This window comes from Streptomyces sp. NPDC015139 (assembly GCF_043079785.1).
Classification (GTDB): domain Bacteria; phylum Actinomycetota; class Actinomycetes; order Streptomycetales; family Streptomycetaceae; genus Streptomyces; species Streptomyces albidocamelliae.
Genome location: NZ_JBIBUW010000021.1, coordinates 1 through 57,527, shown reverse-complemented (window position 1 = coordinate 57,527; position 57,527 = coordinate 1). Strand labels below are relative to the sequence as shown.

General features: G+C 73.8%; 47 protein-coding genes and 1 pseudogene (1 of these 48 running past the window's edge). 29 read left to right on the top strand and 19 right to left on the bottom strand.

Annotation, left to right across the window (positions count from 1 at the left end):
- Together ACF08B_RS35740 and ACF08B_RS35735 are read left to right on the top strand one after the other, a co-directional pair.
- On the top strand, positions 1-615 hold the 3' portion of the coding sequence (locus ACF08B_RS35740; RefSeq protein ID WP_392321210.1) for an FAD-dependent monooxygenase. The gene continues 576 nt to the left of window position 1, outside the view; the window shows 615 of its 1,191 coding nt (coding positions 577-1,191); its start codon lies off the left edge, out of view; its stop codon occupies positions 613-615.
- Positions 612-1,523: a Gfo/Idh/MocA family protein gene (locus ACF08B_RS35735; protein WP_392321209.1), complete on the top strand. Its 912-nt coding sequence runs from the start codon at positions 612-614 to the stop codon at positions 1,521-1,523. The genes ACF08B_RS35740 and ACF08B_RS35735 overlap by 4 nt, the downstream gene beginning before the upstream one ends.
- Here ACF08B_RS35735 and lnt read toward each other — a convergent pair.
- From lnt to ACF08B_RS35705, 6 genes are all read right to left on the bottom strand, one after another.
- Positions 1,441-3,015 carry an apolipoprotein N-acyltransferase gene (gene lnt / locus ACF08B_RS35730; RefSeq protein WP_392321208.1) on the bottom strand — a complete coding sequence of 525 codons (1,575 nt, stop codon included), beginning with the start codon at positions 3,013-3,015 and terminating at the stop codon, positions 1,441-1,443. The two genes, ACF08B_RS35735 and lnt, sit on opposite strands and share 83 nt — an antisense overlap.
- A gap of 146 nt (positions 3,016-3,161) precedes the next feature.
- Positions 3,162-3,644 (bottom strand): nuclear transport factor 2 family protein, encoded by a 483-nt coding sequence (locus tag ACF08B_RS35725; protein ID WP_392321207.1) that lies wholly within the window; start codon positions 3,642-3,644, stop codon positions 3,162-3,164.
- Positions 3,645-3,931: 287 nt separating this feature from the next.
- Entirely contained in the window at positions 3,932-4,111 is a 180-nt protein-coding gene (locus ACF08B_RS35720) for a hypothetical protein (RefSeq protein WP_073895166.1), read from the bottom strand.
- A 95-nt stretch (positions 4,112-4,206) separates the two neighbouring features.
- Complete coding sequence (locus ACF08B_RS35715; RefSeq protein ID WP_392321206.1) at positions 4,207-4,722, bottom strand: DUF1877 family protein; 516 nt, start codon at positions 4,720-4,722, stop codon at positions 4,207-4,209.
- Between the two features lie 31 nt (positions 4,723-4,753).
- Entirely contained in the window at positions 4,754-5,629 is an 876-nt protein-coding gene (locus ACF08B_RS35710) for an undecaprenyl-diphosphate phosphatase (RefSeq protein ID WP_392321205.1), read from the bottom strand.
- A gap of 153 nt (positions 5,630-5,782) precedes the next feature.
- Positions 5,783-6,253, bottom strand: coding sequence for a winged helix-turn-helix transcriptional regulator (locus ACF08B_RS35705; protein ID WP_392321204.1), 471 nt, complete (start codon positions 6,251-6,253; stop codon positions 5,783-5,785).
- A gap of 152 nt (positions 6,254-6,405) precedes the next feature.
- Between ACF08B_RS35705 and ACF08B_RS35700 the strand changes: the two genes are divergently transcribed.
- Positions 6,406-7,575, top strand: a complete 1,170-nt coding sequence (locus ACF08B_RS35700; protein WP_392321203.1) for a thiolase family protein — start codon at positions 6,406-6,408, stop codon at positions 7,573-7,575.
- Between the two features lie 714 nt (positions 7,576-8,289).
- Here ACF08B_RS35700 and ACF08B_RS35695 read toward each other — a convergent pair.
- Entirely contained in the window at positions 8,290-9,060 is a 771-nt protein-coding gene (locus ACF08B_RS35695) for a TVP38/TMEM64 family protein (RefSeq protein WP_392321202.1), read from the bottom strand.
- Between the two features lie 49 nt (positions 9,061-9,109).
- On the opposite strand from ACF08B_RS35695, the gene ACF08B_RS35690 reads away from it, so the two are divergent.
- The 5 genes and pseudogenes from ACF08B_RS35690 (at position 9,110) to ACF08B_RS35670 (ending at position 14,159) form a co-directional block, all read left to right on the top strand.
- Complete coding sequence (locus ACF08B_RS35690) at positions 9,110-9,832, top strand: DNA alkylation repair protein (RefSeq protein ID WP_392321201.1); 723 nt, start codon at positions 9,110-9,112, stop codon at positions 9,830-9,832.
- A gap of 305 nt (positions 9,833-10,137) precedes the next feature.
- Positions 10,138-11,310, top strand: a complete 1,173-nt coding sequence (gene tuf, locus ACF08B_RS35685; protein ID WP_392321200.1) for an elongation factor Tu — start codon at positions 10,138-10,140, stop codon at positions 11,308-11,310.
- Positions 11,311-11,401: 91 nt separating this feature from the next.
- Positions 11,402-12,247: a spermidine synthase gene (locus tag ACF08B_RS35680; protein ID WP_392321199.1), complete on the top strand. Its 846-nt coding sequence runs from the start codon at positions 11,402-11,404 to the stop codon at positions 12,245-12,247.
- Positions 12,248-12,732: 485 nt separating this feature from the next.
- Positions 12,733-13,380: pseudogene (gene snpA / locus ACF08B_RS35675) on the top strand (snapalysin); the annotation flags it as partial.
- 443 nt (positions 13,381-13,823) lie between these two features.
- Positions 13,824-14,159 carry a hypothetical protein gene (locus tag ACF08B_RS35670; protein WP_093479344.1) on the top strand — a complete coding sequence of 112 codons (336 nt, stop codon included), beginning with the start codon at positions 13,824-13,826 and terminating at the stop codon, positions 14,157-14,159.
- Positions 14,160-14,214: 55 nt separating this feature from the next.
- On the opposite strand, the gene ACF08B_RS35665 is transcribed toward ACF08B_RS35670, so the two are convergent.
- On the bottom strand, positions 14,215-15,246 hold the full coding sequence (locus ACF08B_RS35665; RefSeq protein WP_392321198.1) for a hypothetical protein: 1,032 nt from the start codon (positions 15,244-15,246) through the stop codon (positions 14,215-14,217).
- Positions 15,247-15,375: 129 nt separating this feature from the next.
- Here ACF08B_RS35665 and ACF08B_RS35660 point away from each other — a divergent pair, with 129 nt between their 5' ends.
- Positions 15,376-15,846 carry a DUF4442 domain-containing protein gene (locus ACF08B_RS35660; protein WP_093479346.1) on the top strand — a complete coding sequence of 157 codons (471 nt, stop codon included), beginning with the start codon at positions 15,376-15,378 and terminating at the stop codon, positions 15,844-15,846.
- Positions 15,847-15,964: 118 nt separating this feature from the next.
- On the opposite strand, the gene galU is transcribed toward ACF08B_RS35660, so the two are convergent.
- Positions 15,965-16,936, bottom strand: a complete 972-nt coding sequence (gene galU, locus ACF08B_RS35655) for a UTP--glucose-1-phosphate uridylyltransferase GalU (protein ID WP_392321197.1) — start codon at positions 16,934-16,936, stop codon at positions 15,965-15,967.
- Between the two features lie 393 nt (positions 16,937-17,329).
- On the opposite strand from galU, the gene ACF08B_RS35650 reads away from it, so the two are divergent.
- The 7 genes from ACF08B_RS35650 (at position 17,330) to ACF08B_RS35620 (ending at position 35,154) form a co-directional block, all read left to right on the top strand.
- Positions 17,330-19,234, top strand: coding sequence for a ricin-type beta-trefoil lectin domain protein (locus ACF08B_RS35650; RefSeq protein ID WP_392321196.1), 1,905 nt, complete (start codon positions 17,330-17,332; stop codon positions 19,232-19,234).
- A 517-nt stretch (positions 19,235-19,751) separates the two neighbouring features.
- Complete coding sequence (locus tag ACF08B_RS35645) at positions 19,752-27,038, top strand: SDR family NAD(P)-dependent oxidoreductase (protein WP_392321195.1); 7,287 nt, start codon at positions 19,752-19,754, stop codon at positions 27,036-27,038.
- 1 nt (position 27,039) lies between these two features.
- Entirely contained in the window at positions 27,040-31,791 is a 4,752-nt protein-coding gene (locus tag ACF08B_RS35640) for a beta-ketoacyl synthase N-terminal-like domain-containing protein (protein ID WP_392321194.1), read from the top strand.
- Entirely contained in the window at positions 31,788-32,108 is a 321-nt protein-coding gene (locus ACF08B_RS35635; protein ID WP_392321193.1) for an acyl carrier protein, read from the top strand. Before ACF08B_RS35640 ends, ACF08B_RS35635 begins: the two co-directional genes overlap by 4 nt.
- 3 nt (positions 32,109-32,111) lie before the next feature.
- Positions 32,112-32,912, top strand: a complete 801-nt coding sequence (locus ACF08B_RS35630) for an alpha/beta fold hydrolase (protein WP_392321192.1) — start codon at positions 32,112-32,114, stop codon at positions 32,910-32,912.
- Positions 32,909-34,090 carry a glycosyltransferase gene (locus tag ACF08B_RS35625; protein ID WP_392321191.1) on the top strand — a complete coding sequence of 394 codons (1,182 nt, stop codon included), beginning with the start codon at positions 32,909-32,911 and terminating at the stop codon, positions 34,088-34,090. Before ACF08B_RS35630 ends, ACF08B_RS35625 begins: the two co-directional genes overlap by 4 nt.
- A complete protein-coding gene (locus ACF08B_RS35620) occupies positions 34,087-35,154 on the top strand; it encodes a class I SAM-dependent methyltransferase (RefSeq protein WP_392321190.1) in 1,068 nt (355 codons plus the stop codon). The genes ACF08B_RS35625 and ACF08B_RS35620 overlap by 4 nt, the downstream gene beginning before the upstream one ends.
- 27 nt (positions 35,155-35,181) lie before the next feature.
- Here ACF08B_RS35620 and ACF08B_RS35615 read toward each other — a convergent pair whose 3' ends face one another.
- Positions 35,182-36,243 (bottom strand): YbhN family protein, encoded by a 1,062-nt coding sequence (locus tag ACF08B_RS35615; RefSeq protein ID WP_392321189.1) that lies wholly within the window; start codon positions 36,241-36,243, stop codon positions 35,182-35,184.
- A 247-nt stretch (positions 36,244-36,490) separates the two neighbouring features.
- Here ACF08B_RS35615 and ACF08B_RS35610 point away from each other — a divergent pair, with 247 nt between their 5' ends.
- A complete protein-coding gene (locus ACF08B_RS35610) occupies positions 36,491-37,144 on the top strand; it encodes a DedA family protein (protein ID WP_392321188.1) in 654 nt (217 codons plus the stop codon).
- A gap of 16 nt (positions 37,145-37,160) precedes the next feature.
- Here ACF08B_RS35610 and ACF08B_RS35605 read toward each other — a convergent pair whose 3' ends face one another.
- On the bottom strand, positions 37,161-37,688 hold the full coding sequence (locus ACF08B_RS35605) for a gamma carbonic anhydrase family protein (protein ID WP_392321187.1): 528 nt from the start codon (positions 37,686-37,688) through the stop codon (positions 37,161-37,163).
- A gap of 109 nt (positions 37,689-37,797) precedes the next feature.
- Between ACF08B_RS35605 and ACF08B_RS35600 the strand changes: the two genes are divergently transcribed.
- The gene (locus ACF08B_RS35600) at positions 37,798-38,562 is read left to right on the top strand and encodes an acyltransferase (protein ID WP_392321186.1); all 765 of its coding nucleotides are present in this window, start codon (positions 37,798-37,800) and stop codon (positions 38,560-38,562) included.
- A gap of 13 nt (positions 38,563-38,575) precedes the next feature.
- Here ACF08B_RS35600 and ACF08B_RS35595 read toward each other — a convergent pair whose 3' ends face one another.
- Positions 38,576-39,433: an EamA family transporter gene (locus ACF08B_RS35595; RefSeq protein WP_392321185.1), complete on the bottom strand. Its 858-nt coding sequence runs from the start codon at positions 39,431-39,433 to the stop codon at positions 38,576-38,578.
- Between the two features lie 108 nt (positions 39,434-39,541).
- Between ACF08B_RS35595 and ACF08B_RS35590 the strand changes: the two genes are divergently transcribed.
- Complete coding sequence (locus ACF08B_RS35590) at positions 39,542-40,114, top strand: helix-turn-helix domain-containing protein (protein ID WP_392321184.1); 573 nt, start codon at positions 39,542-39,544, stop codon at positions 40,112-40,114.
- A 43-nt stretch (positions 40,115-40,157) separates the two neighbouring features.
- A complete protein-coding gene (locus tag ACF08B_RS35585) occupies positions 40,158-40,715 on the top strand; it encodes a YbaK/EbsC family protein (RefSeq protein WP_392321183.1) in 558 nt (185 codons plus the stop codon).
- Between the two features lie 79 nt (positions 40,716-40,794).
- On the opposite strand, the gene ACF08B_RS35580 is transcribed toward ACF08B_RS35585, so the two are convergent.
- Entirely contained in the window at positions 40,795-41,844 is a 1,050-nt protein-coding gene (locus ACF08B_RS35580; RefSeq protein WP_392321182.1) for a cation diffusion facilitator family transporter, read from the bottom strand.
- 62 nt (positions 41,845-41,906) lie between these two features.
- Between ACF08B_RS35580 and ACF08B_RS35575 the strand changes: the two genes are divergently transcribed.
- Positions 41,907-42,308, top strand: coding sequence for an ArsR/SmtB family transcription factor (locus tag ACF08B_RS35575; RefSeq protein ID WP_392321181.1), 402 nt, complete (start codon positions 41,907-41,909; stop codon positions 42,306-42,308).
- Here ACF08B_RS35575 and ACF08B_RS35570 read toward each other — a convergent pair.
- A complete protein-coding gene (locus tag ACF08B_RS35570; RefSeq protein ID WP_392321180.1) occupies positions 42,289-42,699 on the bottom strand; it encodes a MarR family transcriptional regulator in 411 nt (136 codons plus the stop codon). The two genes, ACF08B_RS35575 and ACF08B_RS35570, sit on opposite strands and share 20 nt — an antisense overlap.
- A 103-nt stretch (positions 42,700-42,802) precedes the next feature.
- Here ACF08B_RS35570 and ACF08B_RS35565 point away from each other — a divergent pair, with 103 nt between their 5' ends.
- Positions 42,803-44,185: a DHA2 family efflux MFS transporter permease subunit gene (locus tag ACF08B_RS35565; protein WP_392321179.1), complete on the top strand. Its 1,383-nt coding sequence runs from the start codon at positions 42,803-42,805 to the stop codon at positions 44,183-44,185.
- Between the two features lie 17 nt (positions 44,186-44,202).
- Here ACF08B_RS35565 and ACF08B_RS35560 read toward each other — a convergent pair whose 3' ends face one another.
- The 3 genes from ACF08B_RS35560 to ACF08B_RS35550 form a co-directional block, all read right to left on the bottom strand.
- Positions 44,203-45,420, bottom strand: coding sequence for a 4-hydroxybenzoate 3-monooxygenase (locus ACF08B_RS35560; protein WP_392321178.1), 1,218 nt, complete (start codon positions 45,418-45,420; stop codon positions 44,203-44,205).
- Positions 45,421-45,488: 68 nt separating this feature from the next.
- A complete protein-coding gene (locus ACF08B_RS35555; protein WP_392321177.1) occupies positions 45,489-47,123 on the bottom strand; it encodes an APC family permease in 1,635 nt (544 codons plus the stop codon).
- A 212-nt stretch (positions 47,124-47,335) separates the two neighbouring features.
- Positions 47,336-47,743 carry a CoA-binding protein gene (locus ACF08B_RS35550; protein ID WP_392321176.1) on the bottom strand — a complete coding sequence of 136 codons (408 nt, stop codon included), beginning with the start codon at positions 47,741-47,743 and terminating at the stop codon, positions 47,336-47,338.
- 192 nt (positions 47,744-47,935) lie between these two features.
- Between ACF08B_RS35550 and ACF08B_RS35545 the strand changes: the two genes are divergently transcribed.
- From ACF08B_RS35545 to ACF08B_RS35525, 5 genes are all read left to right on the top strand, one after another.
- Complete coding sequence (locus tag ACF08B_RS35545) at positions 47,936-48,790, top strand: hypothetical protein (RefSeq protein WP_392321175.1); 855 nt, start codon at positions 47,936-47,938, stop codon at positions 48,788-48,790.
- Complete coding sequence (locus tag ACF08B_RS35540) at positions 48,787-49,326, top strand: SixA phosphatase family protein (RefSeq protein ID WP_392321174.1); 540 nt, start codon at positions 48,787-48,789, stop codon at positions 49,324-49,326. The genes ACF08B_RS35545 and ACF08B_RS35540 overlap by 4 nt, the downstream gene beginning before the upstream one ends.
- A gap of 110 nt (positions 49,327-49,436) precedes the next feature.
- Entirely contained in the window at positions 49,437-50,063 is a 627-nt protein-coding gene (locus ACF08B_RS35535) for a YigZ family protein (protein ID WP_392321173.1), read from the top strand.
- A gap of 312 nt (positions 50,064-50,375) precedes the next feature.
- A complete protein-coding gene (locus tag ACF08B_RS35530) occupies positions 50,376-51,539 on the top strand; it encodes an exonuclease SbcCD subunit D (RefSeq protein ID WP_392321172.1) in 1,164 nt (387 codons plus the stop codon).
- The gene (locus ACF08B_RS35525; protein WP_392321171.1) at positions 51,536-54,529 is read left to right on the top strand and encodes an AAA family ATPase; all 2,994 of its coding nucleotides are present in this window, start codon (positions 51,536-51,538) and stop codon (positions 54,527-54,529) included. Before ACF08B_RS35530 ends, ACF08B_RS35525 begins: the two co-directional genes overlap by 4 nt.
- A 47-nt stretch (positions 54,530-54,576) precedes the next feature.
- Here the strand turns inward: ACF08B_RS35525 and ACF08B_RS35520 are convergent, their stop codons facing one another.
- Positions 54,577-55,023 (bottom strand): Lrp/AsnC family transcriptional regulator, encoded by a 447-nt coding sequence (locus ACF08B_RS35520; RefSeq protein WP_073895110.1) that lies wholly within the window; start codon positions 55,021-55,023, stop codon positions 54,577-54,579.
- A 94-nt stretch (positions 55,024-55,117) separates the two neighbouring features.
- On the opposite strand from ACF08B_RS35520, the gene ACF08B_RS35515 reads away from it, so the two are divergent.
- Together ACF08B_RS35515 and ACF08B_RS35510 are read left to right on the top strand one after the other, a co-directional pair.
- Positions 55,118-55,594 carry a rhodanese-like domain-containing protein gene (locus ACF08B_RS35515; RefSeq protein ID WP_073895107.1) on the top strand — a complete coding sequence of 159 codons (477 nt, stop codon included), beginning with the start codon at positions 55,118-55,120 and terminating at the stop codon, positions 55,592-55,594.
- 26 nt (positions 55,595-55,620) lie between these two features.
- Positions 55,621-56,136 (top strand): Imm21 family immunity protein, encoded by a 516-nt coding sequence (locus ACF08B_RS35510; protein WP_392321170.1) that lies wholly within the window; start codon positions 55,621-55,623, stop codon positions 56,134-56,136.
- A 24-nt stretch (positions 56,137-56,160) separates the two neighbouring features.
- On the opposite strand, the gene ACF08B_RS35505 is transcribed toward ACF08B_RS35510, so the two are convergent.
- The gene (locus ACF08B_RS35505) at positions 56,161-57,399 is read right to left on the bottom strand and encodes a cytochrome P450 (RefSeq protein WP_392321169.1); all 1,239 of its coding nucleotides are present in this window, start codon (positions 57,397-57,399) and stop codon (positions 56,161-56,163) included.
- Positions 57,400-57,527: the final 128 nt, after the last annotated feature.

The window sequence follows — 57,527 nt, the reverse complement described above, 5'->3', positions numbered from 1 at the left end:
GAGTTCGCCTCGCACGAGACCTGGGGCCGCGGCCACATCTGGGGCACCCACCCGCTGAAGGACGGCCGGGTCTACGCCTACGCCGCCGCCACGGCCCCGGCGGGGGAGCGGGCCCCGGACGACGAGCGGGCCGAACTCCTGCGCCGGTACGGCGACTGGCACCAGCCGATCCCCTCCGTCCTCGCCGCCGCCCGCCCCGAGGACGTGCTCCGGCACGACGTCCACCACATCGCCCGGCCCCTGCCCGCCCACCACCGTGGCCGGGTCGCCCTCCTCGGCGACGCGGCCCACGCCATGCCGCCGACCCTCGGGCAGGGCGGCAACCAGGCCATCGAGGACGCCGTGGTCCTCGCCCACCACGCCGCCGACCTGCCCGCCTACACCGCCGCCCGGCTGCCCCGCACGACCGCGATCGCCCGCCAGGCGGTCAGGGTGGCCCGCCTCAACATGGCGGGCGGCCGCGCCGTCGTCGCCGTACGCGACACCGCGGTCGCCGCCCTGTCCAAGGCCGGACCGGCGCTGTTCCTGCGCGGCTTCGACGGCATCGCCGACTGGCGGCCCCCGTATGCTGCCGATCAGACACACGCAGGCAAGCGGGACAGGGAGCGCACGTGAAGGTCGGCTGCATCGGACTCGGGGACATCGCGCAGAAGGCGTACCTGCCGGTGCTGGGCACGCAGCCGGGAGTCGACCTGCATCTGCAGACCCGTACGCCCGCGACCCTGCACCGGGTCGCGGACACCCTGCACCTGCCCGAGGACCAGCGGCACACGAGCCTGGACTCGCTGCTCGCCGCCGGCCTCGACGCGGCCTTCGTGCACGCGCCCACCGCCGTCCACCCGGAGATCGTCACACGGCTGCTGGAGGCGGGCGTGCCGACGTACGTGGACAAGCCCCTCGCCTACGAACTCGCCGAGTCCGAACGGCTGGTGGCCCTCGCCGAGCGGCGCGGAGTTACGCTGTCCGTCGGCTTCAACCGGCGCTACGCCCCGGGTTACGCGCAGTGCGCGGACCACCCGCGTGAGCTGATCCTCATGCAGAAGAACCGGATCGGGCTGCCCGAGGAAGCCCGCTCGATGATCCTCGACGACTTCATCCACGTCGTCGACACCCTGCGGTTCCTGGTGCCGGGTCCGGTCGACGACGTCACCGTGCGCGCCCGCGTCGAGGACGGGCTGCTGCACCACCTCGTCCTCCAGCTCGGCGGGGACGGCTTCACCGCGCTCGGCGTGATGAACCGGCTCAGCGGCTCGGCCGAGGAGATCCTCGAGGTCTCCGGGCAGGACACCAAGCGCCAGGTGCTCAACCTCGCCGAGGTGATCGACCACAAGGGCCAGCCGACCGTCCGCCGCCGCGGCGACTGGGTGCCCGTGGCCCGGCAACGCGGCATCGAGCAGGCGGTCCTCGCCTTCCTCGACGCCGTACGCGCCGGGAAGGTGCTCAGCGCCCGGGACGCGCTGGCGACTCATGAACTGTGCGAGCGCGTGGTACGAGCGGTTCAGGACCGTTCCGGCGCAGCCTGAGCGCCCGCACCCCCTCCGCCCCGCACAGCGCGGCCAGCACCAGCAGCGCTCCGTGCACCGGCCAGTCGCCGTAGCGGACGTACGGCGTGACGCCGTGCGCGAGCGGTACGTCGTACACGCGCGCGGTGCTCGCGTCCGTGCCGAGCCACGGGCCGAGGCGCTGTCCGCCCGGTCCGTACACGGCCGAGACGCCGGTGAGCGTGGCGTGCACCATCGGACGGCCGGTCTCCGCCGCGCGCAGCGCCGCCAGCGAGGCGTGCTGCTCCGGAGCCCAACTGTGCTGGAACGAGGACGTGGAGGTCTGCCCGAGGAGGAGGTCCGCGCCGTCCTCCGTGAGATGCCGGCTCATGTCCGGGAACGCCGTCTCGAAGCACACCAGCGGACCGATCCGCAGCCCGTGCCCGACGTTCATCACGACCTGCTCGGTGCCGCGCCTGCGGTCCTCGCCCGCCGCCTTGCCGACCGAGGTGGCCCAGCCCAGCAGCGAGCGGGCCGGTATGTACTCACCGAACGGCACCAGGCGCATCTTGTCGTACCGCTGACCGGTCGGGCCGTCCGGGCCGATCAGTACCGAACTCTTGTAGATCCCGGGCCGGTCGGAGCGGCGGGCGTCCACGTTCACCAGCACGTCGGCGCCGGTGTCGCGGGACAGCGCCGCGACCCGCCGGGCCAGGTCGGGCCGGTCCCCCAGGTCGAAGCCCACACTGGACTCACCCCACACGACGAGGTCGACGTCCTGGCCGGCGAGCCGCCGGGTCAGCTGCTCCTCGCGGTCGAAGCGCTTGTCGCCGCTGTCCTGCCCGTCCACGACGCCCGGTTGGACGACGGCGATCCGCACCCGCCCGTCGACGTCCGGGTGCGGTGCCCACGCCCACGCCGCCGAGGTCGCTGCGGCCGTGGCGACCAGGGAGGCCACGGCCGGCACCCGCGACTCGCGCACGGACAGCAGGACGGCCAGGGCCACGTTGACCGCCACCACCAGGAAACTGAGCAGCCACACCCCGCCGACCGAGGCCAGTCGCAGCGCCGGGCCCACCTGCCACTGGCTGGAGCCCAGCATGCCCCACGGTCCGCCCAGCCCCTGCCAGGACCGCACCAGCTCCACCGCCAGCCAGGCCGACGGCAGTACCAGCAGCGCGGCGGCGCCCCGGCCCGGTGACGGAGCCCCGCCCAGGAAGCGGCGGATCAGCATGCCCCAGGGAGCCCAGAGCGCGCCCAGCAGGACGGCTATGAGAAAGATGAACACGTGCAGGCTCGGCAGCAGCCAGTTGTGCACCGCGACCAGGAAACCGAAGCCGCCCCACCATCCGTCGTACGCCGCCCGCCGTGCCGTCGGCGCCGAGCGGGCCAGCAGGATCCAGGGGACCAGTGCCACGTACGCGAACCACCACAGGGAGGGGGCCGGGAACGCGAGCACGGGCAGGGCACCCGCGAGGGCGGCGGCACCGGAGCGCCGCCAGGGGGAGGTGAGCCAGTGGTCGATCGTCCTCATAAGGACCCTCTTTACCCAGCACTGGCTCCAGTGTGCGCGTCGCGTCGGATCTCCGACAGTGCGTCGTCGCGGGGGAGCGGTGCGTGGCGGGGGAGCGGGGCCGGTGGGTGCGGTGCCGGGGACCCGGCACCGCACCCACCGAGTGCTCAGTCCCGCAGGTCCGCGGGGCTGCGTTCGGGCAGGCGGCGCCACTTCTCGTGGACGACGACCTCGCTGAGCCGCCAGCCCTCCCGTGTGCGCAGGAGCCCGAAGTCGTAGCGCCCGCCGCACACCAGGTCGGGCGCGGCGGGGCCGCCGTCGGACGTGAACCGCATCGGGTTGAGGTAGTCGGCGCGCACCCGGGCGGTGTCTCCGGTGTCGTGGTCCAGGAGGCCGAACCGCACCCGCCGGTTCACGATCAGGTGCTGGCGCATGTCGAAGAGGGCCAGGCTCTCGGCCAGCCATCCGGCGACCTGTGCCGCGTCGCCCTCGATGCCGCCGGCCGAGCGGTAGTCGGCCCGCCCGTCGGCGGTGAACAGCCGGCGGTACACCGTCCAGTCGCCGTCGTCCACCGCCCCCGCGTACTCGGTGATCAACTCGTCCACGGCCAGACGGTCCACTACGGTGGCGAGCTCAGCGCGCTGCGTCATCGGCACAGTTTTGGGCATGGGCGGCGCGGAGCCAAGAGGGACGCCCCAGATCGGGTGCCGCGTGGTGTGACCGGAACGCGAACCCGCCCGTGCGCACGAACACACCGTCGAGAACGAACCGCGTTTCCGACGCGTCCCTGTGCGCCATGGCCTACTCCACCTCGATGCCGTAGTCCGTGACGAGCTCCTCCAGGCCGCCGGTGACGGCGCCGACCTCTGGCGGTAGCCGTTCCGGTGGGCACGACGTGCCGGCGTCGGTGGGGCGCCTCGCCGGACGGTTACGCGGCTCAGGCCGCTTCGATGACGCGGGTGCGGATCGCTTCGGCCCATTTGACCACCAGCAGTTCGTACTCCGCGCGCTCCTGTGCCGACAGGGTGCCGCCCGCACGCAGCCACAGCGCCCGGATCTGCTCGTTCAGCTCGGCGGCGGAGCGCACGGAACCAGAGGGCATGGAATCGGGGGACATGCGGACAAGCCTAGGGGCAAGCACTGACACTGCGCTACCGCATGGCTACACAGAAGGTATGCGGTTGGTCACCGCCGACGCCCTCCCGCCGCCCTTCAGTCGACCCAGACCAGAACGCACATGCCGTGCTGGGCGGCCGTCCTGAAGAACGTGCTCGTGACGGTGAAGTACCGGCTCAGGTACGCGCGTACGTCACCCCGGAAACCGTCGAACCCGCAGGCCGCGGCCGCTGCGGAGGGGTCCGCCGGCAGGGTGGCGAGGACATCGTCCAGGGCGAACTCGTCGAGGGCGCGGGAGATGTCCGAAACGGCGGCCGGTGACAGGAGTCGGGGCGGGCCGTCGTACCCGTCGTAGACCTCCGGGTGGTCGAGGAACTCCACGTCCCCGCCGGGGTCGCCGCTGGTCACCCTGTCCAGCAGTCGGTCCGCCGCGGTGTCCCCGAGCCGGTCACGGCAGTACCACTTCAGGCCCCACAGCGCCCAGTCCGCGTCCAGGGTGTGGTGCGCCGGCGGGTCCCAACCCGGCTTCGCCTCCACCGAGTCGAGTGCCGAGGCGCGGCAGCGCTCCAGATGGGCCGGGGTGATGCGGGCGAACTGCTGGGTGAGGGCCATGCGTCCGGAGCGTAGCCCGCGGGGTCCGGCGTCAGCTCGCCGATTCCGCCGCGTGCGGGCTCAGCACATCCGCCGAGACCAGGGCGATGATGACGACGCCGAGGGCGATGCGGTACCAGACGAACGGCATGAAGCTCTTGTTGGAGATCCACTTCATGAACCACGCGATGACCGCGTACCCCGAGGCGAACGCGATCACCGTCGCGAACAGCGTCGGGCCCCAGGCCACATGACCCTCGCTCACCGAGTCCTTCACCTCGAAGGCCCCGGACGCGAGCACCGCCGGGATGGCCAGCAGGAAGGAGTAACGGGCCGCCGCCTCGCGCCGGTAGCCCATGAACAGGCCGCCGCTGATGGTCGCGCCGGAGCGGGAGACGCCCGGGACGAGGGCGCAGGCCTGGCACAGGCCGAACACCAGGCCGTCCTTGACGCTCAGGTTCTCCAGGGACTTGCGCTGCTTGGGCGCCCGGTGCCGGCCGCCCGTCTCGTCCCGGGCCGCCAGCCGGTCGGCTATGCCGATGACGACGCCGACGACGATGAGCATCGTGGCGGTGATCCGCAGATCCCGGAACGGCCCCTCGATCTGGTCCTTCAGCGTCAGACCCAGCACACCGATCGGGATCGAGCCGACGATCACCAGCCAGCCCATCTGGGCGTCGTGGTCCTGGCGCAGGGCCTTGTCGAACAGCGAGCGGAACCAGGCGGAGACGATACGGCCGATGTCCTTGCGGAAGTAGATCAGGACCGCGGTCTCCGTACCGATCTGCGTGATCGCCGTGAAGGCCGCACCGGGGTCCTCCCAGCCCGAGAACGCCGCGGTCAGCCGCAGGTGGGCGCTGGAGGAGACGGGCAGGAACTCGGTCAGCCCCTGGACGAGTCCGAGGACGAGGGATTCAAACCAAGACATGGAGGTACGGCGTCCAAGTGCTGAGGGGTGAAAGGCCGGAGCGAGACGTGCTGATCATGTGACGAAGGCAGCGTAGCGGGCCCGGGCGACGGCGGGGCAACGGGGGTTGGACGGCAGTTCGATCAGCTCGGCGTGTTCCGGCAGGGGCGTGATTCAGGCCGCGGTCGGTCCCGAGACCGTCCATCCCGGCGCCTGGGGGTGGGCCGTGAGGTCCTCGTGCCGTACCGGGTCGCCACAGGCCCGGCAGGTGACCACGGGCACCAGTTCGTTGCCGCAGGCGTGCTCGACGACCATGGGCAGGTCGGTGCCCTGGCGGAGGTGGCGGTCGCCCCACTCCTTGAGGGTCATCAGGACCGGCTCCAGCTCCAGGCCCGCCGGGGTCGGCCGGTACTCGAAGCGCTGGGGGCGCTCGCTGTAGACCCGCTTGGTCAGGATTCCGGCGTCCACGAGCCGGCGCAGCCGTGTGGCCAGGACGTCGCGGGGGGCGCCGATGTTGCGCACGAGCTGGTCGAAGCGGCCGTTGCCCAGGCACACCTCCCGCAGGACGAGCAGGGAGTACTTCTCGCCGACCAGCGCGAGGGCGTCGGCGATCGAGCAGGGGCGCGGGTCTTTCGTGGCGGCCATGAGGTCAGTCTAGGAGGTCGGCTCCTGGAGGGTTTGATTTTCCAACTCACAGCGCTATGGTGAGTTCGGATTTCCTACTCACCGGTAGCTCCCGCTCCCTGCCGACCCTCCTTCCGGGGGGTGGGTACCGGGCGGCCAAGGAGGCCCGCACCATGCGCGACGCAGTCATCGTCGAAGCCGTACGCACGCCCATCGGCAAGGGCAAGCCGAACGGCTCCCTCGCCCACGTCCACCCGGTCCAGCTCCTCGCGCACACCCTGCGCACCCTGGTCGAGCGCTCCGGCGTCGATCCCGGGCTGATCGACGACGTCATCGGCGGCACCGTCGACCAGGTCGGCGAGCAGGCCATGAACACCACCCGGTACGCCGTGCTCGCGGCCGGCTTCCCCGAGACCGTCCCCGCGACCACCGTCGACCGCCAGTGCGGCTCGTCCCAGCAGGCCGTGCACTTCGCCGCGCAGGGCGTTATGTCCGGCGCCTACGACCTCGTGGTCGCCTGCGGTGTGGAGTCGATGAGCCGGGTGCCGATGTGGTCGAACGTGCCCGCGGGCAAGGACCCGTTCGGCCCCGGAGTCGCCGAGCGCTACCCCGAGGGCCTGGTCCCGCAGGGCATCAGCGCCGAGCTGATCTCCGCCAAGTGGTCGCTCACCCGCGCGCGTATGGACGAGTTCGCCGTCGCCTCGCACCACAAGGCCGCCGCCGCGTGGGAAGCGGGGCTCTTCGACGCCGAGGTGGCACCGCTGGACGGCGTGTCCCGCGACGAGTGCGTACGACCCGGCAGCACCCCGGAGATCCTCTCCGGACTCAAGCCCGCCTACTACGACCCCGGCTTCGCCGAGCGCTTCCCGCAGATCGAGTGGAGCGTCACCGCGGGCAACGCGAGCCCCGTCAACGACGGCGCCTCCGCCGTCCTCATCACCTCGAGCGAGACCGCGGCCCGGCTCGGTCTGCGCCCGCTGGCCCGTCTGCACAGCTTCGCCGTGACCGGTTCCGATCCGCTGCTGATGCTGACGGGGGTCATCCCGGCGACGGAGAAGGTGCTGCGCCGGGCCGGGCTGAACCTCGGCGACATCGACCTCTTCGAGGTCAACGAGGCGTTCTCCAGTGTGGTTCTGGCCTGGCAGCAGGAGACCGGCGCCGACCTCGACCGGGTCAACGTGCACGGCGGCGCCATCGCCCTCGGCCACCCGCTCGGCGCCAGCGGCACCCGCCTGACCACCACCCTGGTCCACGCGATGCACGAGCGCGGGGCCCGTTACGCCCTCCAGACCATGTGCGAGGCGGGCGGCCTGGCCAACGCGATGATCCTGGAGGGCGTCTGAGCGCTCCAGGGCCGGCCACGTGACCTCTCGCCCGCGGGTCAGGCCGCCGGCCCGCCGACCGGACCTGACCCCGACGACCGACCCGAGCCGCTCGCCCGCCGGCTGCTCCGCCCTCCGCCGGTCCGCTCCGCGCCGGCGGCAGGACCGTTCACCGGCTGTGTGCTCTCCCGGCTGCGTTCCGGCCGACCGAGCCGACGGTCGGGCCCGTTGTCGGCGACCGACCCGAGCCGCTCGCCCGCCGGCTGCTCCGCCGGCCGTCGGTGCGCTCCGCGCCGGCGGCAGGACCGTTCACCGGCTGTGTGCTCTCCCGGCTGCGTTCCGGCCGACCGAGCCCGCGGTCGGGCCCGTTGCTGACAACCGACCCGAGCCGCTCGCCCGCCGGCTGCTCCGCCCTCCGCCGGTCCGCTCCGCGCCGGCGGCAGGGCTGTTCGCCGGCTCCGGCCGGTCGGGCCGTGGGCGGGCCGTTGTCGGCGGCCGGCCCGAGGCGGCTCGGCCGTCGTGCCCGGCCGATCGCGGTCCGAACGGCCGCCGGACTGTTCCGCGGCCGCCGGTCGTCCCGCACCGGCGGCAGGACCTGTTGCCGCGTGATCTCCAGCTGCTTTCCGGTCGGCCGAGCCGGCGGTCGGCCGTTGTCGGCGACCGCGGCGCGGTCGGGCCGAGGCGTTCGCCGTCGGTGGCGGGCTGCCAGGGCGGGCCCGGTGGTGGTCGGGCTGCTCAGTGGCCGCGCAGTTGGTGGCGTTTGCGCCAGGCCACCGCCGTGCCCACCAGCGCGGGTACGGCGATGCACGCCATCGCGATCAGGAAGGCGGGGGAGGTCGGGGCCGAGGCGCGGGCCCCGGCGACCGCGTAGGCGGCCGTGTTCGGGATCGAGCCGAGTGCCGTGGCCAGCAGGAAGGACAGCCAGCCCATGCGGGACACGGCGGCGCAGTAGTTCGCCGCCCAGAACGGCACCCCCGGGAACAGCCGCGCCACCATCATGGAGCGGAACCCGTGCCGGCTGAGCTGCCCGTCGGCCGCCTTCAGCCAGCGGCCCCGCAGCAGCGGGCGCAGCGCGTCCTGCCCGAGGAAACGGCCCAGTCCGAAGGCCACCCCGGCCCCGAGCACCGTGCCCGCCAGCGCCGTCGTCAGTCCCACCTGTGAGCCGAACAGGGCGCCCGCCGCCAGGTTCAGCAGGGGGCGCGGCACGAACGCCACGGTGCACAGGCCGTACGCCGCCCCGAACACGACGGCCGCGGCGGCCCCGCCGAGCTGCGGCGGCCAGCCGTGGGTCAGCAGCCGCTGCGGTTCGAACAGCAGCACGCACGCGGCGGCGGCCGCGAGCAGGGCGCAGAGCAGTGAGAGCCGGGCGTAGGGGGACAGCAGCACGCGTGTGCAGCGTGCGGCCGGTCCCGCGGGACGCAGCGGCGGCGGCACCGGGACGGTGAGCTCCGTGGCGGCGACCCGGGGAGAGGCCGTGGCGGTGCCAGAGCGGTTGGCATCGAGCATCCGGTGACATTAACCGACGAACGTGTCTGATCGCCGTATGGTTCGTCTCATGACCGTCACAGGCGCGGCCCCGCCGGACGTACCGAGCAGCGCTCTCGCCGACACCGTGCTGGACCGGCTGACCACCGCCTACGCGGCCGCGGCCGATCCCGGGCGGGCGGCCGTCATGGGGGCCTACATGAAGGACGTCACACCCTTCCTGGGCATCCCCACCCCCGCCCGCCGCGCCCTGTCGCGCACCGTGCTGGCCGGCATCGCGCGCCCCGACGAGGCCGACTGCACGGCGGTCGCCCTGCGCTGCTGGGCGCTGCCCGAGCGCGAATACCACTACTTCGCCGTCGACTTCCTGCGCCGGCACGCGGCCCGCTGCTCCCCGGGCTTCCTGCCGGTGACCCGGTACCTCGTCACGACCGTCCCCTGGTGGGACACCGTCGACCTGCTCGCCGCGCACGTCGTCGGCGCGCTGGTCGCCGCCGCCCCGGAACTCACCGCCGACATGGACGTCTGGATCACCGACGACGACCTGTGGGTGGCCCGCACGGCGCTGCTCCACCAGCTCCGCTACAAGGAACGCACCGACGCCGACCGGCTGTTCGCCTACTGCCTGCGCCAGTCCGGCCACCCCGACTTCTTCATCCGCAAGGCGATCGGCTGGGCGCTGCGCGAGTACGCCAAGACCGACCCCGGGGCCGTACGGGACCTGCTGACGCGGGAGCGGGGCCGGTTCGCCCCGCTGACCGTGCGGGAGGCGCTGAAGAACATCGGCGCCTGACCCGGCCGCGGCCGGTTCCCGCGCCCCGCCCACCGGCGGCTCGCGGTCCCACGCACCGTCAAAAACCATTCGACGCCGGACAAACCGTCGGCGATGATCGACGTCATGTTCCGGTACGCCTTCCTCCTCGCAGCATCCGCCGTCGCGGATGCGCCGAAGGCTGCCGTCCCGTTCCTCACGGCCGCTGTCGACGGCGCCCGAAGCTGACCCTCTCCGGATCGACCGGCGGACCCCGCAGGGGGAGGGTCGGCCACTCACCGGGGTCCCGCGTTCCCGTACGACCGGAGAGGCTCCGAGGTACAGCCATGTCCAAAACGGCCTACGTGCGCACCAAGCCGCACCTGAACATCGGCACCATGGGTCACGTCGACCACGGCAAGACCACCCTGACCGCCGCCATCACCAAGGTCCTGGCCGACCGCGGCACCGGCACGTTCGTGCCGTTCGACCGCATCGACCGGGCCCCGGAGGAGGCCGCCCGCGGCATCACCATCAACATCGCGCACGTCGAGTACGAGACCGACACCCGGCACTACGCCCACGTCGACATGCCGGGCCACGCGGACTACGTCAAGAACATGGTCACCGGCGCCGCGCAGCTCGACGGGGCCGTCCTCGTCGTCTCGGCGCTCGACGGGATCATGCCGCAGACCGCCGAGCACGTGCTGCTCGCCCGGCAGGTGGGCGTCGACCACATCGTGGTCGCGCTGAACAAGGCCGACGGCGCGGGGGACGAGGAGCTCGTCGACCTGGTCGAGCTGGAGGTCCGCGACCTGCTCACCGCGCAGGGGTACCCGGGCGACTCCGTCCCCGTCGTCCGTGTCTCCGGGCTGAAGGCGCTGGAGGGCGACCCGCGGTGGACGGCGTCCATCGAGGCGCTGCTCGACGCGGTGGACACCTACGTGCCGATGCCGGAACGGTACGTGGACGCCCCGTTCCTGCTGCCGGTGGAGAACGTGCTCACCATCACCGGCCGGGGCACGGTCGTCACGGGCGCCGTGGAGCGCGGCAGACTGCGCGTCGGGGACCGGGTGTCGGTGCTCGGCGCGGACGTCGAGACCGTGGTCACCGGTCTGGAGACGTTCGGCAAGCCGATGGACGAGGCGCAGGCCGGGGACAACGTGGCCGTGCTGCTGCGCGGGGTGCCCCGGGACGCCGTCCGTCGCGGGCACGTGGTGGCGGCGCCGGGCAGCGTGGTGCCGGCGCGGCGGTTCTCGGCCCGGGTGTACCTGCTGTCGGGGCGCGAGGGTGGTCGCACGACGCCGGTCGCCACCGGGTACCGGCCGCAGTTCTACATCCGTACCGCGGACGTGGTGGGGGACGTGGACCTCGGCGAGGCGGCCGTCGCCCGGCCGGGGGAGACGGTGCGGATGACCGTGGAGCTGGGCCGGGAGGTCCCCCTGGAGCCCGGGCTGGGGTTCGCCGTCCGCGAGGGCGGGCGGACCGTGGGAGCGGGGACCGTGACCGCCGTGGAGTGAGGGCGGCGAGTGCGCAGGACCGCGCGGGCGCGAGGACGGCCCGCGTGGTCCTCCGCGCTCCCGCGCCGGTGCGGTCACCGACAATGAAGGGGTGAACGCATCGATACCCGTGACCCGGGTCACCGACCACGGCACCGCCAAGCTGATGCCGGACGTCGACCGTGCGCGGGCCTGGCTGCTCACGGTCGACGGGGCACCGCAGTCGTACGTGGATCTCGACGACCCCGCGTACCTGGAGTTCGAGTACACGCGGCGGCTCGGATACGTCCTGGACGCCGTGGCCGAACAGGGGCGGCCGCTGCACGTCGTCCACCTCGGGGGAGGGGCGCTGACGCTGCCGCGCTACGTGGCCGCCACCCGGCCCGGCTCCCGGCAGGACGTGGTCGAGGCCGACGGAGCGCTGCTGGAACTGGTCGCCGAGTACCTGCCCCTGCCGCCGGACTCGGGTGTCACGCCGCACGCCGGCGACGCCCGGGCCTGGCTGGAGGCGGCCCCCGACGACCACGCCGACGTGCTGATCGCCGACGTCTTCGGCGGGTCACGGGTACCGGCCCACCTCACCACGCTCGCCTACGCCCGCGAGGCCGAGCGCGTGCTGCGCCCCGACGGGGTCTACCTGGCCAACCTCGCGGACGCGGCGCCGTTCGGCTTCCTGCGGTCCCAGCTGGCCGCGTTCGCCACGGTCTTCGAGGACCTCGCGCTCATCGCCGAGCCGGGGGTGCTGCGCGGGCGACGGTTCGGCAACGCCGTGCTCGTCGCCGCGCACCGGTCCCTCGACATCGCGGGGCCGGCCCGCCGGGCCGCCGCGGACGCCTTTCCCGCACGGGTCGAACACGGTGCGGCGGTGCGGGAGTTCATCGGGTCGGCCCGGCCGGTCGACGACGCGGACGCCGTGCCGTCACCCGAGCCCCCCGACGGCGCTTTCGGTATCGGCTGACGCCTGCGGGGCGGCGGCGACCGGCACGGTGCGGCGGGTCAGCGCTCTCGGCGGCGCAGGCCGGACCGGTGTCGAGTGAAGCGATGTGACGTCGACCACAGGGCACCGCCGACAAACCGTCTCGCTTAGTAGACGCACCATGGAAGACATCTAAGGATTTGTCCGTCTTGGCCCGGATGTGGATTTCGCCGCACGTCCTGGGACTCCCTCGGACGGTCCGCATGTCCCGTTGCCCTGTGACGTAAGGCTTCTGACGCTGCGACAGCCGTTCCCGTCTGCCCGCCATGTACGGACCGGGAGACCCGTGCCTGCCCCGGCGAGGTCCGGGGACCTACGAGGCGACGTAGTGGCGAGGACCCTTTGCGCTCTTGTCGAGCCGCTCCAAGAATGGCGCCCCACAGGACGTCGCCGCAGTTCGGAACCGGTGTTCACACGCCGACCGGGCACCGGGCGCCCGGCGTCACCGAGTGAGTAGGAGCCCACACATGAAGTCGTCCCGAACGCCCACGAGGCTCCTCGCCCTCGCTCTGGGTCTGGCCTCCAGCGCGCTGGGCGCGGCGGTGCCGGCCGGCGCCGTGACGGCCGACACCGCGTCCGCTGCCACCGGTGCCTCCGTGGCGCGGTACTCCGGGTCGGCTGAGGAGGCCGCGAACAACAAGGCGTTCTTCGAGGCCGTGCTCAAGTCCGTTGCCGAGAAACGTGCCACCCAGCCGAATGCGCAGGCGGTGACCGTCTACTACGACGCCTCGCAGGCACCGAGCTTCCGTTCGCAGATAGCGAGCGCGGCCTCGATCTGGAACAGCTCCGAGTCCAACGTCAAGCTGCAGGAGGCGTCGAGCGGTGGTGCCGACTTCTCCTACCGCGAGGGCAACGACCCGCGCGGGTCCTACAGCTCCACCAACAACCACGGAAGTGGCTTTGTGTTCCTCGACTACACCCAGAACCAGCAGTACGACTCGGTCCGCGTCGTCACTCACGAGACCGGGCACGTGCTGGGTCTGCCGGACGACTACGGCGGGCCGTGCAGCGAGCTGATGTCGGGAGGCACCGCCGGCCCGTCCTGCACCAATCGCTACCCGAACGTCACCGAGCGCTCCCGTGTCGACCAGCTGTGGGCAGGCGGACGCGCGCAGGACCCGGGCACGGCACGATCACCCGAAACCGCCGGACCGAACGCAGGCGGTGTGGCCGGTGGGGGCGAGGCACCGAACGGGGGCGATGCCCAGGCTCCCGGCACGCCCGCGATCACCGCGCCGGCACCCGCACCCGTCCTGATCCGAATCGGCTGATCCACGGCAACAGCAGATCACCGGGCCCTTCCACGACCGACAACAACCGTGACGTCCGCGTCACCTGACGCCCCCTCGTGCTGGTGGGGGAGCCGTTCACGCCCAGGCCGGTCACGACGGCGGCCGTGGTTCCAAACGGTTCCCCCTGGCGAATTGCCTTCGCCAACTCGCCGTGCGCCGTGCGTCTTTGACTGCGGTGACCGGTCCTTCTAGGGTGATCAAGTCATGTTCATGACTATTTGTCATGGCGATGACTTATTTGCTCGACAAAAGAAGAAAGGACCGTCATGCGCAAGCATGCCGCAGCCCTGCTCGGCACGGCGGCGCTCCTCGGCGCGGCCGTACCCGCCCTCGCCGCAGCGCCCGCCTCCGCGACCTCGTTCAGCTGCAACCCCGTCGCGCACCGCTACGTCGTGACCAAGGGCAAGGCGCCCGTGCACAAGACGCCCGCCGCGCGCGGCAAGGTGATCGGGCACGTGTACAAGGGGGCCAAGGTCGTCTCCAGGTACGAGTGCAAGAAGAGCGACGGCACCTGGGAGTGCATCGCCAGCTGTGAGGTCTCCGACAACGGCGCCCCCAAGCTGTACGGCCACTGGGTCTACCGCGGCTACCTGAAGGGCTGAGCCCTCCCGGGTCCACGGGCCGCCGTGACCGCGGCGGCCCGCGGACCCGGAGCGGTCACTCGTTCGTGGGCATGCCGTGCAGCCGGACCGTGGCGAGGACCTTGAGGACGCTCGCCTTGGGGACCTCACCCTTGGCGCCCTTCGCGCCGTAGAAGTTGAACGACACGTAGTTGTGCGCCGCGTTCTTGAAGCCGAAGGTGAGCGCCTTGCCGTCCGTCACGCACTTGCCCTTGCGCGGGGTGTGGGTCGACTGGGCCCACGCGTAGCTGCCCTCGACGCCCGAGGTGGTGGTGAAGGGGGTGGCCTTCTTGTCCCAGGAGATGCTCTTCTTGTCCGGCATGGTGTAGCCGCCGAAGACCCACCAGGGCGGGGTGTTGATCGCGATCTCGTCGGTGTTCTTCGCGGTGTTGGCGCCCTTCGTGCCCACCACCGCCAGCGGGGTGTCGCTGGTGCGGCCGTCCTTGTCGTCGTCCGAGGTGCACCACTTGGGCTTGTACTCGGCGCTGGCCGACACGGTGATGCCCTTCTGCTTCGGGTCGTCGAACTCGAAGCCGATGGCGAGGCCGGGCTGGTTCACCTGCCAGTCGGCGGGCACGTCGAAGGCGACGCCCCACTTGGTGTTCACGACGACCTTCCAGCCGGGGATGGTCGGCTTCTCGGCCTCGCCGCCGCGCGGGTTGTCCTCCGAGGCCGAGGCGGTCGGGTCGGACGCCGGGGCGGTGGGCGCGTGGGTCTTCTTCTGCCCGCCGCCCTTGCCGCCGTCCGCCTCGTCGTCCTTCGAGCCGCCGAGCACCAGATAGCCGGTGACGGCGGCGGTGACCACGACCGCCGTGGCCGCGATGATCGCGATCAGCTTGGTGCGGCCGCCACCGCCGCCCTGCGGGGGTGCGGGGACGGGCACCGTGGGGGGCTGCCCCCACTGCTGCCGGCCGTACGGGTCGGCCTGCTGCTGTCCGTACGGGCCCGCCTGCGGATACTGCTGAGGTCCGGGCTGCTGGTACGGGTTCTGCTGCTGGTAACCCGGCTGCTGGTACGGGTTCTGCTGCGGGTTCTGCGCGCCCCCTGGCGGCTGCTGATCTGGCCACATGGCCAGTAACACTAGTGCCGTCGCGTGCGGGGCGGAGCCACCGGCCCTCGTCGAGGTGCCCGGCGGGCCCGAGGAGGTGGCGTGAGTGTCGGCACAGGATCTGGTCAGGCGCTGCTACTCGTGAGTAACATGACGTCCATGAGCGCAGACCAGATGTCGATCGGCGAGATGCTCGCCGCCACCGTGCCGATGGCCCGGACCCTGAACCTGGAGTTCCTGGAGACCACTGCGGACAAGGCCGTGGTGTCCCTGCCGGACCAGGGCGAGTACCACAACCACGTGGGCGGACCGCACGCCGGCGCGATGTTCACGCTCGGGGAGTCGGCCAGTGGGGCGATCGTGCTGGCCGCCTTCGGGGACCAGCTCTCGCGTGCCGTACCGCTCGCCGTGCGGGCCGACATCGCCTACAAGAAGCTGGCGATGGGCGCCGTCACCGCGACCGCCACGCTGGGCCGTCCGGCCGCCGAGGTGGTCGCCGAGCTGGACGCCGGGCAGCGCCCGGAGTTCCCGGTGGCGATCGAGATCCGGCGCGCGGACGGCGCGGTGACCGGCGAGATGAGCGTCCTGTGGACGCTGCGGCCCATCGACCAGGAGAAGTGAGCCGCAGGTCCGCCACGGGGTCCCTCGCGGACCCCGTGGCCCGGACCCCGTGGCCCGGGCCCCTCGTCCGGCGACGGGTGGGACCTGAGCGGATCGCGGCCCCCGGCCCGCCGCCGTCTCAGGCCGCCCGGCCCCGTCCCCGGACGCCGTTGGACCCCGCGCCGCCGGTGCCACCGGGTTCCAGTGCGGCGACGAACTCCTTGAGCCAGGCGGTGAATTCCGGCCCCAGATCCGGGCGTGCGCACGCCATGCGGACCACCGTGCGCAGGTAGTCGGCCTTGTCGCCGGTGTCGTAGCGCGGGCCCGTGAAGACGACACCGTGCACGGTGCCCTCCGCCGCCAACTCCCGCAAGGCGTCCGTCAGCTGGATCTCGCCGCCGCGGCCCGGCGGAGTGCGCTCCAGGACGCCGAACACGGCCGGGTCCAGGACATAGCGGCCGATGACCGCGTACCGGCTCCGCGCGGTCCCGGGCGCCGGTTTCTCCACGAGGCCCGTCACCCGGACGAGGTCCGCCTCGTCCGTCGGCTCCACCGCCGCGCAGCCGTAGAGATGGATCTGTGAGGGGTCGACCTCCATCAGGGCGACCACGCTGCCCGCGTACCGCTCCCGGACCTCCAGCATCCGGCTGAGCAGGGTTTCGCCGGGGCCGATCAGATCGTCACCGAGGAGGACCGCGAAGGGCTGGTCCCCGACATGGTGACGGGCGCACAGCACGGCGTGGCCGAGACCGAGTGGGTCGCCCTGCCGGATGTGGTGGATGTCGGCGAGCCGCGCCGGATCGCGTACGGCGTCCAGGCGCACGGTGTCGCCCTTGGCCGCCAGCGCCTGTTCCAGCTCGAAGGCGTGGTCGAAGTGGTCCTCGATGGCCCGCTTGTGCCGGCCGGTGACCATCAGGACGTCGTCGAGCCCGGCCGCGGCCGCCTCCTCGACCACGTACTGGATGGCCGGCTTGTCGACGACGGGCAGCATCTCCTTCGGCGTGGCCTTGGTCGCGGGCAGGAACCGGGTGCCGAGACCGGCCGCCGGTACGACCGCCTTGCGGACCGTGCGGGCGGCGGCGGAGGGCGTGGTGGAGTGGGGGGCGATCATGGGGCCCATGCTGGGACACGCCCATGAGAGCGCGCCCGGAGAATCATGGGAACCGGCTGTGGAAGACGGGCCGCGTGCGGTGCGGAATTCGGAGATGTGGTGCGCCATCCCGCTTTCGCCGCACACCAGTTGACCGGCTGGTGACCGGCCCTCGGACGACCGTTCGGACCGTACCGACGGTAACCCTTGGATGATGGACCGACGTTGGCGCCGCGTCATTCGAAAATCTTGTTTCCTGTGATGCGCGTGTGCGAAGGTGAGCCTCCCCACGGGAGGGCCGAGGCAGGCGCCCGACGCCCGGGCCGGCCCTCAGGTACACACCAATCCGGCACTGCTTTCCGACAGGACACCCCACAGCGCACTCCGTCCTGCGGCTGGAAAGGAAATGGTTCCGTGCAGTCCCCCCACCCCCCACGTCCGCCGTATTCGCCACTGCCCGGTTCGACCGGGGAGTCCGACCGCACTCTCGTCGCCCAGCTCGCCGGTCCGCATGTGGCCCGTCACCACGCCGTCGCCCTGCTGCTCGCCCGGCACTGGCGGGCCGCCCGTGACTACGCCGTCGTCTGTCTGACCTCCGCCGGACCCACCGCCCACCTGGTGGCCACCGCCTCCTTCCACGAAGTCCTCGGCCGTATGGCGGGCGGCGCGGTCGGCGGAGCGCTGCGCCCCCAACTCCTGGTCGCCGTCCGGGACAGCGTCCGCGCCTGGGCGACGGACGAGACCGCCTGCGCCACCCTGCCGGAATTGCGCAGAACCGCCGGTGGCCGCGGACTCAGTGCGACAAAGCCCGGCACACCGGAAAGGCGACAGCTCGCCGAACGCGCTTTCCAAGCTCTTCCCGGCGCCTCGCAATGCCTTCTCTGGCATACCGAGGTCGAGGCGGAGCCCATAAACATACCCGCCGGTCTGCTGGGTATCGACGAGCCCACCGCGAGGGCTGCGCTGGAGCAGGCACGCGAACAATTCCGCACCGGTTGCGTACGCGCCCACCGCGAACTCGCGCCCTCCAGGGAATGCCGTTTCTACAACCGGCTCCTCGACGTCCCCATTCGGCGTGGCGGTGCTCTGCTTCCCGAGGTGCGCCGGCATCTCGCGGATTGCGGACACTGCCGGCACGCCGCCGAGCAGTTCGCCCACTTCGACGGCCGTCTCGGGGTCCTGCTCGCCGAGACCGTGCTCGGCTGGGGTGCCCGCCGTTACCTCGACTCGCGCCCCGGGCGCGCCGGGGCCGGGGAGGTCGAGCCGCGGGCGGAGGCGGACCGTCCGGTGAGCGGCGGCCGTCATCGCACCGGACCGCACGGCCGTCACCGTACGGCGCTGGCCGTCGGCGTCGGGCTGACCGCGCTCGCGCTGCTCGCCACCGTCCTCGTGACGCGGAGCTGGTCCGATGACAACGGTGTCCCCGGGCGGGGCACCGCCCGGCACTCCCCGGTCGGCGGCACGCCTCGCTCGACCGGGCCCGGCACCGGCGCGCGTTCCGCCGGCTCGTCCTCGGCGGCGTCGGCCGGTTCCGCCACCTCCGCCACCTCGGTCGGTGAGCCGGTGGAGGTCGCCCGCGGCAGACTGCGCGGCCTCGCCTCCGGGCTCTGCCTGGACGTGCGTGGCGACAGGCCGGCCCCGGGCGCGGGCGTACGGCTCGCGCACTGCTCGACGGCGGCCTCGCAGCAGTGGTCGTACCGGGTCGGCGGACTGCTGCGCAGCGCCGTTGACCCCGCCCTCTGCCTGGCGGCCGATCCCGGCGGGAAGGGCGTCGTGGTGGACGGCTGTGGGGTGCGCACGGCGGAGACGTCCTACGACATCACCGTGCGCGGGGAGTTCCTCCTTCGTGGGCACCCGGGCCTCGTGCTGACGCCGGGTTCGGGCGGGTCGGCCACCCGGGTGGGGATCGCGGACCGGAACGGCTCGCCGGCGCAGCGATGGCTGCTGGAGACGGGCGCGCACGGGCTGCCGCACTCCGACGGCGGAGCGCCGTCGCCACCGGCGCCGCAGGGCCGGCCGTCGCAGCCGGCGGAGGGTGGGGGCGGACGGGTGCCCGCAGGGCGAAGAGACGCCGATACGCCTCGCGTGACCCCCGAGGGGGAGAGCGGCGGCCCCGGGCAGGGTGACCCGGCTCCGCGCATCGCCCAGGCGGGCGCGGAGCATCAGCGGCGGCCGTCCGCCGGCGGTGGCGTGCCGGCGCCGGTCGGTGATCTCGTCGCCTCGGTCTCCGGCCGGCTGAGATCGCCCGTCGCGGGCGGGCTGACGCCGCCGCTTACCGGCGCTTCCGTACCGGCTGTCCTGGGCCCGTCCTCCGGCTGACACCGGAGGGCCCCGGCACGTCGTGAAGGGTCACCCCGAGGGGTGGCCCTTCGGGCTTTCCGGCTGGTGTACACGTACTGACCTGCGGATTCCCACAGGGCTCCGGATTGCCGACCCACCCGCCTGACGGTTCGTCAGTTACTGAGGACTTCCACCGGCCGGGTTCGCGCCACGGGGCGGAGGTCATGCGGAATTTACAGACGTCGTCCCGGTGTAGTGACGCGTTGCGTCCGCATGAGGGCGCGGTGAACGACGCGCACGCTTTGGCGGGCTTGTGCCGGTGTGACACCCCGCACCGGACCGCCGTACGGCGAGACCGGGCCGGTCAATTGCCAGGATTTCCGGCTCCTTGCGGGGAATTCGGCGGCCTGGCCGAATCGATGCCACCACGCACGAAATGGCTGCGGCGTCATTGACCCGCCAGTAAGTACCTCGCTAGTTTCCGTGGGCCTCGCACCAGAGCGTCCCGCCGCACAGACCCCCCACCGTGCTGTCTCGCCGATTGTGTCGGAGCATCATGACCTCCCTTGTGCGCGCCCATGACCTGATCCTGTGCCTCACCCCCTTCGGCGAGCCCGACGCCGCCCTCGCCGCCGCGGCCTGCGCCGCGGGCGCGCTCGGCGTCCTCGACCTGGGCACCGGCGACCGAAGATGCCGGGACGAACTCTCCAGACTGGGACGGGCCGCGCCGGGCCGGTTCGGCGTACGGGTCACTGGTCGCTGCGCCCTGGGTCCCGCCGAACTCGCCGGCGGCCCCGACACCGTGATCCTCGCACCTGACGCGCCCTGGCCTGTGCACCGACTCGGCTCCGAGTACCGGGTGTTGGCCGAGGTGACCGACTCGGGGCGGGCGCGGGAGGCCGTACGTGACGGTGCCCACGGACTGATCGCCCGGGGGGCCGAGGCCGGCGGCCGGGTCGGTGAGCTGAGCACCTTCGTCCTGCTGCAACAACTGCTCGCCGACAAGGAGTTGGCGGGCATCCCCGTCTGGGCGTGCGGGGGCGTCGGACCGCACACGGCTGCCGCCGCCGTCGCGGGCGGAGCGGCCGGGGTCGTCCTCGACAGCCAACTGGCGCTCCTGGCCGAATCCTCGCTGCCCGAGTCCGTGAGGGCCGCGCTGTGGTCCCTCGACGGCTCGGAGACCGTGGTGCTGGGCGGGCATCGGGTACTGCGCCGCCGCGGACCGGGCACGCCCCGGCCACCGGCCGACGATCCGGAGACCATCGCGCCCCTGCTGGGCGCCCGCGACCTGCGTGCCCAACTGCTCCCGGTGGGCCAGGACGGCTTCCTGGCCGCCCGGTTCGCCGACCGGTGGACGGACGTGCGCGGTGTGGTGTGCGCCGTGTCCGCGGCGATCCGAGGACTGGTGGCCGACGCGCCTCCGGCCGACGGAGCCGACCTGGTGAACGGCTCGGCTCCGGCCGACGGACCCGGACGGGAGGGCGCCGACCGGGAAAACGGAACCGCGGGACCGAACGGTGCCGCCGGGCCGAACAGCGCTGCCCGGCCGAACGACGGTGCCGGTGGACCGAACGCTGCCGCCGGGCCGAACAACCGCGCCGACGGACCGGACGGTGCCGGCGGACCCAGCGGCGCCGCCGGACCGCACGGCCGTGCCGACGCCGTACACCCCGCGTTCGCCGGTGCCCTGCGGCCCGGGTCCGTCATGAGCCGGGCCCTCGGTACCCGACTGCCGGTGGCGCAGGGGCCGATGACCCGCGTCAGTGACCAGGCGGGCTTCGCCGCGGCCGTCGCCCGTGACGGGGCCCTGCCCTTCCTGGCGCTGGCCCTCGCCGACGGCGAGCGGACCCGGTCGATGCTGACCGAGGCGCGAGCCGTGCTGGACGGCCGGCCCTGGGGCGTGGGCGTGCTCGGCTTCGCACCGGAGGACATCAGAAACGCCCAGCTCGAAGCCGTACGGGAACTGCGACCCACGCACGCGATCATCGCGGGCGGCCGGCCCGCCCAGGCCGAGGCGCTGGAGGGCGCCGGGATCCGCACGTTCCTGCACGTGCCGTCGCCGGGGCTGCTGCGGCAGTTCCTGGACGCCGGGGCACGCCGGTTCGTCTTCGAGGGCTCGGAGTGCGGCGGACACGTCGGACCCCGGGCCTCCTTCCCGCTGTGGGAGGCCCAACTCGCCGTCATCGAGGACTTCCTGGCCGAGACCGCGGGCCCCGGCGACGACGCGGCCCACGGCCTGGAGATCTTCTTCGCGGGCGGCATCCACGACGAGCGGTCGGCGGCCATGGTCGCCGCCCTCGCCGCGCCCCTCACCGCACGGGGTGCCGCGGTCGGCGTCCTCATGGGCACCGCCTACCTGTTCACCGAGGAGGCCGTCGCCCACGGCGCCGTCCAGCCGCTGTTCCAGCACCAGGTGCTCGTCGCCACCGCGACCGCGCTGCTGGAGACCGCACCCGGGCACGCGACCCGTTGTGTGCCCAGCCCCTTCACGCACGACTACCGTGACCGGGAAGCCGCGTTACGCACTACGGGCGTGCCCGACCGGGAGGTCTGGGAGGCGCTGGAGCGCCTCAACGTGGGCCGCCTGCGCATCGCCAGCAAGGGCCTCGAGCGCACCGCCGACGGCGCCCTGCGGGCCGTGGCCGAGGAACGGCAGCTCACCGACGGGATGTTCATGGCGGGCGAGGTCGCCGTTCTGCGCACGGCCACCACCGGCATGGCGGACCTGCACCGCTCCGTGACGGACGGCGCCGCCGACTTCCTCGCCGCACGCACCGCCCCACTCGCCCGGACCGCCGAGCTCGCCCGGGCCGCGCACGCCTCGTGGCCGAACCCCGGGTCCACGGCCGAACCGCTCCCTCCCGCACCGCTGGACGTCGCGATCGTCGGCATGGCCTGCATGTTCCCGCAGGCGCCCGACCTCGCCACCTTCTGGGCCAACGTCGTCTCCGGGCACGACGCCGTCACCGAGGTCCCGCCCGACCGCTGGGACCCCGCCGTGCACCACGCCGTCGGCAGCACGGCCTCCGTCTGGGGCGGCTTCCTGCCCCGCATCCCCTTCGACCCGCTGCGCTACGGCATCCCGCCCGCCTCCCTCGGCAGCATCGAACCCGTTCAGCTGCTCTCCCTGGAAGCGGCCCGCAGAGCACTGGACGACGCCGGATACGGCCAGCGGGGGCGGGAGTTCGACCGCTCGCGGACGTCCGTCGTCTTCGGTGCCGAGGCGGGCAGCGACCTGTCCAACGCCGTCACCCTGCGGGCCGTCCTGCCGGCGTACTACGGCAGGGTGCCCGACGGCCTGGACGAGCAGCTGCCCCGGCTGACCGAGGACTCCTTCCCCGGCATGCTCGCCAACGTCATCTCCGGCAGGATCGCCAACCGTCTGGACCTCGGCGGCGCCAACTACACCGTCGACGCCGCCTGCGCCTCCTCCCTCGCCGCCCTCGACGTGGCCTGCAAGGAGCTCGTCTCCGGCACCAGCGACGTCGTCCTGTGCGGCGGCGCCGACCTGCACAACGGCATCAACGACTACGTGCTCTTCTCCTCCGTCCACGCGCTCTCCCCGACCGGCCGGTCCCGCGCCTTCGACGCCTCCGCCGACGGCATCGCCCTCGGTGAGGGAGTGGCCTGCGTGGTCCTCAAGCGGCTCGCCGACGCCGAACGCGACGGCGACCGGATCTACGGCGTGGTCAAGGGCCTGGGATCCGCCAGCGACGGCCGCTCCCTCGGCCTGACCGCGCCCCGCCCCGAGGGCCAGCGGGCCGCGCTGGAACGCGCGTACCGCAACGCCGGTGTCTCACCCGCCGACGTCGGCCTCGTCGAGGCGCACGGCACCGGCACCGTCGTCGGCGACCGTACCGAACTCGCCGTACTGGGAGAGGTGTTCACCGAGGCCGGAGCCAGGACGGCGGGCTGCGCGCTGGGGTCCGTCAAGTCGCAGATCGGGCACACCAAGTGCGCCGCCGGCCTCGCCGGGCTGATCAAGACCACCCTCGCCCTGTACACCGGGGTCACACCGCCCACCGTGCACCTGGAGCGCCCCAACCCGGCCTGGGCGGAGGACGGCAGCCCGTTCGTCTTCCACACCCGCGCCCGGCCCTGGACGGCACCGGCCGCCGAACGTCTCGCCGGGGTCAGCGCGTTCGGCTTCGGCGGCACCAACTTCCACGCGGTGCTCTCCGCCCACGAGGGCGCCCATCCACCCCGGCGGACGATGGACGCCTGGCCGGCCGAGCTGTTCCTGTTCCGGGGACGGGACACGGCGGCGGCCCACCGCGAGGTCACGGAACTGCTCCGGGCCGCCGAGGCCGAGGGCCGCCCCTGGCGCCTGCGCGACCTGGCCCTCGCCGCGGCACGCCGGGCCGACACCTCGAACGAACCGGTCCGTGCCGCGCTCGTGTCCCGGGACACCGTGGAGCTGGCCGGACAGCTGCGCCGGATCCTCGCCGGGGAACACGATCCGGCTGCCGGAGTCCACCTCGCGGACAGGACCGACGGCGACGCGGTGCCGGACGGGCCCCGGCGCACCGATCCGGCGCCGGCCGGCAAGGTGGCCTTTCTGTTCCCGGGCCAGGGCAGCCAGCGGACCGGCATGCTCGGCGACCTGCTGATCGCCCTGCCCGAACTGCGCCACTACCTGCACCTCGGCCGCGTCCACGAGGACCTGATTTATCCGCCGGCCGCCTTCGACGACACCGCCCGTGAACGCCACCGCACCGCCCTGACCGACACCCGCACCGCACAGCCCGCGCTCGGCATCACCGGCCTGGCCGCCCACGGCTTCCTCACCGCCGCGGGCGTCCGGCCGGACATGGCGGCCGGACACAGCTACGGCGAACTCGCCGCGCTCGCCGCGGCCGGTGCCCTCGATCCGGAGACGCTGCTGGAGCTGAGCGCCGAGCGGGCCGGCGCGATCCTGGCCGCGGCCGGGGACGAGCCCGGCACCATGGCGGCCGTCGGCGCCGGCGCCGAGGACGTCGTACGAGCCCTTCGGGCGGCCGGGGCGCCCGGGTCGGTCGTCGTCGCCAACCTCAACTCGCCCGAACAGACCGTGATATCGGGACCCACGGCGGACGTGGAGAGCGCCGTACGCCTGCTGCGCACCGCCGGTCTCGGCGCCCGCCGCATCCCCGTGGCCTGTGCCTTCCACAGCCCGCTGGTGTCCGCGGCGGGGGAGCGGTTCGCCGAGGTCCTCGCGGACAGGACCGTACGGCCGCCCGAGTTCCCGGTGTGGGCCAACCGCACCGCCGCGCCGTACCCGCACGACCCCGACGCGGTGCGTGCCGAACTCGCCGCGCAGATCGGGTCCCCCGTCGGATTCGCCGCGCAGATCCGGGCGATGTACGCGGCGGGCGCGCGCACCTTCGTCGAGGCGGGCCCGGGCACGGTGCTCACCCGCCTCGTCGGGCAGATACTCGGCGACCGCCCGCACCGCACGATCGCCTGCGAACCACGTGCGGACAGCGGCCTGCCCGGCTGGCTCGACGCCCTCGCCCGCCTGGCCGTCGCGGGACTCCCCGTGCAGAGCGCCTGGCTGCTGAGGGGACGCGACACCGTCGACGCACTGCACACGCCGGCACCCGAGCGGCCCGGCTGGACGGTCGACGGTCACCTCGTCCGCACCGCCGACGGAGCCCTCCTGCCCGGTGCCCTCGCACCGGCCCGACGAGTCCTGGAGACGACTGTGACGACCGACCAGCCGTACGGCGCCCCCGCCGACCGGGACGCCCTGATCTCCGAGTTCCTGCGCACCAGCCGGGAGATGATCGCCGCCCAGCGCGATGTGCTGCTCACCTACTTCGGTGCCGAACCGGCGGCGCCCGCCGCACCACCCCTCCCGCCCCGGCAACTGCCCGCGGCACCCGTCCGGCACGCCGTGGCGCCACCGGAGCCCGAGCCCGCGGCGGCCGACGGTGACGCCTGCGGGCCGGACGTCGAACGGCTCGTCCTGGAGATCATCAGCGAACGCACCGGCTATCCCGTCGACATGATCGAGCCGGACCTCGACCTGGAGGCGGACCTGAGCATCGACTCCATCAAGCGGGCCGAGATCGCCGGTGAACTCGCCAAGCGGCTGGGCATCGCGGACGGGGCACGGGTCCTGGACGATGCCGAGCTGGAGGAACTGGCCAGGGCACGTACGGCGGCGGCGGTGACGAGCTGGCTCACGGCGCGGACGGGAGCCGATCCGGACGGCGGTGGCCAGGCGGATCCACCGGTCGAGCGGCGGTCCGAGGCCCGCGACGACGGGCAGGCGCGGGCCATGGCACGAGCCGAGGAGCGGATCGAGGGGCTGGAGGTCGCGGCTCCCCGCCGTCTGGAACTGCGGCCCGTTCCGCTCCCGGCACCGGAGGTTGCCGATCCGGACCGGGTCCTGGCAGGACGCCGGTTCGTCCTCCTCGGCGGCGGTACCGGCGACGGCGAGGGGCCCGGCGCGGACGAGCCCGCTCCCGAACGCGGCACCGGAAACGTGGCCGAGGCCGTCGCGACACGACTCACCGGGCACGGCGCCGACGTCCGGCTCCTCGGCCGCGGCCACCTCCTCGATGCGGGCGACCCCACGCCCGACGGCCCGCTCGACGGCGTGGTGTACCTGGGCGCGCTCACCGGCCCGGACGCCCCGGTGCTGCCCGACGCCTTCCCGGTGCTGCGGGCGGCGCTGGCACGCGGACCGCACCGGCTGCTCGCGGTCCGCACCGCCGACCGGACCGGGTCAGCGCGGTCCGCCGGACTCGACGGCCTGTTCCGCACCGTCGCACGCGAGTACCCGGACCTCCTGGCCCGCGTCGTCGCCGTCCACGACGGCTCGGCTCCGGCCGTCGCCGACGCCGTACTCGCCGAACTGCTCGCCCCCGAACCGGCCCCCGTCGTCCTGCGCACGGCGGACGGAGCCCGACAGGGTCTGGAGCCGGTGCCCGCACCGCTCGGCCCGCTCGGCAGCACCGGCGCCGGGCCGGCCGGCGAGGGCGCGGCCGAGGCCGCGGCGCTCGGTCTCGACCGTGACTCCGTCGTGCTGCTGGTCGGCGGCGCCCGCGGCATCACCGCGAGATGCGCGGCCACGCTCGCCGCGGCCGCCCGGTGCCGCATCGAACTGCTCGGCCGCACCCCGGCACCCACCGGCCCCGAGCCCGCGTCGACCGCGACTGCCCGCACCCCCGTCGAACTGCGGGCCGCTCTCGCCGCCGCGCCCGGCGCGCCGAAGCCCGCCGAGATCAACCGGGCCGCCGGACTGGTCCTCGCCCAGCGCGAGATCACCGCGACCCTGGCCGAACTCACCCGGCTCGGCAGCTCGGCCCGCTACCGCTCGGTGGACTTCCGCGAGCGGGACGCCGTCCTCCAGGCGGTCAAGGAGATCCACGCCGAACACGGCCGGCTCGACGGTGTCGTCTTCGCCGCCGGTGTCATCGAGGACCGGCTCATCGCCGAGAAGACCCCCGAGTCCTTCCAGCGCGTGTTCGGCACGAAGACGGCGGGTGCCGCCGCACTGTTCGCCGCGCTGGACGACCTGCCCTCCGCACCCGCGTTCACCGTGCTGTTCGGCAGCATCGCCGCCGTCCTCGGCAACCGCGGCCAGGCAGACTACGCCGCCGCCAACGACGCCCTGGAGACCCTCGGCGCGCAATGGGCCGCCCGCACGGGCAACCGGGCGCTCACCGTGCACTGGGGCCCGTGGGCACCGTCCGGTACCCACACCGGCATGGTCGGCGCGGAACTCGGCCGCGAGTACGCCCGGCGCGGGGTACGGCTGATCGACCCCGACGAGGGCACCGCCGCCCTGCTGCGGGAACTCGCCTGGGGCGACCCGGCGGTCCGTGCCGTCGTCCACACCGCGTCGGGCTGGTGAGATGACGCAGACCCAGACACCCGTCGCCATCGTCGGGATGGCGGTGCTGCTGCCCGGCGCGCCCGGCCTCGACGCCTACTGGCGCAACCTGCGGGACGGCGTCGACGCGATCCGGGACGTCCCCGCCGACCGCTGGGACGCCGACTACTACGATCCCGGCTCCGTCGCCGGGCCCGCCGCCCCCGACCGCGTGTACTGCCGTCGCGGGGGCTTCGTGGACGGCCCGGCCGAGGTGGAGGTCACCCGCTACGGCATCATGCCCGCGTCCGTGCCCGGCACCGAGCCCGACCAGCTGATCGCCCTGGACGTCGCCGCCGCGGCGCTCGCCGACGCGGGCGGCGCGGAACGGCTGCCCGAGCGGCACCGGGTCGGAGTGACCCTGGGCCGCGGCGGCTACCTCACCCCCGGCCTGGCCCGGCTGGACCAGCGGGTACGGACCGCCCGCCAACTGGTCCGCACCCTGGGCGAATTGCTGCCCGAGCTGTCGGGCGCCCAACTGGACCGCGTGCGGGCGGCGTTCACCGAGCGGCTCGGTCCCGACAGCCCCGACTCGGCGATCGGACTCGTCCCCAACCTCGCGGCCTCCCGCATCGCCAACCGGCTCGACCTGCGCGGCCCCGCCTACACCGTGGACGCGGCCTGCGCCTCCTCACTGGTCGCCGTCGACCAGGCGGTCACCGAACTCGCCGTCGGACGCTGTGACGTGATGCTGGCCGGGGGAGTGCACCACTGCCACGACATCACCCTCTGGAGCGTCTTCTCCCAGCTCCGCGCCCTCTCCCCGAGCCAGCGCATCCGGCCCTTCCACCGCGACGCCGACGGCATCCTGATCGGGGAGGGCACCGGCGTCGTCGTCCTCAAACGGCTCGCGGACGCCGAACGCGACGGCGACCGCGTCTACGCCGTGATCCGCGGGACGGGCGTGGCCGGCGACGGCCGTACGGCCGGCCTCGTCAGCCCCGACCCGGGCGGGCAGGCCAGGGCCGTGCGGCAGGCCTGGCGGGCCGCCGGGCTCGACCCCGCCGCCCCCGGCTCGATCGGCCTGCTGGAGGCCCACGGCACCGCCACACCCGCCGGGGACGCGGCCGAACTCACCACGCTCACCACGGTGTTCGGCCCCAGCGAGGCCCACGGCGACGGCGAGCGCCCGGTCCTCGGCTCCGTGAAGTCGATGATCGGCCACACCATGCCGGCCGCCGGGGTGGCGGGCCTGGTCAAGGCGGCCCTCGCGCTGCACCACGGCACCTTGCTGCCCACCCTGCACTGCGACGACCCCCACCCCGCGCTCGCCGGCACCCGCTTCCGCACCCTGGAGCGTGCCGCCCCCTGGGAGACCGACGCGGGCCGGCCGGTCCGCCGGGCGGCCGTGAACGCCTTCGGCTTCGGCGGGATCAACGCCCACGTGGTGCTGGAGGAACCGCCACGGGCGCGTTCAACCCCGGCGCCCGCCGCGCAGCCGGCCCCGGCCTCCGTCAGCGTGGCCGAGCCCGAGCGCGTCCTGCTGCTCGCCGCCGGGCACCCGGACGGCCTCGCCGCCTCCCTCGCGGCCGACGACCATGCCGTCCTCGCCGCCGGACTCGACCCCGTGCGGCCCCACCCGGACGCCGGTCCCGTCCGGCTCGGTGTAGTGGACCCGACCGCCAAGCGGCTCGCCCTGGCCCGCCGCGCGCTCGCCAAGGGCCGTGCCTGGCAGGGGCGCAACGACGTCTGGTTCCGGCCCGGCCCCCTGCTCGGCCCTGCCCGCGGGGGCAAGCTGACCTTCGTCTTCCCCGGCCTGGAGGGCGACTTCACACCACGCACCGACGACATCGCCGCCCACTTCGGCCTGGCGCCGGTCTCCGACACCGGCACCGGCCCGGACGTACGGGTCGACGACGTCGGACGGCACGGCTTCGGCGTGGTGGGCGTGGGCCGGCTGCTCGACCGGGCGCTGCGCCGCATGGGCGTCGCACCGGACGCGGTCGCCGGGCACAGCGTCGGTGAGTGGACGGCGATGGTGGCCGCCGGGATGTACTCGGCCGCCGAAGTGGACGCCTTCATGGCGGAGTTCGACCCGGACACGGTGACCGTCCCCGGTCTCGCCTTCGCGGCCGTCGGCGCGTCCGCCGCACAGGTCCGCGCCGCGCTCGCCGAGTCCTGGACGGGCTCCGGGATCGTCCTCTCCCACGACAACGCACCACGCCAGTCCATGGTGTGCGGGCCGGACGCGGCGGTGGAGGACTTCGTACGGTCGTTCCGCGCGCGGGGCGTGATCTGCCAGGTGCTGCCCTTCCGCTCCGGCTTCCACACACCGATGCTCGAACCGTACCTGGCCCCCATCGAGCGGGCAGCCGAACGCTTCCGGCTCCACCCGCCGACGGTGCCGGTCTGGTCCGGGACCACCGCGGCGCCCTTCCCCGAGGCCGAGTCGGCGGTGCGGCGGCTGTTCGTGCGGCACCTGCTGGAACCCGTCCGCTTCCGCGCACTCGTCGAGGCCCTGTACGCCGACGGGCATCGCGTCTTCGTCCAGACCGGGCCGGGCAGGCTCACCTCCCTGATCGGCGACACCCTCGGCGACCGCGACCACCTGGCCGTCGCCGCCAACTCGGCCCACCACGGCGGGCTGGCCCAACTGCGGCGCGCGGCCACGGCGTTGTGGACGGCGGGCGCGGCAGTGGCCCCGGCCGTCCCCGCGCTCACACCGTCGCCCCGGCCCCCTGTCGCACACCTGCCGTACGCGGAGCAGCCGCCGCCGGGCGAGCGGCCGATGCCCGCCGAGCACGTACCGGGCCGTCCGACGGCGTCCCGGCCTCCCGCCGGACGCCCCCCGGTGCGGCTCGACCTCGGCGGCGCCCTCGTGTCGCTGGACGGACCCGGCCTCGCCGACCTGCGCGCGGACCTGCGGCCCGTCGCGCACACGGCGGGCGTGCCCGCCGCGCTGGACGGACTCGCCACGCGCTTCCCGGCCGCCGCGGAACTCACGGCCCTGCTCCAGGACACCGCGGACACGGCGGCGCGGCTGATCGCGGCGCACGACGGGCGCAACACGGCGCCCGCCGTTCCGGCGCGCCCGGAGACGGCGGCGGCCGCGAGCCGGAACCCGCCCACGGACACCACACCGGTATCACCGCCAAAACGGGCGGCCGGCTCCGCCGTCACCACCCTCCGCGTCTCCCCGCAGACCATGCCCCACCTCCTCGACCACTGCTTCTTCCCGCAGCGTCCCGGCTGGCCGGAGGTGGCGGACCGCTGGCCGGTGGTGCCCGCCACCACGATCGTGCGGCACATGACGGACGCGGCGGAGCGGGCGAGACCCGGGCTGCGGGCGGTCGCCGTGCACGGGGCCCGGTTCGACCGGTGGCTCACCGCGACACCCCCGGTCGACGTGGCGGTCGCCGTCACCCCGGTGCCCGGGCACCCCGACCGGGTGGAGGTCACGTTCGGGCCGACGGCACGCGCCGTGGTCGAACTCGCCCCGCACCACCCGGCACCGCCTCCGCCCCACCCCCTCCCGGACACCCCCGAGCGCGTCCCGGACCACACGGCCGCCCAGCTCTACCGGGACCGCTGGATGTTCCACGGCCCGGGATTCCAGGGCCTGACGGAGCTGACCGCGATCGGCGAGCGGCACATCCGGGGCGTGATCACCGCACCCGCGGCACCGGGCGCCCTGCTGGACAACGTGGGCCAGCTCCTCGGCTACTGGATCATGGCGACCCGTACCGAGCGGACCGTCGTCTTCCCCGTCCAGATCGGGCAGTTGCGCTTCCACGGACCTCACCCGGCGCCCGGCACCAAGGTCCGCTGCCTGGTGCGGATCACCTCGCTCACCGACACCCTGCTGGAGGCGGACGCCGAGCTGACCGCGGGCGGCAGGGTGTGGGCCGTGCTCGGCGGCTGGCAGGACCGCCGCTTCGACAACGACCCGACGACCAGGCCGGTCGAACGCTTCCCCGAGCGCCACACCCTGTCCGCGGCCCGGACCGGCGGCTGGGCCCTGGTGCACGAGCGGTGGCCGGACCTCGCCTCACGCGAGCTGATCATGCGCAACTCGCTGGGCGGTGCGGAGCGGGCCGAGTACGCGGGCCGGCCACCGCGCGGCCGCCGGCAGTGGCTGCTGGGCCGGATCGCGGTCAAGGACGCCGTACGGCAGTGGCTCTGGCAGCACGGCGAAGGGCCCGTCTTCCCGGCCGAGATCCAGGTCCGCAACGACGCACTCGGCCGCCCCTACGTCACCGGGGTGCACGGCCGCACCCTGCCCCCGCTGGACGTGTCCCTCGCCCACCGGGCCGAGGCGGGTGTGGCGATCGTACGGCCGCACTCTCCCCGCCCCGGCCCGGGCATCGACGTCGAGGAGGTCACCGACCGTGACCCGGCGACCCTCGGTACCGCGCTGGGCCCGGCCGAACTGCGGCTCCTGCGGGACCGGTCGGCGGACGGACCCGGAGCCGGGGCCCTGTGGTTCACCCGCTTCTGGGCCGCCAAGGAAGCGGTCGCGAAGGCCGAGGGCGTCGGATTCGGCGGCCGTCCCCGGGACTTCACCGTGCTGGAGGCCGCCCCGGACGGCGGCAGGCTGCTCGTCGCCGGCCGCCTGGAACGCGCCTACACCGTGCACTGCGCACCCGCGCACAACCCACCCGCCCTGCCGGCGCGCGGCTACGTGGTGGCCTGGACGACCGGGCCCGCGGCCGACGACGGACGAGCCGACCACGGTCGGGACCACGGTCCGGACCGAGGACAACCCCCCACCGCAGCCGAGGAGAACGCCCGATGAACCCCATCCAGCCGGCCCCGGCGCGGCACACCACGGACACCGTGCTCGCCGACGTCACCGGCATGCTCCGCACGGTGCTGGCGGAGTACGGCGACGACGACGTGGCGATCGGCATGGCCACCTCCTTCAACCGTGACCTGGAGCTGGAGAGCATCGACCTCGTCACGCTGGCGGGCCTGCTGGAGGAGCGGTACGGGGAGCGGGTCAACCTCGCCGAGTTCCTGGCCGGCATGGAGTTCGACGAGATCATCGAGCTGACCGTCGGCCGCCTCGTGGACCACGTGGTGCGGAGCCTGACGACGGCCCAGGCGGGCTGAGCCATGGCCATGGTCGACGCGGGCGGCATCCGGCTGCACGTCCAGCGCATGGGCCCCGCCGGCGGCCGCGCCCCGCACGCCACGGTCGTCCTGGTGCACGGACTGCTCACGGACAGCCTGGCCAGCCACTACTTCACCGTCGCACCCGCGCTCGCGGCGGCCGGACTCGACGTCGTCATGTACGACCTGCGCGGGCACGGCCGCAGCGACCGCCCGTCGCGGGGCTACACCCTCGACCACAACATCGACGACCTCACGTCTCTCCTGGACCGTCTGGACCTCACCGGGCCGCTGCACCTCGTCGGCAACTCCTACGGGGGCACCATCGCGTTCGGCCACACGGCCCGCCACCCCGACCGCACCGCCAGCCTCACGCTGATCGAGTCCGAGCCCGCCACCGCCGGCTGGGCGGCCAAGATGGGCCGCATCCTGCGCCGGGTGACGACGGAACTCGCCCGCGACGAGGACGCGGCGCTCGCCTGGATCGCCGCCCACCGCGGCCGCCACACCGCCCGCCTCGCCAAGGGAGCGGCCCGGCTCGTGCGCGAGACCACCCTCGGCCGGGACATCCCCGCCAGCCGGGTGCTCACCGACGCCCAGATCAGGGCCGTGCGCCGCCCGGTCCTGGGCGTGTACGGCGGCGATTCCGACCTGGTGGACCTGCTGCCCCTGAAACGCCGGCTGCTGACCGACTTCCGGGCGGTCGTGCTGCCCGGACACGAGCACTCGGTGCTGGTGGAGGCGCCCGGCACGGTCGGCGGGCACATCCTGGACCTCATCCGGCCCGGGGCGGGCGTGCGGTGAGCGCCTACCTCTTCGTCGTCCCGCCGCTCACCGGGCACATCAACCCCGCCGTCGGTGTCGCCGCCCGGCTCGCCGCGCACGGGAACCGGGTGGCCTGGGCGTGCGCCGATCCCGCACTCGTACGGCGGCTCGCGGGCGCGGACGCCGAGGTGTTCGCGTGCGCCGGCCCGGTGCCGGGCGCCGAGGGCGCCCGACGACCGCCGGAGCTGCGCGGCGCGGAGGCGCTGAAGTTCCTCTGGGAGTGGTACCTGCTGCCGCTCGCCGACGCGATGGCGCCGGGCGTCCGGGCCGCCGTCACGGAGTTCCGGCCGGACGTCGTGATCGCCGACCAGCAGGCTTTCGCCGGCGCGCTGGTGGCCGAACGCCTCGGACTGCCGTGGGCCACCTCCGCGACCACCTCGGCGGAGTTCACGGGCGCCTACGACGGTCTGCCCAAGGTCGCCGACTGGCTGCGGTTGCGGCTGGCCGCACTGCGCGCACGCGTCGGCGACCCGTCCGGCGGCGCCGACCCGCGCTTCTCGCCGCACCTCCTGCTGGTGTTCAGCACACCCGAACTCATCGGCCCGCTGGCTCCGTTGGCCCCGCACATCCACTACGTCGGACCCTCCGTCGCCGGCCGTCCGGCCGCGACCGGCTTCCCGTGGGAATGGCTGGACCACGGCCGGGCCAAGGTCCTGGTGACCCTGGGCACGGCCAACACCGACACGGGGGGCCGCTTCCTCGCCGCGTGCGCCGCCGCACTGCGGGACCGTGCCGACCACGTCCAGACGGTGATCGCCGATCCGGGCCGCGCGCTCCCCGCGACGGCCGCCGACAAGGACATGCTGATCCTGCCGTCCGTGCCCCAACTCCCGCTCCTGGCACGGATGGACGCCGTGGTCTGCCACGCGGGCCACAACACCGTGTGCGAGGCCCTGTGGCACGGCGTCCCGCTGGTCGTGGCGCCGATCCGCGACGACCAGCCCGTGGTGGCCGGACAGGTCGTGGACTCGGGCGCGGGCGTCCGGGTCCGGTTCGGCCGGGTGACCGCCGACCGGCTCGGCGAGGCCGTCGACGCCGTCCTGCACGATCCCGCCCACCGGTCCGCCGCCGCCCGGGTCCGCACCGCGTTCCGCGCGGCCGGCGGCGCCCCGGCCGCGGCGGCCCACCTCGAACGACTCGCAGCGGAGACCCGATGAGCGACCACCGAGCGAAGTCCGACCGCATCGCCGGCCTGCGTCCCCTCTACCGGAAGGACCTGGCCGGCGGCACCGACCGCTTCTTCGCCCCCCGGCGCACCACCTGCCCCTGGTGCGGGTCGGGGCGGCTCGCGGTTCGGCTGCACACCACCGACCTGCTGCAGCACAAGCCGGGCCGCTTCACCCTCGACCGCTGCGCCGGCTGCGGCCATGTGTTCCAGAACCCCCGGCTCACCGAGGAGGGACTGGAGTTCTACTACCGGGACTTCTACGACGGCCTCGGCGAACAGCGCATGAGCGGCACCTTCGGCGGCCGTACCGCGATGTACCGGAGCCGCGCCGAGGCCATGCTGCCGCACGACCCCGCACCGAAGACCTGGCTCGACGTCGGCACCGGCCACGGCCACTTCTGCGCCGCCGCCCGCACCGTCCTGCCCGCCACCTCGTTCGACGGGCTCGACTTCACCGACGGTGTCGAACTCGCCGCCCGCGAGGGCCGCGTGGACCACGCCTGGCGCGGCGCCTTCCCGGACCTCGCCCCCGAACTGGCCGCCCGCTACGACGTGGTGAGCATGTTCCACTACCTGGAGCACAGCACCGACCCCGACCGGGAACTCCGCGCCGCCCACGAGGCCGTGCGCCCCGGCGGTCACCTCGTCATCGAGGTTCCGGATCCGCGCAGCCGGTACGCCCGCCTCCTCGGCCGCTGGTGGCTGCCCTGGCTCCAGCCCCAGCACCTGCACTTCGTGCCCGCCGCCAACCTGCGGCGCCGGCTGACCGAGCGGGGCTTCACGGTGGTCGCCGAGCAGCACGCCGAGGCGCACGACCCGGTCGACCTGCTCGCCGCCGTCTGGCTCGTCCTCGACCGCGCCGCGCCGCGCGAGGACGCCCCGTGGCTGCCCGAGCCGCCCGGTGCGCTCCGGCGCGCTCTGCGCGCCGCGCTCCTCCTCGCGGGTGTCCCGGCCCTGGCCGCGGCGACCCTGCTCGACCGGTTCGCGGTACGTCCCCTGTCCCACCGCCTCGGCCTGTCCAACGCCTACCGCCTGGTGGCCCGCCGCGAGTAACGGGGGCCGGCCGGGAGCGCCCGGTGCTCACAGGGTCCTGCTGCGGATCAGTGCGGAGAGCGTCAGGGCGCCGGGCAGGAGCGGGAGCCAGTCGGTCAGGACGCGGAAGCCGATCACCGTCGCGGTGGCCATCGGCGGAGCGGCGCCGAACACGATCAGCGTCCACACGAGCGCCGCGTCCACGGCCAGCCCGCCCGGCGCCGGCACCGCCCCGCCCGCCGTACCCGCCGCGAGGTGGGCGAGCGCCACCTGCTCCCACGGCAGCCCCAGCCCCAGCGAGGCCCCGACGCAGGCCAGGGTGCTCGCCTGCACCAGCGGCATCGCGACCGCCCCGCCCCACAGGGCGGCCACCCGGCAGGGCCGCGAGTGCACCGCCCGTGCGTCGGCGAGCGCGGATCGCAGCAGTCCCGTCACCGGGCGCCGCAGCGGCCGTACGACCGTCAGCAGCACGCCGGCGATCGTGAGGACCCCGCCCGTCACGGCAGCTGCCGGAACCAGCAGCCGGCCGTCCGGGACCAGGTCGCCGAGGCGCCGCCAGGCCGGCGACACCGCCAGGAACACCAGCAGCACCAGCGTCTTCGCGGACGATTTCGCCAGGGAGTACAGCCCGATCGACGCGGTGGCCCGGTCCAGCGGCACCCCTCGCGCACGCAGGAAACGCAGGGTGACGGCATGGGCGCCCAACCCGCCGGGCAGCACGTGGTTCGCGGCACCGGCGGCGAACTGCGAGGCGAGCAGCCGGCCCGGAGGCAGCCGGTCCGGCAGCGCCCCCTGCCGCACGCACGCGGCCGCCACCCAGTTCAGGCAGGTGAGGCCGGCACCGGCCAGCAGCCACCACGGATCGGCGGCGAACAGCCGCCGGACGCCCTCGTACAGGACGGGCCGGTTGGTCACGGCCCAGCCCCCGGCGAGCAGCACGGGAGCCAGGCACAGGGCCAGCCGCGCGGGCCGGCCGGACAGCGGCGAGGCGGGCCGGGCGGGGGCGCCGGTGCCGGAACCGGGCGCCCCGGGCCCGGCGGCGGTCCCCGGCCCGGGGCACGGGGGAGCGGCGGCCGGGCCGAGCGGGGGGAGCGGGGACACTGAGGACACGGGGACGTCGTCCTTCCGCAGCGGGCCCCGCGACGGGGGCCTGGGGGAGGCGGGGCGGGCGAACCGCGAGGAGCCTTCCCCTCCCGCGTGACACGCGGATGTCCGCAATCCCAATGCGCGAGGGCGGTCCGGTGCCGCCGGGCAGGTGCGTGCGAACCGCCGTTCACCGCCGACCAGGTAGCCTTCCCATGGGGTGCGCTTCGCATGCGGGACCCCGGCCCGTACAGCGAACAGGGGAGGAACCGGCGTGCACGTCACGGAATGGCTGGACTCGGTGCCCGCGGCCGCGGTGTACGCCGTGGTGGCCCTGGTGATCGGGCTGGAGAGCCTGGGCATCCCCCTGCCGGGCGAGATCGTCCTCGTCTCGGCGGCGCTGATGTCCTCGCAGCACTCCGGCGTCAACCCCGTCGTACTGGGTGTGTGTGCCACCGCCGGCGCGGTGATCGGCGACTCCATCGGCTACGCGATCGGCCGCAAGGGCGGACGCCCCCTGCTGGCCTGGCTCGGCGCGAAGTTCCCGAGGCACTTCAGCGCGGGGCATGTGGCGACCGCCGAGCGCTCCTTCGAGAAGTGGGGCATGTGGGCCGTCTTCTTCGGCCGCTTCGTCGCCCTGCTGCGCATCTTCGCCGGCCCGCTCGCGGGCGTGCTGCACATGCCGTACTGGAAGTTCCTGATCGCCAACGTCCTCGGCGGCATCTGCTGGGCGGGCGGTACGACGGCCGTCATCTACTACGTGGGCGTCGTCGCCGAGGACTGGCTGAAGAGGTTCTCCTACCTCGGCCTGGTGGCGGCACTGCTGATCGGACTGGCCTCCATGCTGATCATCAAGCGCAAGGCGAAGAAGGCCCAGAAGGACCGGACCGTGGCACCGGAGGCGGAGCCGGTGAACGCCGGGGACTGAGCCCTCCCCCAGGCCCCTACTGGTGCACGTCCCGGTGCGTCTTCGCCAGCTCGGCGTAGAGCGTGCCGTTGAGGGTCACACCCTGCCGCTCCTCCTCGCTCAGCTCCCGCCGGACCTTCGCCGGCACCCCCGCCACCAGCGACCCGGGCGGCACCACCATCCCCTGCGGCACCAGCGCCTGGGCGGCGACGAGCGACCCCGCCCCGATCACGGCACCGTTGAGCACGGTCGCCCCCATGCCGATCAGGCAGTCGTCCTCCACGGTCGCCCCGTGCACCACCGCGTTGTGCCCGATGGACACGCGCTCCCCGACGTTCACCGGGAACCCGGGGTCGGCGTGCAGCGTCACGTTGTCCTGGACGTTCGCGCTCGCCCCCACGGTGATCCGCTCCACGTCGCCCCGCACCACCGCGCCGTACCAGACACTGGCCCCCGCGTGCAGCGTGACGTCACCGATCACGGAGGCCGTGGGCGCCACGAACGCCTCCGGATCGACCTGCGGCTCCTTGCCGCCGATACCCACGATCAGCGCCTGCTGCGTCATCACCGTCTCCTCGCGTCCGTCGGTTCCCCGCACGGTACGGCACCGGGTGGGGTGAAGATCACAGCAGCCCGCCCTCTCGCCCGGGGCGACCGGTGAGTAACGTGACCCCGTGCCGAAGCGCAAGAACACGTTCTCCTCCTGGCGACGCAGGCTGCTTCAGCGCGCCGTGCACACGGGCTGGGCCTGGGTGCAGCGCACGGGTGCGGTGTCGGCGGAGAACCCCGGCCGCTTCCGTTTCGGCTCCATCGGCGAGGCCACCCGGCTGGCCTTCCCGCTCGGCACGGTCTTCGGCGAACCCTGGATCAACCTCGGCTCCCACTGCATCATCGCCGAGCAGGTCACCCTCACCGCAGGGCTCATGCCCGACCTCGATCTCGGTCCGGACCCCATCCTGCGGATCGGCGACGGGGTGGTCCTCGGCCGCGGCAGCCACGTCATCGCGGACACCACGGTCACCATCGGCAGGGACTGCTACTTCGGCCCGTACGTCTACGTCACCTCCACCAACCACTCCTACGACGACCCCCACCAGCCCATCGGCAGGCAGTGGCCGCGTATGGAGCCGGTCGAGATCGGCCCGGGCTGCTGGATCGGCACCGGCGCGGTGATCCTGCCGGGTGCCCGGATCGGCCGGAACGTGGTCGTGGCGGCCGGCGCGGTCGTGCGCGGCACGGTGCCCGACCACGCCGTGGTGGCCGGGGCCCCGGCGCGGGTCGTACGGCGCTGGACGCAGGAGGACGGCTGGCAGCCGCCGCTGCGGACGCCGGCCCCGGTGCCGATCCCGGACGGCACCACCCCGGCGGAGCTGCGGGCGCTGGCGGACCTCGACGAGGACGCGGTGGCCCGGCTCGCCGCCCTGGAGTCCGAAGGCTGACGCGCGCGCCGTGTCAGCCGGTCGCCAGCAGGAGTGTGCCCACCAGCGCGAGCCCCGCGCCCGCCGCCTGCACCACGCGCAGCCGCTCGCTGAGGAAGCCGCGCGCCGCCAGCGCGGTCACCACCGGGTACAGCGACGCGAGGACGGCCGCCACGGTGACCGGACCGTGCTGGGCGGCGACCGCGTACGTGCCGTTCGCCGCCACGTCGGCGAGCCCCACGAAGGCCAGCGCGGGCATCGAGGCCCAGGGGAAGCCGTCCTCCGGCACGGCGGCGCCACCCCGCCGGACCGACGCGGCGAGCGCGACCCCGCCGACCGCGACGTTCGTCAGCCGCTGCACGAACAGGGCCAGGAACAGACCGGTGACACTCGTCGACGCCTCCGTGATCAGCGCGAACACCGTGCCGAAGCCGAGCGCCGCGACCAGGGTCAGCAGCACCGTCCGGCGCTGCACGGCCGCACCCCGCAGCTGCGGACCGCCCGCGAGCACGACACCGGTGACGGCCACCGCGATGCCGGCGGCCTGGAGCAGCCCGGGGCGTTCGCCGAGGAACAGACCCACGCCGACCGGGACGGCCACACTGAGGGTGGCGATGGGCGAGACCACTCCCATCGGGCCGAGCGCGAGGGCCTTGTAGAAGGAGAGCAGCGCCACCGGCCCGACCAGACCCGCCGCGACCGCGAACCACAGCCGGGGACCGGCCTCGCCCCAGCCGCCGGTGCCGACCACGACCGCGCCCAGCACGGCCGCCGCGACGGCCTGCGACACCACCACGACCGTCAGCGCGGGCGTACGGCGGGTCAGCAGCCCGCCGCCGAAGTCGGCCAGCCCCCACAACAGGCTGGTGGTCAGGGCGAAGAAGGCGGTCACGATGCCTCGCAGTACAGTTTGTTGAACGAGCGGGTGCGTCCCACCGTAGTTCACTCTGATGAACTGCGTCATTCAAAATATTTGCCCATCTCGGATATTGGACGGATAGTGTCGGACCTCGAACTCCTGACCCAGTCCCTGGCGCGCAACGTGAAGCACTGGCGAACGGTGCGGGGCTTCACCCTGGACGTGCTCGCCGCCCGGGCCGGCGTCAGCCGCGGGATGCTCATCCAGATCGAGCAGGCCCGCACCAACCCGAGCATCGGCACGGTCGTCAAGATCGGTGACGCGCTCGGCGTCAGCGTGACCACGCTTCTCGACTACGAGCGGGGTCCCAAGGTCCGCATCGTCCCGGCCGACCGGGCCGTACGCCTGTGGCACACCGAGGCCGGCAGCTACAACCGCCTCCTCGCGGGCACGGAGGCCCCCGGCCCGCTGGAGATGTGGGACTGGCGGCTGATGCCGGGCGAGAACAGCCCCTCCGAGCCGCACCCGGCCGGCACCGTCGAGCTGGTCCACGTCACCGCGGGCGTGCTGACCCTCACCGTGGACGGCGAGGACCACGTGGTACCGGCCGGCGCGAGCGCCTCCTTCGAGGCGCACCTGCCGCACACCTACGGCAACCGGGGCGAGGCCCCGATGGAGATGGTGATGGCCGTCTCCGTGCCGCCCGTGCCGTGAGACACCCGTACGGCGGACGGGCGGGTCTTGTTAGCGTGCGGCCATGCGCGCACCCATCGGAGACTTCGACACCGCCACCCCGGCCCCGGACTGCCTGGACGAACTGACCGCGCCGGTCGCCGACGCCGTACGCAGCTGGCAGGGCGCCGTCCCCGCCGACCGGATCCTCTTCGTCGACACCGACCCGCGCTGGGCCGACACCGCCGTCTTCGTCGAGCACTACGGCCGCGACCTGCTGGAGCGGTCGGCGAACTGCGTCGTGGTCGCGGGCAAGCGGGGCGGCGAGACCACCCTCGCGGCGTGTCTGGTCCTCTCCACCGCCCGGGTCGACGTCAACGGCGTCGTCCGCCGCCAACTCGGCGCCCGCAAGGCCTCCTTCGCCTCCATGGAGACGGCGACCGGTGAGACCGGCATGGAGTACGGCGGCATCACCCCGCTCGGCCTGCCCACCGGCTGGCCCGTGCTGGTCGACTCGGCCGTCGTCGACCTGCCCTACGTCCTGGTGGGCAGCGGCCGCCGCCGCGGCAAGCTCCTGATCCCCGGCAAGGCCCTCGCCGAACTTCCGGGCGCGCTGGTCCTGGAGGGGCTCGGGACCACCTGAGTCACCGGCGTGCCGGGCTGTGCCGAGCCCGGCGAAGGCGTTCCGCTCGTTCCCGGCGGGCCGGCCGCGGGTCCGTTCGTCAGGCCGGCAGATGATGGGCGAGGACCAGGTGCGGGTCCGTCTCGCCGGGGGCCGGCGCCGGGTCGGCGTGGACCAGGGCGGCGGTCAGGCGCGGCACGGCGTGCAGCAGCGCGTGTTCCGCCGCCACGGCGATCGCGTGCGCCTGCCGTAGCGTCGCCTCCCCGTCCACCACGACCGCGAGTTCGGCCCGCAGCCGGTGCCCGATCCAGCGCAGCCGCAGCTCGCCCACCTCCCGCACGCCCGGTACCTCCCGCACCGCCCGTTCGGCGCGGTCCACCAGCGTCGGATCGACCGCGTCCAGTACCCGCCGGAACACCTCCCGCGCCGCGTCCCGCAGCACCAGCACGATCGCCGCCGTGATCGCCAGCCCCACCAGCGGGTCGGCCGCCCGCCACCCCAGGGCGGAGCCCGCCGCGCCCAACAGCACGGCCAGTGAGGTGAATCCGTCGGTACGGGCGTGCAACCCGTCGGCGACGAGTGCGGCCGAGCCGATCTCCCGGCCCACCCGGATCCGGTACCGGGCCACCCACTCGTTCCCGGCGAAGCCGACCAGCGCGGCGATCGCGACCACCGGCAGATGCGTGACCGGCCGCGGGTCGAGCAGCCGCCCGACCGCCGCCCAGCCGGCGAAGGCCGCCGAGGCGGCGATGGTCAGGACGATGACGAGCCCCGCGAGGTCCTCGGCCCGCCCGTACCCGTAGGTGAACCGCCGGTTCGCCGCCCGCCGCCCCAGTACGAAGGCGATGCCGAGGGGAACGGCGGTCAGCGCGTCGGCCGCGTTGTGCACCGTGTCCCCGAGCAACGCCACCGACCCGGACACGGCCACGACGCCGGCCTGCGCCAGTGCGGTCGCCCCGAGCACCGCCAACGACACCCACAGCGCACGCATACCGCGTGCCGAGGACTCCAGCGCCGGGTCCACCTTCTCGGCCGTGTCGTGGGAGTGCGGGGCGAGCAGGTGGGCGAGGCGACGGCGCGGGCCGGGGGAGGAGCCGTGCGGGTGCGGGTGCGGGTGTGCCCCGTGCTGATGAGGGTGCCGTTCACTCACGTCGAGCCCCTTTGCGGTGTGCGGGAGTGGACGCGCGGCGCCCACGGATCCATTATGTGCGTATGAGCGCACGCATGCACCTATCACCTGCGCACCATGCGCACCCGCGCAACCCGGGCGAGGAGCGGTTCGCGCTCGCCGCCGAACTCCTCTCCCTGCTGGGCGACCGCACCCGCCTCGCCCTGCTGCACGCCCTGGCGGAGGGCGAGGCCGACGTCGGCACGCTCACCGAGGCGTGCGGCGCCGCCCGCCCGGCCGTCAGTCAGCACCTGGCCCGACTGCGGCTCGCCGGCCTGGTGGACACGCGCAAGGAGGGCCGCCGGGTGATCTACTCACTCCGCCACGGCCATCTGCGCCGGCTGGTCGAGGAGGCGCTGCGGACGGCGGACCACCGGCTCACCGAGCGCGGTGGGGAAGCGGGGACGGCCGGCGACGAGGGGCCGGTCACCGAAGCAGGGCGCTGAGCCGTTCCAGCAGGGTCAGGGCCTCTTCCGGATCCGCCGTCGCAGTCGACAGTGCGGGGCGGAGCGGCGCGTCGCGCACCGCCTTCAGCCGAGGTGAGGGCTCGGCGGTGGCGCTGAGCAGGGTACGGCGCCCGTCTCGGGGATCGGGTTCGGCGAGCAGGGCGTCGGCGGTGCGCAACCGTGCGACGCAGTTGGAGACCTGACTCTGCGCCAGACCCGTCCGCCTGGCGATCTCGGTGACGGTTGTGCGGGGATGGTCGCGGACGTCGGCGGCCACGAGCAGCACGGTGCCGGTGCCCGTGGAGTGCTCGCCGATGCCGTCGGCGGGGACGGCCGACTCCGCGATCCGCTGGAGGCGCTGGCCGAGCAGGAACAGGTCGCTCACATTCACGCCGCCACAGTACATCTCGGAGAGATGCATCGGGCTACAGATGCATCATCCAAAGATGCATCTCCTCTTGATGCATCTACATCTGATGGATATGGTTCTTGGCATGCCGAACACGACGAAGCTCCGCGGCAACCCCTGGGCCGTCCTCGTGACCCTGTCCCTCGGGTTCTTCATGACCCTTCTCGACATGACGATCGTCAACATCGCCGTCCCGGATGTGATGCGCTCCCTGCACACCGGGCTCGACCAGGTGATGTGGACGATCAGTGGCTACACCCTGGTGCTGGCCGCGCTCCTGGTGACCGCGTCCCGGCTCGGCGACATGCGGGGGCAGCGGACGCTCTTCGCGGTCGGCGTCGCGGTGTTCACCGCCGCCAGCGCGCTCTGCGGACTGGCCCCGGACGCGGGCTTCCTGGTCGCCGCGCGGCTCGTGCAGGGGCTGGGAGCGGCTCTGCTCACGCCACAGACGATGGCGCTGATCATGGCCGTCTTCCCGGCCGGGCGGCGTGGCACCGCCCTCGGGATCTGGGGCTCGGTCGCCGGTGTCGCCACCCTGTCCGGGCCGACCCTGGGCGGCCTGCTCGTCAGCGCCCTCGGCTGGCGCTGGGTGTTCTTCGTCAACATCCCCGTCGGCCTGCTGGTGCTGGCACTGACCTTCCTGCTGGTACCGGATCTGCGCACCGGCCGCGCCCACCGGCTCGACCTGCCCGGCGTCCTGCTCTCCACGGCCGCCCTGACCTGCGTGACCTTCGCCCTGATGGAGGGCGACCGCTACGGGTGGAACGGCGCGATCGCCGGTCTCGGTGTCACCGGGGCGCTCCTCGCCGCCCTGTTCCTGCGCGGCCAGCGACGCCGGCAGGGGGCCGAACCACTCGTCCCCTTCGCCCTGTTCGCGACCCGTGGCTTCACCGTGATGACCCTCCTCGTGGGTGCCATCGGCGCCGCGCTGATCACCGCGGTACTCCCGCTCGGCCTCTACTTCCAGCAGGTGCTCGGCTTCTCCGCCGTCCACGCCGGACTGGCGCTCGCGCCGTCCCCGCTGGTGTCCCTCGTGGTCTCCCCGCTCGCCGGGCGGCTGAGCGACCGTGTCGGCGGCCGGCGGGTGCTGCTCGTGGGGCTGGCGTCCTTCTGCGCGGGGCTCGTCGCGGTGATAGCGCTCGCGCAGACCTCCGCCTCGGCCCTGGTCTTCACCGTGCCGCTGATGTGCATGGGCCTCGGCACCGGCTGCATGATCGCCCCGCTGTCCACCGAGGCGATGCGGCACGTTCCCGGCCACCTCGCCGGCGCGGCCGCCGGTGTAAACAGCACGGTCCGGCAGTTGGGTTCGGTTCTCGGGAGCGCCGCCGCCACCGCGCTCATGGCGGCGGGCGCCACCCCGCTGGCCGGGCTCCATCTGGCCATGGCGCTCGGAGTCGTCCTGCTCGCCCTCGCGGGAGCGGCCCTGTGCCTCGGCGGCCGCACGAGCGCGGTGGCGGCCGCCGGCTGATCCGGCCGGCACCGGGATCAGAACGCGGTGGCCGTCCCGAGGTAGCGCTCGGCGAAGGCCGCCGCCGCGGCCGGCGAGGTGAACAGCCGGCGCAGCCGGGCCAGCGTGGTCCCGGTGCGGTACGGGTCGCCGGAGGAGGCGCCGTGGTAGATCTCGGAGAGCCACTCGGAGAACTCGTGGTAGTCCCACACGCGCCGCAGGCAGGTCTCCGAGTAGCCGTCCAGGCCCGCGGAGTCGCCCTTGGTCAGCTGGGCCACGAGGCCGTCGCCGAGCAGGAACGCGTCGTGCAGCGCGAGGTTCATGCCCTTCGCGGCGATCGGCGCGACGAGATGGGCGGCGTCGCCGGCCAGCAGGAGGCGGCCGAACACCATGGGTTCGACGACGTAGTTGTGCATGTCCAGCACGCGCTTCTCCAGCAGTCGCCCCTCCGCGAGCGGCGGGCGGTCCGCCGCGTGCAGGCGCCGCTGGAGTTCGTCCCAGACGCGGGTGTGCGACCAGCTGTCCGGGTCGTCGCCGGGCGGGCACTGGAGGTAGTAGCGGGTCACCTCGGCGCTGCGGGGCATGTGCCCGGCGAACCCGTCGGCGTGTATGCCGAACAGCACGCGGTCGGCGGACGGCGGCGCCTCGGCCAGCAGCGCCAGCCAGCCGATGCCGTAGTCGTACCGGGACGTCCGCGCCCGCGCGGGCAACGCGGCCCGGCTCGCCCCGCGGGCCCCGTCGCAACCGGCGACGAAATCGCAGGTCACCTGCCGGCGTTCGCCGCTGTCCGGGTCGGTGTACGACACGGAGGGCCGGTCGGAGTCCAGGTCGTGCAGGCGTACGTCGCGCACGCCGAAGCGGATCTCGCCGCCGCGCACGTCGGCGTACTCACGCACGAGGTCGGTCACGAGCAGCGGCTGCGGGTACACCCAGTGATGACGTCCCGTCAGTTCCTGGTACGGGAAGCGGTGGCCCCGGCCTTCGAAGCGGAACTCGAACTCGGTCTGCCGTTCCGCGCGGCGAAGCAGGCCGCCGGCCAGCCCGCGCCGTTCGAGACCGCGTACGGCCCACTCCTCGATGACGCCGGCGCGGGGCCGCTGCTCGATGAACGCACGGGTCTCGGTCTCCAGGACCAGACAGTCGACACCGGCGGCGCGCAGGACGTTGCCGACGGTCAGACCGGCCGGTCCGGCGCCCAGGACGACGACCGGAAAGCGGGCAGCGGAAGGGGAGTCGGTGTGGGGGGAGGGAGACATCACGCCAGCATAACGACGGTGTCCCGCCGGACGAGCCGACGGGACACCGTGGGTGACGCGGGAGCGGGTCAGTGCGCGGGCATGTCCGTGACCACGACTTCCTCGATGCTGCGCTCGATCGCCTCCGCCTTCGAGGCGGTGGCCCTGGCCCAGTAGTAGATGGCCACGGAGAAGGCCGCCACGACCAGGATGTCCCAGTACATCGGGATGGTGCCACGGCCGCCGAAGCCGCCCAGCCAGGAGATCAGGCCCAGGCCGAACAGGTAACCGGGCAGCCACTGCGCCGCCTTGAAGTCCATCCGGGGCGCGTCCGGCCGGCGCCTCGCGGTGGCGTACCAGGCGTACGAACCGAGCAGCACGTAGCCGAGCAGGATCGCGAAGCCCAGCCGCCACAGGGTGTCCCAGCCGGCCCAGTAGATGATCAGGTTGGCGACCACGAACGACGCCGGCGAGATGAACTTGCCGAAGGGCAGCCGGTAGGGGCGCTCGTGGTGCGGCAGCCGGTCGGAGAAGACGCCGTACGCCAGCGGGGCGCCCGCGTACATCAGCACGCTCGCCGAGGTGATGAAGCCGACCAGCTCCTGCCAGCTCGGGAAGGGCAGGAAGCAGACCACACCGGTGACGAACGACATCAGCAGGCCGAACCACGGCACGCCGCGCTTGTCGGTCTTGGCGAACGCCTTCGGCGCGTAGCCGTTCTTGGCCAGGCCGAACGAGACGCGGGAGGTGGCGGTGGTGTAGATCAGGCCGGTGCCACCGGGAGAGATGATGGCGTCGACGTAGAGCACCCAGCCCAGCCAGCCGAGGCCCACCAGGGTCGCCAGGCCCGCCCACGGGCCGCTGATGCCGGCGAAGTCCAGCTTGGCCCAGCCGTGCGCGAACGAGGCGTGCGGCAGCGCGGCGATGAACACGACCTGCAGCAGGATGTAGATCACGGCGCCGATCGCCACCGAGCCGAGGGTCGCCCGCGGCAGGTCACGCTTCGGGTTGCGGCTCTCGCCCGCCAGCTGGATCGCCTGCTCGAAGCCGAGCAGCGCGAAGATGATGCCGCTGGAGCTGATGGCGCCCAGGACGCCCTTCATGCCGAACGGCGCGAAGCCCTCCGAGGTGAAGTTGCTGCCGTGGAAGTTGCCCACCGCGATGATGAAGATCGCCGCGAGCGGGACGGCGATCTTCCACCAGGTGGCCGCGCTGTTGGTGTGCGCGAGGGCGCGGACACCGAAGAAGTTGACACCGACGAAGATCGCCATCAGCACGACGGCCGAGAGGAATCCGCTGGTCGTCAGGGTGCCGTCGGCGTGCTGCAGACCCTGGGCCCACTTCCAGTGACCGGCGTAGCCGATCATCGCCTCGACCTCGATCGGCGCCACGGTGGCCGCCTGGAGCCAGGCGAACCAGCCGAAGGACATGCCGGCCAGGCCGCCGAAGGCGTAGTGCGGGTAGCGGGCCGTGCCGCCGGCGACCGGGAACATGCCGCCGAGTTCGGCGTGCACCAGCGCCAGCAGCACGATGGCCACCGTGCCGATCACCCACGAGATGATCGCCGCGGGGCCGGCCACGACGACCGCCTTCTCGGCGCCGTACAGCCAGCCGGATCCGATGATGGAGCCCACGGAGGCCCACATCAGACCGATCAGTCCGACGTCCCGGCGCAGACCGCCGGACTCCGTCGTGGCCTGTGGCAAGGCGTCGACTTTCGCCATGTCAAGTGGCCTCTCAGTTCATGAACGCAGAATTAACGAACGACGCCACAGGCTAGGAAGGCATTCCGCGTCACGAAAAGACTGTTTAGAAAAACTTGACCCAGGATCTTGCCTGTCTTGGGAACGGCCACGCTGACGGTCTTCGTACAGGTCAGACATCGACTCGGAATGTCAATATTCAGCGGTGAATTGTGAGAAGAAGGTGAGACAGGTCACCGCAACAGGGGAATTTCGATCGCCGGGCAGCGGTCCATCACCATCTCCAGACCCGCCTCCCGGGTCCGCGCGTAGGCCGCGTCGTCGACCACACCCAGCTGGAACCACACCGCCCGCGCGTTCTTCGCCACGGCCTCGTCGGCCACCGCGCCCGCCAGCTCGCTGTGCACGAAGACGTCCACCACGTCCACGTCGAAGGGGATGTCCGCGAGGGTGGCGTACCCCTGCTCGCCGTGCACCGTCTCGGCCTTCGGGTGCACCGGCACGATCCGCTTCCCGTACCGCTGGAGCACCTGCGCCACCCCGTACGCGGCGCGGCTCCGGTTGGTGGACAGGCCGACCACGGCCCAGGTGTCGCCCACCTCGGTCAGAATCCTGCGGATCGTCGCTTCGTCGCCGTACACCGGCTGCCTCCAGGGGATGTCGGGTCGTCGGTCCGCCGGCCGGCCCGGTCCTCCCCGTCCGGCCGCGTCCCGTCTGCTTCGTCCGGGCAACAGCACCCTCCGGACGCTGATTCCCGCCCCGTACCCCGGCACGGTGACCGGAATCGGGGCAAGGTGCCTGCGCGGCGCCGTCCGCCCGCCTACGCTCGGCCCGTGCTGCGCATCCTCGACGCCCGTACCGGTGAGCCCGTCCCCGCCGCGCCCGCCCGGCGCGGCCTGACCCGTATCGAGGCCCACGCCTCCGGCCTGGACCCCACCGACCTGCGGGTGCTGCTCACCGCCGACCTCCTCGTCCGGGCCCTGGAACTCGGCGGCACCCCCGTCTGGACGATCCTCACCGCGCCCCTCCGGCTGGCCGAGCTCCGCACGGCCGCCACGGCCCTGGCGATCCGCCCCTTCGAGGACGGCCGCGACCTGGCTTCCGGGCTGGGAGAGGCACAGGCGATCCATGTCGTGGCCGGGGACAACGGCCCCGTACCGGGCCCCGGGCCGGTCGCGAGCGTGGCGCCGGTGGTGTGGACCGGGGCACCGGGGCCGCACGCCGGTGCGGAGGGGACCCGGCCCGGCGCCGGGTCCGCGGACTCCGACGCGGGCCGGGACGCCGTCCCCGGTGTGCCGCCGGGCGCTTCCCCGGCGCCCCCGCGCCTCCCGCTGCCCGACCTCCTCGCCGACCCCGCCGCCCTGCGCCTGGCCCTGCTCTCGGTGCCGCGCGGCGACACCGTGCACCTGGACCGCGCCGGGCTCGACCGGGCCGCAGGGCAGCTCACCCACTGGCGGCGCGCCGTGGCCGCGTGGGCGCGCAGACCCTCGCGGCCGGTGCCCGAGGACGTGCGGGTACGGCTGCGGGCAGCCTGGGAGGACGATCTGGACCTGCCCGCGGTGCTGGAGGTGCTGCGGGACGTGGAGAGCGCACCCGGCGTGCCCGACGGCGCCCGCTTCGAGACGTACGTCTACGCCGACCGGCTGCTCGCCCTCGACCTGCCCCGCGACCTGGGGACCCTCGCGTGATCGAGCGGGCGGGCGCCGGCCCGATGCGCCGTCTGATGGTGCTGCGGCACGCCAAGTCCGCCTGGCCCGAGGGGGTCGAGGACCACCGCAGACCCCTTGCACCGCGCGGACTGCGGGACGCCGCGGCCGCGGGCCGCGCCCTCGCGGAGGCCGGCGGCCTGCCCGACCTCGCCCTCTGCTCCACCGCCGTACGCGCCCGCCGCACCTGGGAGCTGGCCGCCGCCGAATGGGGCACCCCGCCCCCGGTCCGCTACGACCGCCGGCTGTACGCGGCCGGCGTGGCGGATCTGCTCGACGTCGTGCGCGAGGTCCCGCGGGAGGTGGAGACGCTGCTGCTGGTCGGACACAACCCCGGCCTCGAGGAACTGGTGACGGAACTGGCCGGCGACGGACTCGACGACTCGCTGGAGCGGCTGCGGGCCAAGTTCCCGACGTCCGCGATCGCGGTCCTGACCTGGCGCGGCACCGGCTGGCCCGCCCTCGGCCCGGGCACCGCCCTGCTCACGTCCTTCATGGTGCCGCGCGGGAAGAAGTAGCCGGGGGAAGAAGCAGCCGGGGGAAGAAGGGCGTGGAGGCCGCCCCGGCCCCGGGCGGGGGCGCCGGCACCGCGATCATGGCCGGCGGCCGCCTCGCATAGGCTGACGGGATGCAGGACGAGTACCGCACAGTGGCCCGCGCGGGCGTGCACGAGACCGAGGTCAACCGCTCCCGCTTCCTGTGCGCCCTCGCCCCGGCCGCCACCGAGCAGGAGGCGCAGGAGTTCGTCGCCGCCGTCCGCAAGGAGCACGCCGACGCCTCCCACAACTGCTGGGCGTACGTCGTCGGCGCGAACGCCCAGGTGCAGAAGGCGAGCGACGACGGCGAACCCGGCGGCACCGCGGGCGTCCCCATGCTCCAGATGCTCCTGCGCCGCGACATGCGCTACGTCGTCGCGGTCGTCACCCGGTACTACGGCGGCGTCAAGCTCGGCGCCGGCGGACTCATCCGCGCCTACGGCGGATCCGTCGGCGAGGCCCTGGACACGCTCGGCACGATCACCCGGCGCCGCTTCCGGCTGGCCACGGTGACCGTCGACCACCAGCGCGCGGGCAAGGTCCAGAACGACCTCCGCGCCACCGGACGCGAGGTGCGCGACGTCCGCTACGGCGAGGCGGTCACCCTGGAGATCGGCCTGCCGGACGCCGACGTGGACGCCTTCCGGGCCTGGCTCGCCGACACGACGGCGGGCACGGCGACCCTCGAACTGGGCGGAGAGGCGTACGGCGACGCGTGAGCCGGGGCGGTCGGGCTCCGGGGACCCGCCCGCGCCGAGTGCTTCCGCTCACACGGGACGCAGGGGGCGAAAGACGTGAACCGTCCGCATCGATGGGCGAGAACGCGGCTTCTTTCTGTTTTGTCCGCTCGTGAAGGCGGCCTGCACGCCCTTCGTCCGAGACTCCAACGGCCGTTCGCGGGCGGCCCGTCGGGCCCGTGCGACCGCCACCGCGGGGCGGCGGGGACGCCAGGTGCGGAAAGAGCCGGGCGAAGGGGGGAAGACGGGAGTTACCGCCCGTGATGTCGGACCCGGCCGTTAGTCTCGGGGATCATGAGACTCCTGCACACCTCCGACTGGCATCTCGGCCGGGCCTTCCACCGGGTGAACATGCTCGGGGCCCAGGCCGATTTCATCGGTCACCTCGTCGCCACCGTGCGCGAGCGCGAGGTGGACGCGGTGGTCGTCGCCGGGGACGTGTACGACCGCGCGGTGCCGCCGCTCGCCGCGGTCGAGCTGTTCGACCGGGCCCTGCACCGCCTCGCCGGTCTCGGCGTGCCCACGGTGATGATCTCCGGCAACCACGACTCGGCCCGTCGCCTCGGCGTCGGCGCGGGACTCATCGACCGCGCGGGCATCCACCTGCGCACCGAACCGTCCGCCGTCGGCACTCCCGTCGTGCTGTCCGACGCCCACGGCGACGTCGCCTTCTACGGCCTGCCGTACCTCGAACCCACCCTGGTGAAGGACGAGTTCGCGGTCGACCGGGCCGGTCACGAGGCCGTGCTCGGCGCCGCCATGGACCGCGTCCGCGCCGACCTCGCCACGCGCGCGCCGGGCACCCGCTCCGTCGTCCTCGCCCACGCCTTCGTCACCGGCGGCCAGGGGAGCGACAGCGAACGGGACATCACCGTCGGCGGAGTGGCCGCCGTACCCGCGGGGATCTTCGACGGCGTCGACTACGCGGCGCTCGGGCATCTGCACGGCTGCCAGACGATCACCGAGCGCGTGCGCTACTCGGGCTCCCCGCTGGCCTACTCCTTCTCCGAGACCGGCCACCGCAAGAGCATGTGGCTGGTCGACCTCGCCGCCGACGGCTCCGTCGCCGCCGAGCGCCTCGACTGCCCCCTCCCGCGCCCGCTCGCCCGGATCCGCGGCACCCTGGAGGACCTCCTCGCCGACCCGGAACTGACGCACCACGAGGAGGCGTGGGTCGAGGCCACCCTCACCGACGCGGTCCGCCCGGCCGACCCCATGGCCCGGCTCACCGAGCGCTTCCCGCACACCCTCAGCCTCGTCTTCGCCCCCGAGCGGGGCCCGGACGACCCCCAGGTGTCGTACGCCCGGCGGCTCGCGGGCCGCAGCGACCAGCAGATCGCCCAGGACTTCGTCGCCCACGTCCGCGGCGCCGGCCCCGACGAGCGGGAGACGGCCGTGCTGCGGGACGCCTTCGACACGGTCCGCGCCGACCACGCCGTACGGGAGGTGGCCCGGTGAGGCTGCACCGGCTCGACATCACCGCCTTCGGGCCCTTCGGCGGCTCGCAGCGCGTCGACTTCGACGCCCTGTCCGCCGCCGGGCTCTTCCTGCTGCACGGCCCGACCGGCGCGGGCAAGACCTCCGTCCTCGACGCCGTCTGCTACGCCCTCTACGGTTCCGTGCCCGGCGCCCGCCAGAGCGGCCAGGGCATGAACCTGCGCAGCGACCACGCCGAGACCGGCACCCGTACCGAGATCCGCCTCGAACTGACCGTCGCCGGACGCCGGCTGGAGATCACCCGGCAGCCGCCGTGGGAGCGGCCCAAGCTGCGCGGCAAGGGAAGCACCGTCGACAAGGCGCAGACCTGGCTGCGCGAGTACGACTCCACCGCCCGCGCCTGGAAGGACCGCAGCCGCTCCCACCAGGAGATCGGCGAGGAGGTCACCCAGCTGCTCGGTATGAGCCGCGAGCAGTTCTGCCAGGTCGTCCTGCTGCCCCAGGGCGACTTCGCCCGTTTCCTGCGCGCCGACGCCGAGGCCCGCGGCAGGCTGCTCGGCCGCCTCTTCGACACCCAGCGGTTCGCCGACGTCGAGAAGCGCCTCGCCGAACGCCGGCGCACCACCGAGGCACGCGTGCGGGAGGGTGACGCGACGCTGCTCGCCGACGCCCACCGCATGCAGCAGGCGGCCGGGGACGCGATGGAGCTGCCCGAGCTGGCACCCGGCGAGCCCGGCCTGGCCGAGGCCGTCCTCCAGGCGGCCGCCGTCGCCCGGGCGACCGCCCGCGAACGCCTCACCGTCGCCCACTGCCGCCTCGGCGCCGCCGAGTCCGCCCACACCGAGGCCCGGCGCGTCCTCGGTGACGCCCGCGAACTCGCCCGGCTGCAGGACCGGTTCGCCGAGGCACGCCGGCGCGCCGAGGGCCTCCAGGAGCGGGCCGGTGCGCACCGCGAGGCCCAGCAGCGCATGGAGCGCTCCCGCAAGGCGGAGTCGGTCGCACCCGCGCTGGAGCTGCGGGACGTCACCGAGGAGGAGCACCACCGGGCCGACCGGGCCGAGGCGCACGCGCGCGGCCTGCTGCCCGACTCCTACGCCGACGCCGACGCCGGATCGCTCGCCGGTGCCGCCCGCCGGGCCGCCGAGGAACTGGGCGGTCTGGACGCCGCCCGGCGCGCCGAGCAGCGGCTCGCCGCCCTGATCGAGGAGCGGGCCGGGCTCGACCGGCAGGAGCGCGCCGACGACGACGTGCTGCGCGAGGCCGAGTCCTGGCTCACGGACTGGGACACCACGCGCGCGGCCCTGCAGACGCGCATCGACTCCGCCCAGGAGGCCGCCACCCGCGCCGAACAGCTCGCCGTACGGCAGGAGCCGATGGCGGCCCGGCTCGCCGCCGCCCGCACCCGGGACGAGCTGGCCGCCGACCTGGAAGCGGCCGGGCGGCGCGCCCGCGCCTCCGAGCAGAGCGCCCTCGACGCCCGCGCCCACTGGCTGGACCTCAAGGAACAGCGCCTGAACGGCATCGCCGCCGAACTCGCCGCCCACCTCACCGACGGCGAGCCCTGCGCGGTGTGCGGCGCCACCGAGCACCCCGCACCGGCCCGCAAGGTTGCCGGACACGTCGACCGGGAGGCCGAGGAACGGGCCCACGCGGACTCGCGGCAGGCGGACCGGCAGCACGCCGACGACGAACGGCGCCTCGGCGTCGTCCGCGAGGCCCTGGCCGCCGCCACCGCCGAGGCCGGCGACACACCCACCGACCGGCTCGAGGCGCAGACGGCGGAGCTGGAGCGGGAGCACGCCCGCGCCCGCCGAGACGCCTCCGCGCTGCACGCCGCCCACGAGGAGCTGCGGCGCGCCGAACAGGAGCGCGAGCGGCGCCTCGCCGACCGCCAGCAGGCCGCCGTCCGCACCGCCTCCCGCCTCACCCGGCGCGAGACCCTGGAGCGGGAACAGACGCTGCTGGAGGAGGAGCTGACGCAGGCGCGCGGCACCGCGGACAGCGTGGCCACCCGTGCCGCCCAGCTGGAACGGCAGGCGGCGCTGCTCACCCGGGCCGCCGACGCCGCGCGCGCCGCCGAGGACACCGCCCAGCGGCTGAAGGACGCCGACGCCCGCCTCGCCGACGCCGCCTACCGGGCCGGTTTCGACACCCCACGGGCAGCCGCCGCGGCGCTCCTGGACGACGCCGCGCACCGGGAGCTGCAGCACCGCCTGGACGCCTGGCAGACGGAGGAGGCCGCCGTGCGCGCGGTGCTGGCCGAGGCCGACACCGCGGCCGCCGCCCAGCGCCCGGCCGCCGACGTGCCCGCGGCGGAGCGGACCGCGGCCACGGCGGAACGCCGCCTGCGCGAGGCGGCCTCCGCGCGCGACGCCGCCGCCCGCTGCTGCACCGAGCTGGACCGCCTGTCCGCCCGGGCCGCCGAGGCCGTACGACGCCTCGGGCCGCTGCGCGACGAGTACGACCGGGTCGCCCGGCTCGCCGCCCTCACCGCCGGCACCTCCGCCGACAACGAACGCCGGATGCGTCTGGAGTCCTACGTGCTGGCGGCCCGGCTGGAGCAGGTCGCCGCCGCCGCGACCGTCCGCCTCCAGCGCATGTCCTCGGGCCGCTACACCCTCGTCCACTCCGACGACCGCACCGGACGCGGCCGCAGCGGGCTCGGACTGCACGTGGTCGACGCCTGGACCGGGCGGGAGCGGGACACCGCCACCCTGTCCGGCGGCGAGACCTTCTTCGCCTCCCTCGCGCTCGCCCTCGGCCTGGCCGACGTCGTCACCGACGAGGCGGGCGGCGTCCGCCTGGACACCCTCTTCATCGACGAGGGCTTCGGCAGCCTCGACGACCAGACCCTCGACGAGGTCCTGGACGTCCTCGACTCCCTGCGCGAACGCGACCGCAGCGTCGGCATCGTCAGCCACGTCGCCGACCTCCGCCGCCGCATCCACGGCCAACTGGAGGTCGTCAAGGGCAGAACGGGATCGGTGCTGCGGCAGCGGGGGGCGGTCTAGGGCCTGTCGGTTGCCCCGCGACGCGGGCATGATCCAAACGACAGGCCCTAGCGGCCCAGGGGGCGGCGGGGCAGCGGGGAGGAGTAGACGACGCTCGTCGTCACCGAGCCCAGGGCGCCGATCTTTCCCGAGATCTCCTCCAGGTGGGACATGGACCGCGCGGTGACCTTGATGACGAAGCAGTCGTCGCCGGTGACGTGGTGGGCCTCCAGGATCTCGGGCGTCGCCGCGACCAGGTCGTGGAACGGCCTGTAGTTGCCGTTCGGGTACCTGAGCCGCACGAACGCCAGTATCGGCAGGCCGAGCCGCTCGGGGTCGACGACCGCCGCGTACCCCTGGATGACGCCCGCCTCCTCCAGCCGCCGGACCCGTTCGGTGACGGCACTCGGCGACATGGAGACCGCCCGGGCCAGTTCGGCGTAGCTGGCCCGTCCCTCGCGCTGGAGGACTTCGAGGATGCGCCAGTCGGTGGCGTCCGGGGAATACACGGTCATCCCGGATGGATAGCAGGGGAATCCCCGGCCGGGCAAGGGCAGGCCCGTGGATCGTCCCTTCAGGGCGCGGGCGCCGGACCGTAGATTTCCCTGCATGATCACTCACGCCTCCGAGAACCCCGTCCTCCGTGTCGCCCCCGCGGCTCCCGCCGAGGCCGCCGCCCACTTCCGGGCGAGCCTCGCCTTCCACGCCGACGTCTCCGACGTGGCCGCCGCCCTCACGGCCGGCACCGACCCCGGCTTCGCCGTCGTCGACACCCGCTCCACCGCGTCCTGGGACCAGGGCCACGTCCCCGGCGCCGTGCACCTGCCGACCGCGCTCGTCCCCGAGCAGGCCGAGCGGCTCCTCGACCGGTCCGTGCCCGTCGTGACGTACTGCTGGGGACCCGGCTGCAACGGCGCCACCCGCGCCGCCCTCGCCCTCGCCGAACTCGGCTTCCGCGTCAAGGAGATGCTCGGCGGCTTCGAGTACTGGGTCCGTGAGGGCTTCCCCTACGAGACCTGGCAGGGGCCGGCCCGCCGGGACGCCGACCCGCTGACGGCACCCGTGGAAGGCGAGTGCGGCTGCTGACGGCCCGCCGTGTAGGTTCTTGCGCCATGGCTCGATACGCGGATCCAGGCGTGCTGGAGTGGGTGGAGTCGGGCGGCGGTCCGCTGATAGCCGTACCGGAGACGGTCCTGCCGTTCTGGGCGGGTGCCGACACCGAGGAACTCGACACGGACTACGACCGGGCGTGCGAGGTCGCCGGACACATCGGCCTGCTGCCGGTCGGCGACAGCGCGGCCCTCGTCCTCGGCGACGAGCCGGCCTCCACCTCCTACCTGCCCGAGCACCACACCCTCGTGCGCTGGTCGGCCGCGGACTCCGAGGACGAACTGCTCGCCGCCGTCCCGGCCGCGCTCGCCGAGGCCGAGTGGGGCGACGAGGTCCGCTGGACCGTTCCCGGCCCCGTCGTCCTCTTCGACTCGGCCCGGCAGGGCGGCGACACCCCGCGCATCGAACACCTCCGCATCCCGCTGGATGCGGGCCCCTACGCGGTGCGAGCCGCCTGGGCCACCCCGCGACCCGAGACCTGGGTCGGCCTGGTGCAGCTCAGACGGCTCGCCGGCTGACGGGCCGCTCGGCCCGGCACAACCTCAACGCAGGTCGTCGAAGGCGATGTTCAGGTGCCGCGGGCCGCGCAGCACCGCGTTCGGCCGGTACGGCGGGGGATCCTCGACCAGCCGCGGGTTCTCCAGCCGGCGGGCCAGCTCGGTCAGGGCGATCTGCGTCTCCAGCCGGGCCAGCGGAGCGCCGAAGCAGCTGTGGATGCCGCTGCCGAAGCCGAGGTGCTGGATGTCCTCCCGGTCCGGGTCGAACCGCTCGGGGTTCTTGAACCGCTCCGGGTCCCGGTTGCCGGCCGCGATCATCAGCCAGATGCGCGACCCCTTGGGGATGGTGACCCCGCGCACCTCGATGTCGGCGATGCAGGTGCGCTGCGGCACGATCTGTACCGGCGGCTCGTACCGCAGCAGCTCCTCCACGATGTTGACCGCCAGCGTCGGCTCCTCCCGCAGCCGGCGCAGGACGTCCGGATGGCGCAGCAGGGTGAGCATGCCGTTGGTGATGAGGTTGACCGTCGTCTCGTGGCCGGCGATCAGCAGCAGCACGGCGGTGCTGAGCACCTCCATCATCGTCATGGAGCCGTTCGGGCCGTCGCTGCGCACCAGGTCGGAGAGCAGGTCGTCCTGCGGTTCCTTGGTGCGCTGCTCGGCCAGGCCGGCCAGATACATGCCGAGCGCCATCCGCGACTCCTGCAGGGAGTTCAGGAACTCCTCGTCCGCGCCCTGCCGGGTGTCGGGGTCGAGGCTCGCGACCAGCGGGTCGACCCAGGCGCGGAACTTCGGCTCGTCCTCCCGGGGCACCCCGAGCAGCCGGCAGATCACCGTCACCGGGAACGGATAGGCGAACTGGTCGACCAGGTCGACCTGCCGGGCGTCGCCGAAGCCGTCGATCAGGTGGGTGACCGTCGCCGCCATGTCGCCCCGCAGGTTGTCGACCCGGCGGGGCCGGTGGGGCGGCCCGAAGCCGCTGTTGGCGATGCGCCGCAGCCGGTCGTGCTCGGGCGGGTCCAGGCGCAGGAAGGACGGCGGCAGCCCGCCCGTCTCCTGCAGGTCGTTCAGCGCGTCGCGCCCCGAGGCGGCCACGTTGGCGGCGTCGGAGCTGATCCGCGGATCGTGGAACAGGGCCTTGATGTCGTAGTACGAGCTGAGGACGTAGGGGCCGCCCTCCTCCTCGTGCAGCACCGGGGTGGCGCGGAGCTCCTCGTACAGCGGGTACGGGTCGGCGCGGTTCGCGAAGTCGGTGATCCGGTTGACCAGCGAGGCTTCTGTCATGACAGGTCCTTGGGCGTCGGGCCGGGCGGCCGTCTAGGGCCTGTGTGGTGTCGTGATCAGTTCCTGGGTTCTGGCCTCTTCGTGGGGTGGAACCCGGTAGGACTGTGGTCGTGACACGCAGGCAACTC

What these genes read in the sequence shown, in the direction of transcription:
- lnt (WP_392321208.1), bottom strand. Translation starts at nt 3,015, where the DNA reads ATGAGGACGATCGACCACTGGCTCACCTCCCCCTGGCGGCGCTCCGGT.
- ACF08B_RS35725 (WP_392321207.1), bottom strand. Translation starts at nt 3,644, where the DNA reads ATGACGCAGCGCGCTGAGCTCGCCACCGTAGTGGACCGTCTGGCCGTG.
- ACF08B_RS35720 (WP_073895166.1), bottom strand. Translation starts at nt 4,111, where the DNA reads ATGTCCCCCGATTCCATGCCCTCTGGTTCCGTGCGCTCCGCCGCCGAG.
- ACF08B_RS35715 (WP_392321206.1), bottom strand. Translation starts at nt 4,722, where the DNA reads ATGGCCCTCACCCAGCAGTTCGCCCGCATCACCCCGGCCCATCTGGAG.
- ACF08B_RS35710 (WP_392321205.1), bottom strand. Translation starts at nt 5,629, where the DNA reads ATGTCTTGGTTTGAATCCCTCGTCCTCGGACTCGTCCAGGGGCTGACC.
- ACF08B_RS35705 (WP_392321204.1), bottom strand. Translation starts at nt 6,253, where the DNA reads ATGGCCGCCACGAAAGACCCGCGCCCCTGCTCGATCGCCGACGCCCTC.
- ACF08B_RS35700 (WP_392321203.1), top strand. Translation starts at nt 6,406, where the DNA reads ATGCGCGACGCAGTCATCGTCGAAGCCGTACGCACGCCCATCGGCAAG.
- ACF08B_RS35695 (WP_392321202.1), bottom strand. Translation starts at nt 9,060, where the DNA reads ATGCTCGATGCCAACCGCTCTGGCACCGCCACGGCCTCTCCCCGGGTC.
- ACF08B_RS35690 (WP_392321201.1), top strand. Translation starts at nt 9,110, where the DNA reads ATGACCGTCACAGGCGCGGCCCCGCCGGACGTACCGAGCAGCGCTCTC.
- tuf (WP_392321200.1), top strand. Translation starts at nt 10,138, where the DNA reads ATGTCCAAAACGGCCTACGTGCGCACCAAGCCGCACCTGAACATCGGC.
- ACF08B_RS35670 (WP_093479344.1), top strand. Translation starts at nt 13,824, where the DNA reads ATGCGCAAGCATGCCGCAGCCCTGCTCGGCACGGCGGCGCTCCTCGGC.
- ACF08B_RS35665 (WP_392321198.1), bottom strand. Translation starts at nt 15,246, where the DNA reads ATGTGGCCAGATCAGCAGCCGCCAGGGGGCGCGCAGAACCCGCAGCAG.
- ACF08B_RS35660 (WP_093479346.1), top strand. Translation starts at nt 15,376, where the DNA reads ATGACGTCCATGAGCGCAGACCAGATGTCGATCGGCGAGATGCTCGCC.
- galU (WP_392321197.1), bottom strand. Translation starts at nt 16,936, where the DNA reads ATGATCGCCCCCCACTCCACCACGCCCTCCGCCGCCGCCCGCACGGTC.
- ACF08B_RS35645 (WP_392321195.1), top strand. Translation starts at nt 19,752, where the DNA reads ATGACCTCCCTTGTGCGCGCCCATGACCTGATCCTGTGCCTCACCCCC.
- ACF08B_RS35640 (WP_392321194.1), top strand. Translation starts at nt 27,040, where the DNA reads ATGACGCAGACCCAGACACCCGTCGCCATCGTCGGGATGGCGGTGCTG.
- ACF08B_RS35635 (WP_392321193.1), top strand. Translation starts at nt 31,788, where the DNA reads ATGAACCCCATCCAGCCGGCCCCGGCGCGGCACACCACGGACACCGTG.
- ACF08B_RS35630 (WP_392321192.1), top strand. Translation starts at nt 32,112, where the DNA reads ATGGCCATGGTCGACGCGGGCGGCATCCGGCTGCACGTCCAGCGCATG.
- ACF08B_RS35620 (WP_392321190.1), top strand. Translation starts at nt 34,087, where the DNA reads ATGAGCGACCACCGAGCGAAGTCCGACCGCATCGCCGGCCTGCGTCCC.
- ACF08B_RS35605 (WP_392321187.1), bottom strand. Translation starts at nt 37,688, where the DNA reads ATGACGCAGCAGGCGCTGATCGTGGGTATCGGCGGCAAGGAGCCGCAG.
- ACF08B_RS35585 (WP_392321183.1), top strand. Translation starts at nt 40,158, where the DNA reads ATGCGCGCACCCATCGGAGACTTCGACACCGCCACCCCGGCCCCGGAC.
- ACF08B_RS35575 (WP_392321181.1), top strand. Translation starts at nt 41,907, where the DNA reads ATGAGCGCACGCATGCACCTATCACCTGCGCACCATGCGCACCCGCGC.
- ACF08B_RS35565 (WP_392321179.1), top strand. Translation starts at nt 42,803, where the DNA reads ATGCCGAACACGACGAAGCTCCGCGGCAACCCCTGGGCCGTCCTCGTG.
- ACF08B_RS35560 (WP_392321178.1), bottom strand. Translation starts at nt 45,420, where the DNA reads ATGTCTCCCTCCCCCCACACCGACTCCCCTTCCGCTGCCCGCTTTCCG.
- ACF08B_RS35555 (WP_392321177.1), bottom strand. Translation starts at nt 47,123, where the DNA reads ATGGCGAAAGTCGACGCCTTGCCACAGGCCACGACGGAGTCCGGCGGT.
- ACF08B_RS35535 (WP_392321173.1), top strand. Translation starts at nt 49,437, where the DNA reads ATGCAGGACGAGTACCGCACAGTGGCCCGCGCGGGCGTGCACGAGACC.
- ACF08B_RS35530 (WP_392321172.1), top strand. Translation starts at nt 50,376, where the DNA reads ATGAGACTCCTGCACACCTCCGACTGGCATCTCGGCCGGGCCTTCCAC.
- ACF08B_RS35520 (WP_073895110.1), bottom strand. Translation starts at nt 55,023, where the DNA reads ATGACCGTGTATTCCCCGGACGCCACCGACTGGCGCATCCTCGAAGTC.
- ACF08B_RS35515 (WP_073895107.1), top strand. Translation starts at nt 55,118, where the DNA reads ATGATCACTCACGCCTCCGAGAACCCCGTCCTCCGTGTCGCCCCCGCG.
- ACF08B_RS35510 (WP_392321170.1), top strand. Translation starts at nt 55,621, where the DNA reads ATGGCTCGATACGCGGATCCAGGCGTGCTGGAGTGGGTGGAGTCGGGC.
- ACF08B_RS35505 (WP_392321169.1), bottom strand. Translation starts at nt 57,399, where the DNA reads ATGACAGAAGCCTCGCTGGTCAACCGGATCACCGACTTCGCGAACCGC.